This is a genomic window from Collinsella sp. AF08-23, assembly GCF_003479805.1.
In the GTDB taxonomy this organism is placed as follows: domain Bacteria; phylum Actinomycetota; class Coriobacteriia; order Coriobacteriales; family Coriobacteriaceae; genus Collinsella.
On the sequence record NZ_QUHV01000005.1, the window covers coordinates 1 to 57,671 of the forward strand.

Annotated in this window: 50 protein-coding genes and 1 pseudogene (1 of these 51 running past the window's edge); 17 read left to right on the top strand and 34 right to left on the bottom strand. The window is 63.0% G+C overall.

Going from position 1 to position 57,671, the window contains the following annotated elements; translation table 11 throughout:
* Positions 1-127: 127 nt before the first annotated feature.
* From DWV48_RS03765 to DWV48_RS03775, 3 genes are read right to left on the bottom strand one after another with little or no spacing between them, the layout of a single operon-like run.
* Positions 128-466: a hypothetical protein gene (locus tag DWV48_RS03765; RefSeq protein ID WP_118653518.1), complete on the bottom strand. Its 339-nt coding sequence runs from the start codon at positions 464-466 to the stop codon at positions 128-130.
* A gap of 21 nt (positions 467-487) precedes the next feature.
* Positions 488-859: a hypothetical protein gene (locus DWV48_RS03770; protein ID WP_158574814.1), complete on the bottom strand. Its 372-nt coding sequence runs from the start codon at positions 857-859 to the stop codon at positions 488-490.
* Between the two features lie 39 nt (positions 860-898).
* Positions 899-1,726 carry a hypothetical protein gene (locus DWV48_RS03775; RefSeq protein ID WP_118653520.1) on the bottom strand — a complete coding sequence of 276 codons (828 nt, stop codon included), beginning with the start codon at positions 1,724-1,726 and terminating at the stop codon, positions 899-901.
* A 506-nt stretch (positions 1,727-2,232) separates the two neighbouring features.
* Between DWV48_RS03775 and DWV48_RS03785 the strand changes: the two genes are divergently transcribed.
* The 7 genes from DWV48_RS03785 to DWV48_RS03815 all read left to right on the top strand — a co-directional run bounded on the left by DWV48_RS03785 (position 2,233) and on the right by DWV48_RS03815 (position 7,973).
* Positions 2,233-3,063 (top strand): helix-turn-helix transcriptional regulator, encoded by an 831-nt coding sequence (locus DWV48_RS03785; protein WP_118653522.1) that lies wholly within the window; start codon positions 2,233-2,235, stop codon positions 3,061-3,063.
* Positions 3,064-3,265: 202 nt separating this feature from the next.
* Positions 3,266-3,580 carry a PadR family transcriptional regulator gene (locus DWV48_RS03790; RefSeq protein ID WP_199588890.1) on the top strand — a complete coding sequence of 105 codons (315 nt, stop codon included), beginning with the start codon at positions 3,266-3,268 and terminating at the stop codon, positions 3,578-3,580.
* A complete protein-coding gene (locus tag DWV48_RS03795) occupies positions 3,577-4,290 on the top strand; it encodes a DUF1700 domain-containing protein (protein ID WP_118653523.1) in 714 nt (237 codons plus the stop codon). The genes DWV48_RS03790 and DWV48_RS03795 overlap by 4 nt, the downstream gene beginning before the upstream one ends.
* Positions 4,283-5,242 (top strand): DUF4097 family beta strand repeat-containing protein, encoded by a 960-nt coding sequence (locus DWV48_RS03800; RefSeq protein WP_118653524.1) that lies wholly within the window; start codon positions 4,283-4,285, stop codon positions 5,240-5,242. Before DWV48_RS03795 ends, DWV48_RS03800 begins: the two co-directional genes overlap by 8 nt.
* 115 nt (positions 5,243-5,357) lie before the next feature.
* On the top strand, positions 5,358-6,170 hold the full coding sequence (locus tag DWV48_RS03805; RefSeq protein ID WP_118653525.1) for an ABC transporter ATP-binding protein: 813 nt from the start codon (positions 5,358-5,360) through the stop codon (positions 6,168-6,170).
* Positions 6,160-7,053, top strand: a complete 894-nt coding sequence (locus DWV48_RS03810; protein ID WP_147352839.1) for a hypothetical protein — start codon at positions 6,160-6,162, stop codon at positions 7,051-7,053. The genes DWV48_RS03805 and DWV48_RS03810 overlap by 11 nt, the downstream gene beginning before the upstream one ends.
* The gene (locus DWV48_RS03815; RefSeq protein WP_118653527.1) at positions 7,050-7,973 is read left to right on the top strand and encodes a hypothetical protein; all 924 of its coding nucleotides are present in this window, start codon (positions 7,050-7,052) and stop codon (positions 7,971-7,973) included. The genes DWV48_RS03810 and DWV48_RS03815 overlap by 4 nt, the downstream gene beginning before the upstream one ends.
* Positions 7,974-7,986: 13 nt before the next feature.
* Here the strand turns inward: DWV48_RS03815 and DWV48_RS03820 are convergent, their stop codons facing one another.
* From DWV48_RS03820 to DWV48_RS09505, 5 genes and pseudogenes are all read right to left on the bottom strand, one after another.
* Complete coding sequence (locus tag DWV48_RS03820; RefSeq protein ID WP_118653627.1) at positions 7,987-9,027, bottom strand: AAA family ATPase; 1,041 nt, start codon at positions 9,025-9,027, stop codon at positions 7,987-7,989.
* 180 nt (positions 9,028-9,207) lie between these two features.
* Entirely contained in the window at positions 9,208-10,575 is a 1,368-nt protein-coding gene (locus tag DWV48_RS03825) for a hypothetical protein (RefSeq protein ID WP_118653528.1), read from the bottom strand.
* On the bottom strand, positions 10,572-11,327 hold the full coding sequence (locus DWV48_RS03830) for an ABC transporter ATP-binding protein (protein WP_118653529.1): 756 nt from the start codon (positions 11,325-11,327) through the stop codon (positions 10,572-10,574). The genes DWV48_RS03825 and DWV48_RS03830 overlap by 4 nt, the downstream gene beginning before the upstream one ends.
* A 222-nt stretch (positions 11,328-11,549) precedes the next feature.
* A complete protein-coding gene (locus DWV48_RS03835; RefSeq protein ID WP_233546123.1) occupies positions 11,550-11,882 on the bottom strand; it encodes a helix-turn-helix domain-containing protein in 333 nt (110 codons plus the stop codon).
* 257 nt (positions 11,883-12,139) lie between these two features.
* A pseudogene (locus DWV48_RS09505) lies at positions 12,140-12,597 on the bottom strand (2-keto-3-deoxygluconate permease).
* Positions 12,598-12,760: 163 nt separating this feature from the next.
* On the opposite strand from DWV48_RS09505, the gene DWV48_RS03845 reads away from it, so the two are divergent.
* Together DWV48_RS03845 and DWV48_RS03850 are read left to right on the top strand one after the other, a co-directional pair.
* Positions 12,761-13,660: a LysR family transcriptional regulator gene (locus DWV48_RS03845; protein ID WP_118653530.1), complete on the top strand. Its 900-nt coding sequence runs from the start codon at positions 12,761-12,763 to the stop codon at positions 13,658-13,660.
* A gap of 146 nt (positions 13,661-13,806) precedes the next feature.
* A complete protein-coding gene (locus DWV48_RS03850) occupies positions 13,807-14,925 on the top strand; it encodes a 5-methyltetrahydropteroyltriglutamate--homocysteine S-methyltransferase (protein WP_118653531.1) in 1,119 nt (372 codons plus the stop codon).
* A 127-nt stretch (positions 14,926-15,052) separates the two neighbouring features.
* Here DWV48_RS03850 and DWV48_RS03855 read toward each other — a convergent pair whose 3' ends face one another.
* From DWV48_RS03855 to DWV48_RS03865, 3 genes are all read right to left on the bottom strand, one after another.
* Complete coding sequence (locus DWV48_RS03855) at positions 15,053-15,499, bottom strand: DUF2442 domain-containing protein (protein WP_006722320.1); 447 nt, start codon at positions 15,497-15,499, stop codon at positions 15,053-15,055.
* A 3-nt stretch (positions 15,500-15,502) separates the two neighbouring features.
* A complete protein-coding gene (locus DWV48_RS03860; RefSeq protein ID WP_118653532.1) occupies positions 15,503-15,757 on the bottom strand; it encodes a DUF4160 domain-containing protein in 255 nt (84 codons plus the stop codon).
* 262 nt (positions 15,758-16,019) lie between these two features.
* Entirely contained in the window at positions 16,020-16,847 is an 828-nt protein-coding gene (locus DWV48_RS03865; protein ID WP_118653533.1) for a LuxR C-terminal-related transcriptional regulator, read from the bottom strand.
* 162 nt (positions 16,848-17,009) lie between these two features.
* Here DWV48_RS03865 and DWV48_RS03870 point away from each other — a divergent pair, with 162 nt between their 5' ends.
* The 3 genes from DWV48_RS03870 to DWV48_RS03880 are packed head-to-tail and all read left to right on the top strand — an operon-like array spanning position 17,010 to position 20,409.
* Positions 17,010-17,996, top strand: a complete 987-nt coding sequence (locus DWV48_RS03870; RefSeq protein ID WP_118653534.1) for an ABC transporter ATP-binding protein — start codon at positions 17,010-17,012, stop codon at positions 17,994-17,996.
* 9 nt (positions 17,997-18,005) lie between these two features.
* Positions 18,006-19,229 (top strand): ABC transporter permease, encoded by a 1,224-nt coding sequence (locus tag DWV48_RS03875; protein ID WP_118653535.1) that lies wholly within the window; start codon positions 18,006-18,008, stop codon positions 19,227-19,229.
* Entirely contained in the window at positions 19,216-20,409 is a 1,194-nt protein-coding gene (locus DWV48_RS03880; protein WP_118653536.1) for an ABC transporter permease, read from the top strand. The genes DWV48_RS03875 and DWV48_RS03880 overlap by 14 nt, the downstream gene beginning before the upstream one ends.
* 24 nt (positions 20,410-20,433) lie before the next feature.
* Here the strand turns inward: DWV48_RS03880 and DWV48_RS03885 are convergent, their stop codons facing one another.
* The 5 genes from DWV48_RS03885 to kdpA all read right to left on the bottom strand — a co-directional run bounded on the left by DWV48_RS03885 (position 20,434) and on the right by kdpA (position 28,463).
* Entirely contained in the window at positions 20,434-22,050 is a 1,617-nt protein-coding gene (locus tag DWV48_RS03885) for a CTP synthase (RefSeq protein ID WP_118653537.1), read from the bottom strand.
* A 302-nt stretch (positions 22,051-22,352) separates the two neighbouring features.
* Positions 22,353-23,720: an FtsX-like permease family protein gene (locus DWV48_RS03890; protein ID WP_118653538.1), complete on the bottom strand. Its 1,368-nt coding sequence runs from the start codon at positions 23,718-23,720 to the stop codon at positions 22,353-22,355.
* Positions 23,721-23,965: 245 nt separating this feature from the next.
* Positions 23,966-24,556 carry a potassium-transporting ATPase subunit KdpC gene (gene kdpC / locus DWV48_RS03895; protein WP_118653539.1) on the bottom strand — a complete coding sequence of 197 codons (591 nt, stop codon included), beginning with the start codon at positions 24,554-24,556 and terminating at the stop codon, positions 23,966-23,968.
* 12 nt (positions 24,557-24,568) lie between these two features.
* On the bottom strand, positions 24,569-26,623 hold the full coding sequence (gene kdpB / locus DWV48_RS03900) for a potassium-transporting ATPase subunit KdpB (RefSeq protein WP_118653540.1): 2,055 nt from the start codon (positions 26,621-26,623) through the stop codon (positions 24,569-24,571).
* A gap of 16 nt (positions 26,624-26,639) precedes the next feature.
* A complete protein-coding gene (gene kdpA, locus DWV48_RS03905; protein WP_118653541.1) occupies positions 26,640-28,463 on the bottom strand; it encodes a potassium-transporting ATPase subunit KdpA in 1,824 nt (607 codons plus the stop codon).
* Positions 28,464-28,784: 321 nt separating this feature from the next.
* Here kdpA and DWV48_RS03910 point away from each other — a divergent pair, with 321 nt between their 5' ends.
* Both DWV48_RS03910 and DWV48_RS03915 read left to right on the top strand, forming a co-directional pair.
* Positions 28,785-31,520, top strand: coding sequence for a sensor histidine kinase KdpD (locus DWV48_RS03910; RefSeq protein ID WP_118653542.1), 2,736 nt, complete (start codon positions 28,785-28,787; stop codon positions 31,518-31,520).
* Entirely contained in the window at positions 31,513-32,217 is a 705-nt protein-coding gene (locus DWV48_RS03915) for a response regulator (protein ID WP_118653543.1), read from the top strand. The genes DWV48_RS03910 and DWV48_RS03915 overlap by 8 nt, the downstream gene beginning before the upstream one ends.
* Before the next feature lie 5 nt (positions 32,218-32,222).
* On the opposite strand, the gene DWV48_RS03920 is transcribed toward DWV48_RS03915, so the two are convergent.
* Entirely contained in the window at positions 32,223-33,305 is a 1,083-nt protein-coding gene (locus tag DWV48_RS03920) for a 6-phosphofructokinase (RefSeq protein ID WP_118653544.1), read from the bottom strand.
* Positions 33,306-33,588: 283 nt separating this feature from the next.
* On the opposite strand from DWV48_RS03920, the gene ppk1 reads away from it, so the two are divergent.
* Positions 33,589-35,973: a polyphosphate kinase 1 gene (gene ppk1 / locus DWV48_RS03925; RefSeq protein ID WP_118653545.1), complete on the top strand. Its 2,385-nt coding sequence runs from the start codon at positions 33,589-33,591 to the stop codon at positions 35,971-35,973.
* 191 nt (positions 35,974-36,164) lie between these two features.
* Here ppk1 and DWV48_RS03930 read toward each other — a convergent pair whose 3' ends face one another.
* From DWV48_RS03930 to rpsA, 8 genes are all read right to left on the bottom strand, one after another.
* Positions 36,165-38,177, bottom strand: coding sequence for an ABC-F family ATP-binding cassette domain-containing protein (locus DWV48_RS03930; RefSeq protein WP_118653546.1), 2,013 nt, complete (start codon positions 38,175-38,177; stop codon positions 36,165-36,167).
* 249 nt (positions 38,178-38,426) lie between these two features.
* The gene (gene pstB, locus DWV48_RS03935; protein WP_118653628.1) at positions 38,427-39,236 is read right to left on the bottom strand and encodes a phosphate ABC transporter ATP-binding protein PstB; all 810 of its coding nucleotides are present in this window, start codon (positions 39,234-39,236) and stop codon (positions 38,427-38,429) included.
* A 62-nt stretch (positions 39,237-39,298) separates the two neighbouring features.
* The gene (gene pstA, locus DWV48_RS03940; RefSeq protein WP_233546127.1) at positions 39,299-40,240 is read right to left on the bottom strand and encodes a phosphate ABC transporter permease PstA; all 942 of its coding nucleotides are present in this window, start codon (positions 40,238-40,240) and stop codon (positions 39,299-39,301) included.
* Positions 40,233-41,144, bottom strand: a complete 912-nt coding sequence (pstC, locus tag DWV48_RS03945; RefSeq protein ID WP_118653547.1) for a phosphate ABC transporter permease subunit PstC — start codon at positions 41,142-41,144, stop codon at positions 40,233-40,235. The genes pstA and pstC overlap by 8 nt, the downstream gene beginning before the upstream one ends.
* Before the next feature lie 33 nt (positions 41,145-41,177).
* A complete protein-coding gene (locus DWV48_RS03950) occupies positions 41,178-42,110 on the bottom strand; it encodes a phosphate ABC transporter substrate-binding protein (RefSeq protein ID WP_118653548.1) in 933 nt (310 codons plus the stop codon).
* Between the two features lie 711 nt (positions 42,111-42,821).
* A complete protein-coding gene (locus DWV48_RS03955; RefSeq protein ID WP_118653549.1) occupies positions 42,822-44,249 on the bottom strand; it encodes a Sapep family Mn(2+)-dependent dipeptidase in 1,428 nt (475 codons plus the stop codon).
* 150 nt (positions 44,250-44,399) lie between these two features.
* Entirely contained in the window at positions 44,400-45,074 is a 675-nt protein-coding gene (locus DWV48_RS03960; protein WP_118653550.1) for an HAD family hydrolase, read from the bottom strand.
* A gap of 113 nt (positions 45,075-45,187) precedes the next feature.
* Positions 45,188-46,348: a 30S ribosomal protein S1 gene (gene rpsA, locus DWV48_RS03965; RefSeq protein ID WP_118653551.1), complete on the bottom strand. Its 1,161-nt coding sequence runs from the start codon at positions 46,346-46,348 to the stop codon at positions 45,188-45,190.
* A gap of 297 nt (positions 46,349-46,645) precedes the next feature.
* Between rpsA and DWV48_RS03970 the strand changes: the two genes are divergently transcribed.
* The gene (locus DWV48_RS03970) at positions 46,646-47,647 is read left to right on the top strand and encodes a LacI family DNA-binding transcriptional regulator (protein WP_118653552.1); all 1,002 of its coding nucleotides are present in this window, start codon (positions 46,646-46,648) and stop codon (positions 47,645-47,647) included.
* Between the two features lie 105 nt (positions 47,648-47,752).
* Here DWV48_RS03970 and DWV48_RS03975 read toward each other — a convergent pair whose 3' ends face one another.
* From DWV48_RS03975 to DWV48_RS04010, 8 genes are all read right to left on the bottom strand, one after another.
* On the bottom strand, positions 47,753-48,070 hold the full coding sequence (locus tag DWV48_RS03975) for a PTS lactose/cellobiose transporter subunit IIA (protein WP_199588892.1): 318 nt from the start codon (positions 48,068-48,070) through the stop codon (positions 47,753-47,755).
* Between the two features lies 1 nt (position 48,071).
* Positions 48,072-48,614, bottom strand: a complete 543-nt coding sequence (locus DWV48_RS03980) for a DUF3284 domain-containing protein (protein ID WP_118653553.1) — start codon at positions 48,612-48,614, stop codon at positions 48,072-48,074.
* Between the two features lie 51 nt (positions 48,615-48,665).
* Positions 48,666-50,048: a glycoside hydrolase family 1 protein gene (locus DWV48_RS03985; RefSeq protein WP_118653554.1), complete on the bottom strand. Its 1,383-nt coding sequence runs from the start codon at positions 50,046-50,048 to the stop codon at positions 48,666-48,668.
* Between the two features lie 4 nt (positions 50,049-50,052).
* Positions 50,053-50,226, bottom strand: a complete 174-nt coding sequence (locus DWV48_RS03990; RefSeq protein ID WP_118653555.1) for an LPXTG cell wall anchor domain-containing protein — start codon at positions 50,224-50,226, stop codon at positions 50,053-50,055.
* Between the two features lie 141 nt (positions 50,227-50,367).
* Positions 50,368-51,789 carry a PTS sugar transporter subunit IIC gene (locus DWV48_RS03995; RefSeq protein WP_233546129.1) on the bottom strand — a complete coding sequence of 474 codons (1,422 nt, stop codon included), beginning with the start codon at positions 51,787-51,789 and terminating at the stop codon, positions 50,368-50,370.
* A gap of 90 nt (positions 51,790-51,879) precedes the next feature.
* Entirely contained in the window at positions 51,880-52,185 is a 306-nt protein-coding gene (locus DWV48_RS04000; protein WP_118653556.1) for a PTS sugar transporter subunit IIB, read from the bottom strand.
* 196 nt (positions 52,186-52,381) lie between these two features.
* A complete protein-coding gene (locus tag DWV48_RS04005; RefSeq protein WP_118653557.1) occupies positions 52,382-53,701 on the bottom strand; it encodes a 6-phospho-beta-glucosidase in 1,320 nt (439 codons plus the stop codon).
* Between the two features lie 147 nt (positions 53,702-53,848).
* Positions 53,849-54,934 carry a DUF871 domain-containing protein gene (locus DWV48_RS04010; protein WP_118653558.1) on the bottom strand — a complete coding sequence of 362 codons (1,086 nt, stop codon included), beginning with the start codon at positions 54,932-54,934 and terminating at the stop codon, positions 53,849-53,851.
* 523 nt (positions 54,935-55,457) lie between these two features.
* Between DWV48_RS04010 and DWV48_RS04015 the strand changes: the two genes are divergently transcribed.
* A complete protein-coding gene (locus DWV48_RS04015; RefSeq protein WP_118653559.1) occupies positions 55,458-56,204 on the top strand; it encodes an HAD family hydrolase in 747 nt (248 codons plus the stop codon).
* Between the two features lie 177 nt (positions 56,205-56,381).
* On the opposite strand, the gene DWV48_RS04020 is transcribed toward DWV48_RS04015, so the two are convergent.
* Positions 56,382-57,671, bottom strand: partial view of a serine dehydratase subunit alpha family protein gene (locus DWV48_RS04020; RefSeq protein WP_118653632.1) — the 3' portion only. 75 nt of this gene lie beyond the right edge of the window; only the last 1,290 of its 1,365 coding nucleotides appear in the window; its start codon lies beyond the right edge, outside the window; the stop codon is at positions 56,382-56,384.

Here is a 57,671-nt window from a genome sequence, read left to right on the forward strand (position 1 = left end):
AGAGCATTTCCCAGTTGACAAAACTATAGGAACACCCCCCTTCCGGGATTGCAGGCCACCGCGCCGGCGTTCCAGGTCGCAAGACGAACGCGGCAGCCACCTTCAATTGCCGGGCGGGCTGCTCACCTCACAGCTTCAAATGATCGAACCTCGGATACCCGCGCCGCAGGGCCTTGTTGAACTGCCGCTTGAGGCAGCCCGCCTGCAGATACCACGCCGCATACAGGGCAAGGCCCTCGACGACGAGCATCACGATGAGGACGGGCACGGAGCTCTTGGTCATCACCAACATGGCATCGAAGGCGGCGAAGAGGGCGAGCACGCCGCCCGTCGCCCTCGTCCGCTCCTCGATTTGGCGCCTCAACTTGCAGCGCACGCCCTCGATCTCCATCTCGGAATACGCGGAGGATTCCAAACCCCTCCTGATTTCACCATCAAGCGTGGCCTTATACAGCGAGAAGAGCATGTGGGCTCCCTTCCAAAACGGTCAGTCGACAAACCAGAGCCAGATGAAGAACATGAGGTACGAGACGCTCGCCAGGTACAGGACTCCCGCGGCAACCGCGAACCCGGGCCGAACGCCGGCCCCTCCCCTTGCGCGGCGGACCTCGCGCACCGTGAGGACGACGGCGACGACCAGCCCGATGACGGCGAGCGCCGCCATCCCGAGCGAGAGCGCCGCCAACCCCATCGCGGCGGCCATGACCGGGGCCATGAGCAGGGCGCATCCGCAACCCCCGGGGCCGTACAGGCGCCCGGACGAGCGGATCGGACGACGGCGTCGTTGATGCGCAGCGAGAACCGGCCCCGCGGGACAGCTGCTTTTGAGCGTCGACCGGGCGTGAGGGGACTCCGTCACAGGAGCCGTTCTCTCAGTCGCGCGCGCCATTGCCGCCCCCTACTCGATCGGGTCGCCCGCGGTGGCAGGACCGTCCACGTCGCGCGCGCCCACGAGAGTGCGGGTCTTGGGGTACCAGCGAACCTCGGCCATCGGCTCGTCGAGGACGAGCGCGACCTCGGGCCAATCGGCGGCGTTCACGCTGAGGCGCGCATCCACATGGTGATTCGCCACCGACTCCCCGTCCTTGTAGAGCGACACCTCGAACGTGGTGGGCGACAGCGCCGCCCCGCGGCCGCGCGGCTTATTGATCTCGGCCCCGTAGAAGGCGAAGCGCTCCTGCCGCCATCCCCCGTTGAGGTCGTCAAGCATCTCGCTGCAGGAGAACGCGCCGCCGGCGATCGAGATGACGGCGAACACGCCGCAGAACGCCACGATCGCGGCGGACCCGGTGTGCTTGTAGGAGATGGGGTCCTTCTTGCGGTGACGGCGATACACAAAAGGAATCGCGCCGAAAGCGACCATGAGGACAAGGCCGAACACCCCCGTGGTATCGGCCGAGGAGAGCGCGCCCATGGCGAGGAAGAACGGCACCACGTAGCAGAAAAAGCCGAGCAGGATGCCCTTGAGCTCACGGGCGAGGACGGCGGAATCGACGTGCCTGCGATGCATGCGCTGCAGGTAGACCATGGGCGTGAAGCACAGCATGGAGATGCCGAACAGGATGAACCCGACGCCGACCGATGCGCGGTTGTACAGCGCCGCCGCCCCGACGCTCGTGGCGAAGCGGCCGTAGACGAGCACGCCGAACGCGGTGAAGAGGAAGACACAGCCGATGATGGCGACGGCTCCCTGCTTGCGGTCCCTCGCGGTGGTGAAACGTCCCATGCTTCCTCGCTCACGTCGATGCGGCCCGGTCCGTCCCCGGGCCGATAATTCAGACGAATCTAGCACAGGGCAAACCAACCCATGGCGGAGGTTCGGTAAAGGGCGCGGAGGGGTCGGCCTGCGCGAAACGGAATCGAGGCAAATGCTCAAGCCAATTATGCCAACTTTCCGGCGCGCTCACGTATTGTTGATAGAGGGAGATATCGCAAACCGGTCCCTCGCACATCGAAACCACCCGAGAAAGCGAGGTGAGGGCATGGGAGCTTGGCTTCTTGAGCTTTTTCGTATTCAAATCGGAAAACGCCAAGTAGCACCAACATAAGATGCGCAGTCACCTGCACTTTTGCCGCACGAGATACCCGCCGTACTTCGCGAGTTCAAAAATGGATACGAAAAAGCTCAACTAAAGGCAATGCACAAGAGATTTGGCAGCTCGAGTCATCTCGAGGCGGTAAGGTGAACTTGGAAAAGGACAAACATGTTCGACTCCAACGAAGGGAGCGCAGATGATTCTCTCGGAACAGATCAAGCTTGGACGCAAACAACTCGGGATGTCGCAAGCCGATCTCGCCGACGCCATCTGGGTGTCAAGAAACACCGTCAGCAACTGGGAACGGGGCGATACCACGCCTGACATTCAAAGCCTCGTGCTGATGGGCGCGCTCTTCGGGCTCTCTCTCGACGAGATGGTGAAGGGCGACGAGCAGGTGATGGCCCAGGCGCTCGAACGCGACAAGAATCACCTCCTCATTGCAGGAGAGACGTTCAACCCTGGAAATCGGCAAGCCGCCGACTGGAACCATACATCCACGCTGGGCCTCTTCGAACTTCGCTCGACGGGCGGGCCCGCACACGGCAAATTCGAGGATGCCGATGTCACCGATTCACACGGGCTTGCGTATCGCCTGGTGCGCATCGCGACGCTATTCAGCAGAAGCCTTTACCACATCTTGGATGAACATGGGTACAAAGTTGGCTCTATCACACGCAGACACGCTCTCCAGCACCCCGTCTTCCAAGTACGCATGGAGGGATTCGACCGAATCCAGCTCCGTCGCGAGACTCGCATCGACAACGGCTACAAAGACGTCATACGGTTCGACGGCGGCGGCGTCGGCGTGGACGGCAACCTCATGGGGGACGAGTTCTCGATAGTACGAAACAACAGCGCAATCGCCCACATCAACGCACGTCGGGCCCTCAACCGGACCGCATATGGCATCGAAATCGTGGACGATGCTTCGGTTCCCCTCGCACTCGGCCTGACGTTCGCAATCTTGATGCTCCGCGACTACGATCGCGTATGGGTGCGCGGTGCGGGCAAAGCTTCTATCTGAACCTTTGGATGACCGGAGGCTTCGCGAATTGCGGTAAGTTTTCCAGCCATGCGCTCATTTCAACCCAGCTACATCATCTTCCCCTGGTAATGCCCGTGCACAAGCGCGGGCATTACCTTCCGCAACAAACGCGCTCGGTTCAATCATAGGTAGTTGACGCCTTATACTATGCGCCGTATAGTATCTGTCGAAGGGAGGCATCATGGATGCTCAGATGAAACGCGGCTTCCTCGAGATATGCGTGCTCGCGTCGCTCCAGGGACGGGACTCCTACGGCTATCAGATCGTGAAGGACGTGCCCGACATCCTGGGCCTCACCGAGTCGACGCTCTACCCGCTACTCAAGCGCCTCGAGAAGGCCGAGTGCCTGACCGCCTACTCCGTGGAGCACAACGGGCGACTGCGAAAGTACTACCGACTCACGCCGACAGGCGAGGAGCGCATCGCCGAGTTCCTATCCGAGCAGGCGGACATTATGTCGATCTATGACTTTGCAAAGCGAGGTACACAACGATGACCAAGCAGGAATTCCTATCCGAACTCGAACGGGCGCTGGGCAAGCTGCCGCACGCCGAAGTCGAGCAGGCGCTCGCGTTCTACGATGAGGCCATCAGCGATCGCATGGAAGACGGTCTTTCCGAAGCCGAAGCGGTGGCAGACCTGGGCCCGATCGACGAGATCACGGCGCAGATCGCCGCGGAGACCCCGCCCATCCCTCGCGCCATCGCCCGCGCGAACACCGGCAGCCGCACCCTCAACATCGTGCTGCTCGCCGCGTTCTCTCCCATCTGGATACCCATCGTGCTCGCGCTCGCGGCGGCCACGCTCGCCGTGTATGTCGCGATATGGGCGGTCATCGCCGCGCTGTGGGCCGTCGACGCGGTCCTCGTGCTCATGCCCTTCGCGGGGCTTGCCGCCCTTACCTCGACCCTGGGCGGGGGCATGCCGCTGCCCGGCGTGTTCGTATTCGGCCTCTCGCTCGTGTCGAGCGGCTTCGGACTCGTCGCCTCCTTCGCCGTGTTCTGGGCCAGCAAACTGCTCTTCCGGGCAACGCGTTCCTTCGCGCGCTGGATCGCGAGCCTGTTCGTGCGCGTGTCCGGTAAAGACGATGGCGGCGAGACGCCCAATCGGGTGAAGACCGACGGCACCCCGAACACGCCCGCCCATGCCGAGAATACCCCCTCCAACCACGCCACCCTCCCGGAAGGAGGCACCCGCAATGCGTAAGGCTCCCAAGATCATCCTCATCACCGCCGCGGCGCTCATCGGAACCGGCACCGTGCTCTCGTGCGGCGCGTGGGCGGTGGCCGGATTCGATACAGCCCGCTTGTCCACCGTGAACTACGACTGGCATCAAACGGTGAGCGCATTCGAGGACGAAGCAACCTCGCCGCACAAGAGCATCGTTATCACGTCAGAATTCGAGAACGTTCTCCTCGAACCCGCTGACGGCGATGCCATAGAGCTCGAGTACTGGACGGGAAACTGCCAGAGCGTCTCCGTCGAGGACACAGACGGCGTGCTCAAAATCGACGTCGACTCGCAGCCCATGGAGGGCGTCATGATCGACCTCTCCCCTGCTGAGGCCGGCGGCGTCGACGACACTACGACCGTGGTGCGCGTGCCAGCCTCGTTTACCGGTGAGATCGAGGTGCACTCCGATTCGGGCGATGTCGTTGCGACTAACGTGCACGGGCTCGCCGGGCTGCGAGCTTCCAACAGTAACGGGGACGTCGTGGCGAAGAACGTCTCCGCCGCCAAGCTCGACGCGATAAACGAGAACGGCGACACCCTGCTCTCCGGCGTCGAAAGCGAGGCGATCCTCGCGACCAACTTCAACGGCGACATCTCGCTTGGAGGTGCTGCGGCGCGCAAGGCCCAGGTCGTAAACGAAAACGGCGACATCATGCTGGTGGACATGGCACTGCAGGATGACCTGCTGTGCGAATCCGTGAACGGGGACATCTCGGCGCAGAGGCTCGACATTACCGCGAGTCGAATTGAGAGTGCGAACGGGGACATCTACCTGTCATATCTGGGGGCAGAGAGCTCCTATCATATCGATGCCCACACCACCCAGGGAGACATCGTGGCACCGCGGGGTGCCGACGATGCGGCGCGCACCATCGGCGTCACCAGCAGCCTGGGCGACATCCAGATCAACTTCACCTCGAAATAGGAACCACCCCTCACCTCAATTTGGGTGCCTCAATTGAGGGACTGTCCCTAAATTGAGGTGGTTAGGGCGGCGGCGAAATACAACCCAATCCAAACGCGTCCCATTGGAGGCACCCATGTCGCACGCGGCACTGCGCCTTGTTGGCATCACTAAACTCTACCGTTCGAACACCGTTTTGGGCCCCATCGACCTCTCGCTCGAAGAAGGGCGCATCTATGGCCTCATCGGCGAGAACGGCGCGGGGAAATCGACGCTCATTCGCATCGTCATGGGCTTGAGCAAGCCGACGAGCGGCACCGTGGAGCTCATAGGACAACGGGGGTCAGCTGGCCTGCGGAACGCGCGGTCGAACATCGGCTACGTCCCGGATTCGAGCGCAAGCTATCCGCTGCTCAGCGCTGCCGACAACCTCAAGGCGCGCTGTCTCGAATGGGGGCTGGACCAGCGACAGATTCCGCGCATCCTCGATATGATTGGGCTTGCGGATGCAGGTAACAAGCGTGCCCGCAGCTTCTCCCTGGGCATGCGCAAACGCCTCGACTTAGGCATCGCCCTTTTAGGGCAGCCGCGCATGCTCGTGCTCGACGAGCCGACCAACGGGCTCGATCCGCTCGGCACCATCGAGATCCGCGAACTCATCAAGCGACTCAACCGCGAGCGCGGTACCACGGTGCTTATATCGAGCCACAACCTCGCCGAGCTTCATCAGACGGCGACCGATTACGTCATCCTAAGCGGCGGCAGGCTCATGGCGGAGCTGACCGCAGGCGATATCGAAAGGTTGAGCGGCGGCGATCTGGAGAAGCTCTATACGCGCATCATGATGGGCCATCATAACGGGCCGTGCCGCGGCGAGGCGGCCCCGCAGCACCTCAGACGCCCCTCGAAACCTATCTCGACATCGGGAGATGATTGCGATGTCCAGTAACGCCCCATACACGCATCGCCGCAAGTGGCGCTTTGGATGTCAGACGAAGAAGCGCTCGGGAGCCCCGTCGGCACTTATGCGATCTCTTACCGGCGAATTCTTCCTCGCCTGCCGCATCGATCGGCTGATCCCCCTTGCCGCTCTCTGCCTGATCACCTGCATCGCAACCATCTTGAACCCTGACAACGGACCGCTCTTCATGGTGGCGGGAGACCCGAATGCGGCCGTGGGGACCACCATCGGATTCGTCGGCGATGTCATCATCCCTGGTCACGTGGCGGAATCCGTCCTCCGCGCGTCGCTCGTCTACACGATCGCGTGGATCCCAGCCGCGGCAATCATGGGCGTCACCGCTGTCGGAGTCGGCACCGCCGAGACGACGGCCCAACTCTCCCAGGCGAAAGGCGTGCCGGGAGGCGCGGCCGCCCTTGCACGGGTGATACCGCAGACGATTGCGCTCTCGCTTGCATATTTCCTGTCATGCGCAGTCGCTTTTACGCTCAAAACCTTGACGTTCGGGCCGCCGCTCACCGAAGCCACATGGGGCACGGCGCTTGCCATTACACTAACGAACTGCCTGCTCCTGTGCGCGATCCACCTGGCATCCGCCCTCATTGCCGCCGTCTGCAGAATGCCCCTTCTCGCACTCTTCCTGTCCCTGTTGATCAGCATCGGCCCGCTACTTGCATACCCAAGGGCGTACATCGCGGGAAGCACGCCGATGGTCGTTTGGATGAGCCCCACTGTCCGGCTCATGCACACGTGCTCGCTCAACATATCCGAGGCTTCGCTTGCGGCGGGCGCGGCTGTAGGCGCAGGCATTTGTGTCGTCGCCTCGATACTTACGTATGCGATTTGCAATTGCCAGGAGGCGTGTCGATGAATTACGAAAAGCAATGCCCGTCCGCACGGAATCTCGCGTTCCTCAATCATGGCGTCTCTCCCGATCGCAACGCGCTCGCCAAAGCCGCCGGGGCGCGGGGCAACTCGGCCCCCAAACCCACCGGCCCGCGACGCGCCCCCGCCCAGCACCCCCGCGTTACGACGGCGTCGCTCCTTGTGGGCGTGCGAGCTCATCTTGGGCTTCTGGCACTCGCCGGAACTGCGATTACATGCCTCGTCTTTCTGTTCGCCGGCAGCGGCTCGTGGATGTTCGCCCTCACCGAGGATTCGGGTATCGGTTTTGCGCCCGACCCCGCATATTGGACCATGAATGCCGAGGCAACGGCTGTCGAGGCGCTTACGTGCTCGGCACTTGCCGGAACGGCATTCCTGCCGTTCACTACGCTGGCGGTATGCGGACGCCTTTGCGGGGCCCTCTATGCGACGGACGCCCGAGCGGTCTCGCGGGCGCGCGGCACATCGCCTTGGCGACTGGCAGTTGGCGACCTTCTCACCGCATCACTTCCCGTACAGGCCCTCTACGCCGCCACCGTCGTCGCGATTGCAATCGCGCTGAGCCTGCGGGCAGGGCAGGCGAACCTCCTCGGGGCAGTCCTCGCGTCGCTCGCGCCCCGACTTGCACTCGCCTTGGCCGTCAACGAATCATTCATCGCCTGCGCGCTCGCGCTGTACCGCCTCATCCCCAACCGCGCTGCGGCGTTCGGAGTCATGGCGGTCGGCTTCATCGCCGCCTGCGTGGCGCAGCTCTCGTTCCCAACGATGATATTGCCGATTCACGCCGGGCTCTGGATGCACATAAGCAGCGCAACCGCCCTGCATACACTCGTCCTGCCGGCGCTCGTCTTTTCGGGAATCACCGGCGTCATCGCGCTCGCCCTCTACGCGCACATGCAGCGATAACAGCAGGCCAGCCCTACTCCCTCACGTGTTCGAACAGGTATTCGCGCATATAGGGGATCGCAAAGCTAACCACACCGTACGACGGAGCCTCGATGAGCGCCGCATCTACGAGGCGGCGACGATAGGTGCTCACGGACGTGGGGTCGACCCCCATCTCGCGCGCGATATCGCCAGACGCCACGGGGCCAGACCCACATCGCGCCATGGCCGCAAGGTACTCGAACTGCTTGCCCGAGACGCGCCTGAGCGCCGGCTCGATCACCATGTTATCGAAGCTCTTGCGCGCCGTCGCGATGCCCTTTTGCGCATCGAGCAGCTCAACCGCATCAGAACCGCGGCGCGAAGCTGACTGCCAGGTGTAATATCCGACAAGCTGGACCATGAAGGGATAGCCGGCAGCGGCGGCCGTGAGCACACCGGACACCCCAGGCGCAACAGATTTACCCGCGCGCACCATCGTGTCCTCAAACGAATCTCCGACCTCAAAGTCCATAAGGCGCTTGAGCTCGACATGCTTGGCCCGCTGTAGAAACGTCAGGGTCTCGTCCACCACGACACCGTCGACCGAAGCGGGAAGACCCGCGAATGCAAAGGCGACGTTCGCACCCTGGCGCACCAGCAGCTGGATCTCGTTACCAAGCTCGCGCATCTCATCAAGCGGCGCATCTTGAATTTCATCGAGCGTGATCAAGAGACCACCGTTGCGCGAAGCCTCGTACATGGCTTCCCCCAGCTGCGTCGCCGACTTGGATATCTCGACGGAACCCAAGCTCACGCCCAATATAGAAGGGGATATCGACAGCGAGGACACTTCGCGATTCCGCGAGAGGGCACCGAGAATGCGATCGCAAAAGCCCGCGTTCGCGGCGACGTCAACAACATGGAACCCATGCTCGCGCGCGATGTCTCCAAATGCGTTAAGGAGCACGGTCTTACCCACGCCACGGACCCCGGAAACGCGAAGTAATCTGTCAGGAGCTCCGGGGCCGTTTTCAAGCGCTTCGGTAAAGTCGTCGAGAATCTCATCTCGACCGATAAGTTCAGGTGGATTCATTCCAGCCGTCGGCTTGAACGGATTAACGCGCACCACCGCACATCACCCTCTGCGGTCAAAGAAGTTTAACAAGTTGAACAGAGTTTAACAAGTTGAACAAGGTTTAACAAGTTGAACAAAACTCATACAGAGGGCTCGATAGAAGAAACGCCCGCTCAATCAGCTCACTCGCAAATTCTGTCACTCATTGAGAAACCGCACCGGTGCGGTCCTGATCATGCGCAGCACCGGCATCAGCCCTGCTACGACCAGCACGACGAAACCTGCGACGGCGATGAGGACGGCAGGGGCAAAACGCACGGACAGCATCGCGCTCCCAGCACCCAAGCCCAACGCATGGGCCGCGATCATGTTGGAAAGCACAACCGCAAGCAATGCAGCCGAACCCGCTGCTACCACATGCATAAACGCCTCGAGAACCGAGACGACACAGACTTGGCGAGGGGTGGCGCCCAGCACCTCCAGCAACGATGCGTCACGCTCCCGCACACGCAAGGCGAGAACCACGTTTGCGCACGACCCCACAGCCGCCAAGATAACCGGCCCCGCAAACATTACGCACGCGAGGCGCGGGTCGAGACCGAATCCGCTCCCAATCGGCAAGTCGTATGCCGTGGCATACCGCTCCATCAGGCTCATCATCGAATAGAAGCCCGCAACGACACCCATGGCAACCACGAGGGATGTCTCAATCGACAAGCTTTGTGTCAAGGCGTGCTGAGCGCTCCTGCGCGCGAGAAGCCACGCCGTCCAGCGCGACAACGGACACGTCGCCGCTCGCAGGATCCTCGGCAAAAGTACAGGGGCGAGAGCCGTAATTAGCGCCGGGATTGCAATAGGCAAAAAGACGAGCCAGGTGCTCTGACCGAAATCGACAGGGGCTAAGACGGGGTCAACCGTGGACACACACCATGCGGCAGCGGCGCATGCGGCAAGGGCGGCAAGCCAGCGCAGCGGCATCATGCGCTCGGATGCGCCCTCGACCGACCACTCGTCACGCAAAGCCATCACGGGCGGCGTACACGCCGCCGCCCTTGCGGCGCGCGCCCCGCCCAGCACCGACAAAAATAGCGACACTCCCAGAACTGCAGGACAGAGGGAAAATCCCGGCAGAAGCCGCACCCCTTCGAACAAGTCGATATCCATGAACAGAGCGCTGAACACGGTGGATGAGCTTGCCCAGCACAAGGCCAAGCCCAAGCACGAACCGAAGACCCCCACGAGTGCAATTTGAACGATGACGGCAAAGCCCACCACAACCGGAGGAATGTTGATCACCTGCCACAGGGCGTAGGTTCGCCGCAACGAGACGACGCTTCCCCGAGCCGTTGAGGAGAGAACGACGCATCCGGCAATCGCCGAGAACATGAGAATCGCCTGGGCGGCGCTTCTAAAGAAGAAAGAAGTCGAGACCATCGGGTCCGCGGCCGCCGTTGCGGAAAACGATGCGAACCAACCTCCCATATAGCCAAATGCGGTAGCAACGGCGAGCACACCGAACCACACATGCCAATGCTCCCGAACATCACCCACAAGCAGACGGATCATCGCAACATCGCCCCCTCATCGGTATCGCGCTCCCCAACCGCCTCCATCGCGGTGAGGATTTCCCGCGACGCAGGACGAGTCATCATGTGGACGATCTTCCCGTCACGCATTACAAACACCCGATCGGCACGAGCGGCCGCCTCAAGATCGTGCGTCACCACGACGACGGCCCGGCTCTCCCCATCCGCCATGGCTCGCAGTATGTCGAGGACCGCGTTCCCGTTCGCCGTGTCGAGGGCGCCGGTGGGTTCATCGGCGAACACGATGTCCGGACAGGAAGCGATAGCCCGGGCGAGCGACACGCGCTGCGCCTCGCCGCCGGACAACTCGGCTGGACGGGCATGCTCCTTCCCTCCCATACCGACCCTCTCCAAGAGATCGCACACATCCTTCCCGCTCACCATGCGACCGGCAAAGCGCGCAGGCAGTGAGACGTTCTCACCCACGGAGAGCGAGGGCATGAGATTGTACTGCTGGAACACGAACCCGACATGTCGAGCCCTGACCTTCGCGCGCTCGCCGCGCCTCGCTCGCACGACATCCACGCCCATAAGATGAATCTCGCCCGCATCGGGGACCTCAAGCCCCGCCAGACAGTGCAGCAGCGTCGACTTGCCCGAACCGGATGGTCCCACGATGGATACCATCTCACCTGCCAACACATTCATATCAACGTGGCGAAGAACCTCGGTGTTCAGATTTCCATGCTTATAACTTTTGCATACGCCACACGCCTCAACGAGGATGCCCATAATTCTTCTGCTCCTTTTGCCAATCCGCCCGTGAGCATGCAAGGCCAAAGCGCACGAGCCCTGCACCCTGCAAGAAAGGGCGCATCGGACAAGCGCCAAGTTACCTTGCACGCGCCTCATCAGTTGATAGTGAATACGAGGCCTCGGCCAGCGGCTACTTCCAGCCGGGGATGTCGGCACCCGAGGTGAGTATCGTGGACAGGATGGTCAGGATAACGACGATCAGCAGGAACACAACCGCAGTGCCCGTGATGACCATGAGGGCACTGAGGGCGAAGCGGTACTCACGCGACAGCTCGCGCGGGGCGGGCGCCGAGGGCGTCCGCACACCGACGGGACGCTCGCCGAGCCCGTGAGGATGAAGTCTGTGTTCACACGGTAGATCTGCGCGAGCTTGACCACGTTGTCGACTTCGGGGCGGCCCTGGGCACCCTCCCACTTCGAGATGGCCTGACGGGAAACCCCAAGCAGGTCCGCCAGCTGCTCCTGCGAATAGCCGGCCTTGCGGCGAAGGTCGAGCAGACGATCGGCTAGCTGCGTCGTCGCGTCATCCATAATGAAAGCCTCCTTGTAGCGCTGATATTCCGGGGCCCGACGGCAGCCGTCATGGGATGCTTTCACCCCTTTGGCCATCGGGCTCAGCGCAAGACTATCCTCGCAACCGCCGTTGCGCTCCACCATCTAGCAGCGACAATTGTAGCAACACATCGCGACAATTCCGCCACCGCCCGTTGCGGTGAGGATGCAGGGCGAATACTCGCAGCTTCGAACCCAGCTTCGCCCCGCCGTTGGCATCGTTGCGGCAGTCGGGATCAAAACCAAGTCGCTCGTCTGGTGCATCGTGACGGGAGTCGCGGCGTTCGCCATCCTACAGGCCGCTGCCCTCTAGCTGAGATGTTGCAAAACGAGATGCCGCCGATGATAGAGACGGACGACAGGCCGAGGAGGTCGTCGTTGAAGAACCAAGCGACGGCGAAGCCCATCGCCGCGGCGAGCAAAAGCTTGGGGATGAGCACGACGACGCCCGTCTTGACGGCGTCCGGCGTGGCCTTGAACGAGATGCCCGCGCCGACGAACAGCAGAATCACGGCGACCACCGCGTTGGCACCCCCGCGCGTAGCCGCGTGAAGAAGCCGCCGATCTCCAGGACCTGGGGGCAGAAGGTGTTAATGAGCAGACCCGCGATCATGGGGCAGATCATGATGTCGCCCGGAAGGCGTGGGACCTTAAGCGCCCGCGCCGTCGTTGCCCTGTTGCCGTCAGTCGCCATATGCGCGTCCTCCGTCTTTTCGTGCTGCGCTTTCTTTCAGTAAAGTGTTGACATGCTAGCAGATGGCTTCGCGCCTCGGATAGCGGCAGGGTCGGAGTGTCGTAATATGTCGAAACCGTTACGAGATGTACGGCACGGGCAGTTGCAAACGGAAGGGAACCCGGTGAAACTCCAACAACTCAGATACATCGTCGAGGTCGCCTCATGCGGCAGCGTCACCGAAGCGGCACGGCGCCTGTTCGTGTCGCAGCCGAGCGTGACCGCCGCCGTGCGCGATTTGGAACGCGAGATGGGCATCACGGTGTTCAACCGGACGAGCAAGGGCATGGTGACCACCACCGAGGGCCAGACGTTTCTCGGCTACGCCCGTCAAGTGCTCGAACAGGCGGACCTGCTCGAGGAGCGTTACAAACGCGACACCGAACCCGTGCCCCGCTTCGCTGTCTCCTGCCAGCACTACTCGTTCGCTGTGAATGCCTTCGTCGACGTGATCCGCGCATACGACGCCGCGCGCTACGAGTTCACCCTGCGCGAGGAGCAGACGCACGAGATCATCGAGGACGTCGCCCATATGAAGAGCGAACTCGGCGTGATTTACCTATCTGATGCCAATCGCGACGTGATCGGCCGCATGCTGCGCGCCGAGGATCTCGAATTCAAGCCCTTGTTCTCCACCGCCGCGCACGTGTTCCTCTCCTCGACCCATCCCCTGTCGGAACGTGCCTCGGTCACGCTCGAGGATCTTGCAGACTATCCGTACCTCTCCTACGAGCAGGGGGATTTCAACTCGTTCTACTTCTCCGAGGAACCGTTGTCCACGCTCGGCCGTTCCAAGAACATTCGCGTGCGCGACCGCGCGACCCTGTTCAACCTGCTCATAGGCCTCGATGGTTACACGGTGTGCTCGGGTGTGATCTCGCACGAGCTCAACGGCGAGGACATCATCGCCGTCCCACTCGAGGTCGACGACCGCATGGAAGTCGGCATCGTCACGCGGCGCGACACCCACCTCTCCCGCTATGGGAAGGCGTTCGTCGAGGCTATCCGGACTCATATCCCGTGATGACCATGGGATCGAAAGCCTTCGTTACCCACCTATCTCCATAGGTTTTTCCTAACGATATTGGATTGTTTTAAGTATTTCCCAATCGGATGCGCGTCCCGCATACTCCTTTCATCAGATATCGCATCTATCGAAAGGAACCTATCATGGCCGCCATCGCACCCACCCGATTCGACGTCGTCGGCAGCTTCCTGCGCCCGGAGGCGCTCAAGGAGGCCCGAGCCGCACACGCCGCGGGGACGCTCGACGACGCCGGGCTCGCCCGCGTCGAGGACGCCTGCATCGCCGAGCTCGTCGCCAAGCAGAAGGCCGCCGGCCTGCCGCTGCTCACCGACGGAGAGTTCCGCCGCTCCTACTGGCACCTCGACTTCATGTGGGGACTCGGCGGGATTGAGCACGTGGAGCTCGACCACGGCTATTTCTTCGTGGGCGAGGAGACCACGCACGGCTCGGCCGTCCTCACGGGCAAGATCTCCGGTGAGAACCACCCCTTCGTCGAGCACTTCAAGTTCGTTCAGGCGCTCGAGGAGCCTGGGCACACGGCTAAGCAGACCATCCCCGCCCCCGCCCAGCTCCTGCTCGAGCTTTACCGTGACGAGGCGGCGGCCGAGCGCACGCACAGCTTCTACCCGAACGAGGACGAGCTGCTCGAGGATATCGGCGCCGCGTACCGCACCGTGATCGCCGAACTTTACGCCGCGGGCTGCCGCAACCTGCAGCTCGATGACTGCACCTGGGGCGCGCTCGTTGACGAGCACTTCCAGGCGGGCATCCGCGCCGCCGGCTCCACGCCCGAGGCCGAGGCCGAGAAGTACCTGCGCGTGAACAACCTCGCGCTCGAGGGACGCCCCGCCGACATGGCCGTCACCACGCACGTGTGCCGCGGCAACTATCACTCCACCCACGCCTCGAGTGGTCCGTACGACCTGGTGGCCCCCATCCTGTTCGCGCGCGAGAACGTCGACGCCTTCTACCTGGAGTTCGACGACGAGCGCTCCGGCGGCTTCGAGCCGCTCACGCACGTGGCGCCGGGCAAGAAGGTCGTCCTCGGACTGGTGACCACCAAGCGCCCTGAGTTGGAGGACCGCGACGCCGTGATCGCGCGCATCCACGAGGCCGCGCGCTTCGTCCCGCTCGAGGACCTCTGCCTCTCCCCACAGTGCGGCTTTGCCAGCTGCGAGATCGGCAACAAGCTCACCGAGGACGAGCAGTGGGCCAAGATCGCGCTCGTGCGCAGCATCGCCGAGGAGGTCTGGGGGGCCTAACTGCGCCGCTCGTTGCTCAGCGACCTTAGAAGCTTGGCAAAGTTGAGCAGGGTGTCTCCGATCGTTGAGCCACCCTGCTCAGACCAACAGAAGCCAAACCCCGCCTTGCGATAACGACACATCGAAATTACCGGAGCACCTCGACCGGATTACCGTACTCTCGCCTCATGGCCTCTTGGGTCACAACCCACTGCTTACCAAATTTACGTGCGTCAATCCCCGCTTCTATCTTTCCATATGCCACAGCCTTGCGCAGGGCAGACTCGCTCAGGCCCCAAAGCTCACTTGCATCGGAAAACGCCATGAGTCCGTCAAAAGGCGTCTTCACGTCGACGCCGTTTTTCCAAAGCTCATCACAAGAAAGGTCGAGATCGTCGTTCCAGACGATGCCATAGCCACCGACATCAACTTGCACTTCCTCAAAGAGGTGCTCATCTTCCAAAGCGGCAAACTGGGGAAATCGAGCGGCAAGCTTCTCTACGTCATATTCCTTTGTCGATCCATTTGCAAAACGCACACATAGCCTCATGTCCTGCAAAGGAACAACTTCTTTCACTTTGTGAAACACAGGCATCTCCTATTCAAGTGAATCGAGCTTCTTGAATTCTTGGGTCTCCCACATTTCAATAAGCTCATCCTTGTGCAACGCCATCCACTCTTTCACCAATGAGGCAGCGCGCTTTGGAAGATGACCGTCTATTATTTCGCCAGATCTGATGTCAAAGGCGGCTGTGTCTTCCCCATAAATGGCATGGATATGCGGAGGATTGTGCTCCGATCCCAAAAAGTACATGCGAATTACTATGCCGTAAAACCGTGCCAGCACTGGCATGAGCATCCTCCTAACCCTGAAACAGTTTCACCCATGATATCACGATATCGTGATATCAGTTTATAGAGGCTCTTCTGGCGGACTGAGGTGTACCCCAACCGGCTTCGACACCAATGTCTGAATTTGCAGCGATGGCACGGGCGATAGCAACGCGCTGTGCCTCTACTAAGACACTCATGTTCGACCTTCTATTCGTTTTATTTCACCCAAACGTTGAAAGGCGTCGTCTCACCTCAAATTAGTGCCTGTCCCCAATTTGAGGCTACCGCTCGCGAGCCCGCCACCAGGCGACGGCGAGCTGGGTGCGGTTTTTGTGCCCGATCTTTTGCAGAACGGAGCTGATCCGATTGCGCACCGTGCCTTCGCTGATGAACGCGGCGGCGGAGATCTCATGGTTGTCCAGACCCTCGGCAACCAAGCGCACCACCTCGTATTCGCGCTCGGTCAACTCCGAAAAGGCAGCACGACAGCGCCCTTCGGGCGAGCGCGCGGCAGCATCAACGTCAGCTACGGCGCACTCGGATACCGCGTCCGCGCTAGGCTCCGAACAACCATCCGCCGCCACGACACCGCTCGATCCCTCCGCGCCGAACAGCTCGTGCGCGCGAAACTCGTCCCGGGTCCGATGCCGCAAGTCGCGCTGGGCAAGCAGCATGCTCGTCCGCCAGGACAACAGCGCCGCCAACGCAGACAGAGCACCCACGCACGCAAGCTCCGTCCCAGAAACACACGGCGCGACCACCATGCGCGCGGCGGGCAATAGCAAAGCAATCGGCGCCGCGTGCCACGGCAGCGGCTCCCGCGCGAATTGGAGCAACTCGTACACAACGGCGGGAAGCAGAAATAGCCCCTCCGGAACAAACGAACTCACAACGCAATACGCCACCGGGCCAAGCACTCGCCACTTCCCCCGCGCCCACTCGCATGTCAGCACCGCGATGATCGCCACGAGCAGGCAGACGACCGTCGGGACAGCAAGTGCATCCCCCGCGAGTCCCGCAACGGCCGACGCCGCGCCCACGACCCCGGTGGCAACGCGGAACAGCACGCACGCGACGAGCACCAACACTATGTCGATGATTCTCTCCATGGCTCCCCATGGTAGCAAAAGCAAGTTAGGGCAGGTAAAACCAAGTCGTGACAATTGTCACTACCGCGTTGCGAGGGCGTCGGGCACCATGTTCGCAGCAAGCACGGAATCGAAAACCTCAATTTAGGGACTGTCCCCGAATTGAGGTGGAGCGGAGGAATCATGGACGTCATCGCGATCGAGGGGCTCGTCAAACGCTACGACGAGCTGCTCGCCCTCGACCACTTCGACCTGCACGTCGACCAGGGCGAGATCTTCGGCCTGCTGGGCCCCAACGGCTCGGGTAAAACCACGAGCATCAACTGCATGCTCGCCCTGCTCACCTACGACCGCGGCAGCATCCGCCTGTTCGGCGAGTCCATGGCGCCCACGCGCTACGACCTCAAGCGCCGGATTGGCATCGTGCCGCAGCAGGTGGCGGTCATCGACGAGCTTACCGTGCGCGAGAACATCGACTACTTCTGCTCGCTCTACGTGAAAGACCGCGCCCGGCGTCGCGTGCTTGTGGACGAGGCGATCGAGTTCGTGGAGCTCGAGGAATTCGTCCGCTTTCGCCCTGGCAAGCTCTCGGGCGGACTGCTGCGCCGTCTCAACATCGCCTGCGGCATCGCCCACAAGCCCGAGCTCATCTTCTTCGACGAACCCACGGTGGCCGTGGACCCGCAGAGCCGCAACGCCATCCTCACCGGCATCCAGCGCCTGCGCGCCGAGGGCGCGACCGTGGTGTACACCAGCCATTACATGGAGGAGGTCGAGCAGATCTGTGACCGCGTGATGATCATGGACCACGGCCGCGCGCTCGCGCAGGGCACGACCGACGAGCTCAAGCGGTCCATCCGCACGGGCGAGCGCATCGTGATCGAGCTCGAAGGCCCCTCGGGCCCACGCGCGAGACCGGATTCTCGCGCGAGCGACGGCGGCGCGCTCCCCACCCGCGAGCTTGAACGCCTGCGCGCACTGCCCCACGTCCTCGACGTCTCGCTCGCCGGCAACCTGCTCACCGTCTCCTGCGAGGCAAGCGAGCACAACCTCACCGACGCCCTCGCATCGCTGCGCGCAGGCAACGCGCGCCTGGGCCGCATCACCTGCGCACCGCCTACCTTAAACGACGTGTTCCTCGAGATCACCGGCCGCGAGTTGCGCGATTAGGAGGGCACCATGTGGACCACCTTCAAAGTGACCGTGCGCACGCTGCTGCTCACGCCGAACGCCGTCGTATGGACGCTCATCTTCCCCATCGTGCTTGCCACGGTGTTCAATTACATGTTCGAGCCCATGCGCTCCACGGGCTCCGTCGAGGCGGTGGACGTCGCCGTCGTCGCCGACGACGCCTGGGAGGATTCTCCCTTCTCGCAGGTAGTCGATACTTTGAGCGAGGCAGACGAACCCCTTCTCGCCGTTCATCCCGTGGCCGGTGAGAAGGAAGCGCGCGACCTGCTCGCCGAGGGGTCCGTGGCCGGGGCGTATGTCGTCGACGCTGCGGGAGAGTCGACCGCCGCGCCCTCCGCCAGCGACGCGTGCGCACCCCGCATCATCCTCGCCCCTGCCGGGTCCGGCACGAGCAGCGACGCCTCCTACGACGTCAACCGAGCCATCCTCGAATCGGTCGCGACCAGCTATCTGCAACGCGTGGCGCTCATCGAAGACCTCGCCGCGCATGACCCCGCGGCACTGAGCGACCCCACCACCGTGCAGAACGCGCTCGGTCTCGGCGTCTCCGTGCGGGAGGTCTCGCTCACGAATGCCCAGCCCGATAGCATGGTGCGCTTCTACTACGCGCTACTCGGCATGGCCTCGATCTTTGCCGCGCAGCTCGCCGGGGAAAGCGTCTGGCGCCTGCAACCCACCTCGTCAGCCGCGGGCGCGCGGCGCGCCGTTTCGGGCACGAGCCGCATGCGCCTGCTCATCCCCACCATCGGCGCCTGTTGGGTGGTCTCCACCACGTTTTTGGCTATCGCCTTTGGCTACATCTGCCTGACCGCGCACATCGACTTCTCGGGGCGCGAGGGACTCTGCCTCGTTGGAATCGCGGCGTCGAGCTTGCTTTCCTGCGGCATCGGAGCCCTGGTGGGCGCGTTGCCCGGACGCATGGGCTCAGACTCGCGCAGAGGCATCCTCACGGCGCTCACCTGTCTGTTGTCGCTTTTTGCCGGCCTCTACGGAGAGTCCACAATGGAGCTCGCCGATACCGTCGCACATGTCTTCCCCGCTGCGACGTGGCTCAACCCGGTCTGCCTGATCCGCGACCTGTTCTACACCCTCTACTACTACGACACACTCGTCCCGTTCGTCCTTCGCCTAGCGGCGTGCGCCGGCATTGCAGCCGTGCTGCTTGCCGTATCGGCCGCTTGCATGAGGAGGTCCGCGCATGAACATCTGTAAACGGGCGCTCACCATCGCGCTTCGCCACCCGCTCTACCTCATCATCTACATCGGCTTTTTATCGAGCATGGGCGTTGTACTCATGGGAGAGGCGGGCGGAAGCGGCGCGCGGGAGGCCACCGAGGTTCCCCGCGCCCGCATCGTACTCGTCGATCGCGACGGATCAGCCGTAGCACAATCGCTCGAGGAGATGCTCTCCCAGACGGACAAGCTCATAACCGTTGCCGACGAGCCCCTCGCCCTGCAGGATGCGCTCGCGACCGACAAGGCCGACGCCGTGCTCGTTATTCCCGCGGGCTTTGGCGATGCCCTCATGGATGCCTCGCGAACGGGAGGCGAGCTACCCGAGCTCGAGATAGCGACCGGCGGCGACATGCAGGCGGCGGCGTTGGCATCCCAGCGCGCAAGCCGCACGGCGTCGCTCATCGCGAGCCGTGCCGCGCTCATGCCCCACGCGAGCGCCGAGCAGGTGCTGGACGGCATGCGCAAGCTTTCCGACATCGCACCCGCCGTCGAAACTATTCAGACGGCCGAGGAAAGCACCGCGGCATCGCGCCTGGCGTTCTACCTCACCTTTAGCTCGTACACCGTCACCTCGTCCATCGTCGTGGTCGCCGGCGTGGTGCTCTCCACGCTCAACAAGCCCGACGTGCGGCGGCGACAGCTCGCCGCGCCCGTGAGCAGCTGGCGCATGGGATTCGAGAGCATCGCCGGATGCGCGGTGCTGGCGCTCGGCGTGTGCGCATGGGTCGCACTCGTCGGCATCGGCGCCTCCGGGGCAGGCGCACTGCTTTCGAGCGCAGGTGCGCAGGTGGCGCTCGCCATCGCGTCGCTTTGCGCGTTCGCACTCGTCCCGCTCTCGCTCGCCTACACGCTCGCGCAATGCGGCTTTAGGGAGGAGGCACTCAACGCGATCGCCAACCTGGGCGGCATGGTCATGTCGTTTTTGGGCGGGGCGTGGGTGCCGCTGTCGCTCATGGGCGCGAATGTGCGAGCGGTCGCGCACTTCACGCCCACCTTCTGGATGTACGATGCCGTGACCTGCGCGCTCGGCGCCCAAGAGGTGAATGCGAGCGTTCTAGCCACCGTCGGTATCGACTTGGGTATCATCGCGCTCTTCGCTGTCGCGATCATGTCCGCGGGCCTTGTGGCCGCCCGCCTGCGCGTGCGCGAGGTCTAACGCACCTCGATGCAGGGACTGTCCCTACATCGAGGTGACCGCGGCCGCGCGGACGAACTCACGGAACAGCGGGTGCGGGCGCGTGGGGCGGCTCTTGAACTCGGGGTGCGCCTGCGTGGCGACGAACCACGGGTGCGCATCGCGGCGCAGCTCGACCATCTCGACCAGCTCGCCATCCGGGCTCGTGCCGGACACGACCAAGCCGGCCGCCTCCAGCTCCTCGCGATACGCGTTGTTGAACTCGTAACGATGACGATGACGCTCGCGCACCAGCGCCTCGCCGTACGCCTCCGCAGCGAGTGTGCCCTCGACGAGCGCGCACGGATACGCGCCAAGGCGCATGGTGCCGCCCTTCTCGGTCACACCCTCCTGCTCGTCGAGCAAGTCGATCACGGCGTGCGCGCACTGCGGGTCGAACTCGGATGAGCTCGCGTCCGCATATCCCAGCACGTCGCGCGCAAACTCGCACACGGCGACCTGCATCCCCAGACAGATACCCAGATACGGCACCTGGTGCTCACGCGCGTAACGGGCAGCGGTGATCTTGCCGTCGAAGGCGCGCTTGCCAAAGCCACCCGGCACGAGGATGCCCGACGCGTCGCCCAGCACCTGCTCGACGTTGTCATCGGAGAGCGCCTCGCCATCGACGAGCTCGACCTCCACGTGCTTGCCCAGATGCGTGCCCGCGTGGCGCAGCGCCTCGATGACGGAGAGGTACGCGTCGGGCAGCTGGGTATACTTGCCCACGAGTGCGATCTTCACGGGGTCGCCCTCGTTTTCCGCATGGTCCTTCGCGGCGAGGAACCTCTCCCAATCCGCCATGTCGCGCTCGCGCGGATCGAGCCCCAAGCGTTCGCAGACGCGCAGGTCGAAGTCCTGCTCGGCCATCATGCGCGGCACGTCGTAGATGGACAGGGCGTCCTCGCAGGTGAACACGCAATCCACGTCGACGTCGGTGAACGAGGCGATCTTGGCGCGCACGTCGTCGTCGATATGGTGGTCGCTGCGCAGCACGATGATGTCGGGCTGGATGCCAAAGCTCCGCAGCTCCTTGACGGAGTGCTGCGTCGGCTTGGTCTTCACCTCGTGGGCCGCCGCGATATAGGGCACGAGCGAGACGTGGATGTAGCAGACGTTCTCGGCCCCCGCGTCCTTCTTGTATTGGCGGATGGCCTCGACGAACGGCTGGCCCTCGATGTCGCCGATCGTGCCGCCGAGCTCGGTGATGACCACGTCGGCGTCCGTCTGTTCCTCGACGCCGCGGAACTTGGCCTTGATGGCGTTCGTCACGTGCGGGATGACCTGCACCGTGCCGCCGAGGAAGTCGCCGCGGCGCTCGCGCGCGATGAGGTCCTGGTAGATGGCGCCCGTGGTGAAGTTGGAGTCGCGCGTGAGGTTCTCGTCAATGAAGCGCTCGTAATGGCCGAGGTCGAGGTCGCTCTCGTAGCCATCTTCGGTGACGAACACCTCGCCGTGTTGGAACGGGCTCATGGTACCCGGGTCCACGTTAAGATACGGATCGGCCTTCTGCATAGTCACCCGGTAGCCGCGCGCCTTGAGCAGACGCCCCAGCGATGCCGCGGTGATGCCCTTACCCAGCGAACTGACCACGCCACCGGTCACGAATATATGCTTTGTCATGGTGTTTACCTGCACTTCCCGTCGAAATCTGCACCGGAGTCCGGCGCTTCCACGGGATTTCAGTGTACTACCAGCCAGCTCGGGCGATGAAGAACATGTCGAATTCACGGACTTGAAACGCAAGGCCGTCTAAGATTTGGAACGCAGTTTAGAACAGCCGGCGACATACGACTCCTCGATTTGGGAACGGTCCCTCCATTGGGGGGCACGGGAATACGCGACGGCCGGAGAACGGAGCCGGCAAGAAACCGACACCCCAACGAGAGCTCGCGCACGACCTCGCAATCGCGCGCGGCCGCCCGTCACGCCTTCAGCACCGTGCGTTCCACCGCATGGACGGTAAGCAGGCCATACACCCCCATCAAGACAACGACGAACGTCAGAACACCGCCCACAATGGCGAAGAAGCCCTGCACGCCGAGCGCGAATGTGAGGAACCCCACGAGGAACAAACCGAACACGTCGTGGATGAGCGCGCCGACGAGAGGCGCGACGAAATACAGCCGAACTTGCGACCGCAACGAACGACGTATGTCCGCATGCTCGCACCCGAGTTGCATGAGCACACGATACGCCCGACGCGCGTCCTCCGCACCCGAGAGCTGCTGCAGCGCCAAAACCGCGACTGCGCTCAGCAGGAAAACAGCTCCGTAGAAGATCCCAATGTAACCGATGGGCGCCATCGAAGCGGCAATGCCGCTCGAAAGCATCTCCGGCGTCCGCAACCCCACGCTGAACGCGAAGCCGGCCACCATCATACACAACCCCACGGCAATGAGCACGCATACGCAAGCCATCGCCATCGAGGAGCTTGAAACCCGCGCCTCAACCTGACGAACAGTGAACGCACGCAGCCCGTCCCAGTACCGACTCTCCGATGCGCGCGCATGCGCTGCCCATCGTGCCACACCCAGCCGGGCGACAAGTGCCGTGGCGAAGCATGCGGCAAGTCCCATGGGGATAATGAACGCGATGAAGTACACAGGCTGAAACACGCACAAGCCCCATACCACCGCGAGCAGACAAGCCGCAAGCACACCTTGTCCCGCCCGAAGTGCGCGCTCGCCCAAACGCATGGTCTCGGGCGCGCGATCGGCGGCCAAAAGATCGATGAGGGGTCTACGTACCACATCGCGGGCGCCGTCGACGGCGTTGAACGCGAACACCACCGCAAAGCACGACCCGGTCCACAGGGCGGAACTTGCCGAAAACGTGAAGGAGAGACGCCAGGGAACGTTGAACACGAAGGCCGCAATCGCGCCGAATGCGGGTGACAACCACGCGCCCGCCGCCAAACCGCACGCCAGCGCGCCGGCACCCACGAGCGCCGTCTCGGCCACGAGCACGACCGACACCGCGCCGCGCCCCATGCCGCACAGCTCGTACAACGCAAACTCGCGCTTGCGCCGGCGGAGCAGGAACCGATTGGCATACCGCACCAAGAAGAGGAACACGAGCACGGTGAAGATGGAGAACGCCTGCAGCACGTCGCCCGCACTCCCCAGCACGCCCATCTGCTCGGGCGAGAGACCCATGGTGCGCACGTGGTCGGTCGAGGCAACGAACGAGTACAGCAGGCACGCCGCGAAACCGAGCGTCGCGAAATACACCGAGTAGTCACGGGCGCTGCGGCGCACGTTGCCGACGGCGAGTTTGAGATATAGCTGCATGGCGGGTCCTTCCAAGGGTTATTACCGCACCCATTCTCGCGGGCGCTGCGCTCCCCCGCCATCGATTCTGCTTACATGCGGCGAACAAAACCGTAAGGTTGCCCGAACGTGCGCCGCCGCATCAAATCCGAGCGCCCGCACACGTTCCGGACTCGCGTCGGCACAGGCAGATTTCTCCTGGCATGCGCATGCCCCCGGCGCGGCCGCACCGGGGGCATGCAAGCATCTCTAGTCGAAAACGCCGTCTACAGCACGCCGTCCAACATGAGGTTCACCTTGAGCACGTTGACCGTGGGCTCGCCGAAGACGCCCAGGAATCGGCCCTTGGTGCACTGGGCGATGATGTCGCGCACCTCGCCTTCGCTCTTGCCCGTGGCCTTCGCCAGGCGCGGCACCTGGTACTCGGCGGCATCGGGGGAGATCTCGGGGTCGAGGCCCGAGCCGGAGCACGTCACCAGGTCGACGGGCACGGCGTCCATGTCGGCGTCGGGGTTCGCGGCGCGGATCTTCTCGACGCGCGCATCCACGAGCTCCTGATACTCCTCGCTCGCCGGGGACAGGTTGGACGGGGCGCCGTAGGCCATGAGCTCGCCGTTCTCGTCCTCGACCACCGACACGTTCTGGATGCGGCCCCACATGTGGTCCTCATCCTCGAAGTTCTGGCCGATCAGCTCGGAGCCCACGATCTTGTCGTCGACCTTGATGAGAGAGCCGTTCGCCTGATACGGGAACGCAACCTGGGCGATGCCGGTCACGACGAGCGTATAGCCCAGGCCGCAGACAACGGTAAACAGCGCGAACACGCCCAGCGCACGCGATGCGACACCTTTGAACATACAAACCTCCACTTACATAATGCCGCAGAACGCGAGCAGCATGTCGATGAGCTTGATGAATACGAACGGGGCAACGATGCCGCCCAGACCCCACACGAGCAGGTTGTGGGAGAGCAGCTGCCCGCTGGGCACCTCGCGGTACTTAACGCCCTTCAGCGCGGCCGGGATCAGCGCGACGATAACGAGCGCGTTATAGATGATGGCCGAAAGAACCGCGGACAGCGGGCTCGCCAGACCGAGAATGTTGAGCGCGCCGAGGCCCGGGTAGATCGGCGAGAACAGGGCGGGGATGATGGCGAAGTACTTCGCCACGTCGTTGGCCACCGAGAAGGTCGTGAGCGAGCCGCGGGTCATGAGCAGCTGCTTGCCGATACGCACGACCTCGATGAGCTTGGTGGGGCTGGAGTCGAGGTCGACCATGTTGCCGGCCTCCTTGGCGGCCTGGGTGCCCGTGTTCATGGCCACGGCCACGTCGGCCTGCGCCAGAGCGGGCGCGTCGTTGGTGCCGTCGCCGGTCATGGCGACCAGGTGACCCTCACGCTGGAACTCGCGAATCTTCGCGAGCTTGCCCTCGGGGGTGGCCTCTGCCAGGAAGTCGTCCACGCCCGCCTCGGCGGCGATTGCCGCGGCGGTGAGCGGGTTGTCGCCCGTCACCATGATGGTCTTGATGCCCATGCGGCGCAGGTCGGCGAACTTCTCCTTAACGCCGGACTTGATGATGTCCTTGAGGTACACGACGCCCAGCACGCGGCAGTTCTTGGTCACGACCAGCGGGGTGCCGCCGGCCTTGGCGATGCGCTCGACGACCTCGTCGCACTCCTGGGAGAACACGCCGCCGGCTGCCTCCACGTAGGCGCGCACGGAATCGGCGGCGCCCTTGCGAATCTCATTGCCCTCGTAGTTCACGCCGGACATACGCGTCGCCGCGGTGAACGGGATGAACTCCATGCCCTTGTCCTCGAGCGTGCGTCCGCGCAGGCCGAACTGCTCCTTGGCGAGCACGACGATGGACCTGCCCTCGGGGGTCTCGTCGGCCAGCGAGGAAAGCTGGGCGGCATCGGCCAGCTCCGCGGGATCGACGCCGTCGACCGGGATGAACTCGGCGGCCTGGCGGTTACCCAGGGTGATGGTGCCGGTCTTGTCGAGCATGAGGATGTCGACGTCGCCGGCGGCCTCGATGGCGCGGCCGGACATGGCCAGCACGTTGGCCTCGTTCAGACGGCTCATGCCGGCGATGCCGATGGCGGACAGCAACGCGCCGATGGTAGTGGGAGCCAGGCACACGAGCAGCGCCACGAGCGTGGTCACGGCCGTGGGGTTGACCATGTCGTTAAGACCGGCCGAGAAGCAGGAGTAGCAATACAGGGCCAGCGTGACCAGGATAAAGACGATGGAGAGGGCCACCAGGAAGATTTCCAGAGCGATCTCGTTGGGAGTCTTCTTGCGCGCGGCACCCTCGACCATCGCGATCATCTTGTCCAGGAAGCTCTGGCCGGGCTCACTGGAGATCTTGACGACGATCCAGTCGGACAGCACCGTGGTACCGCCGGTAACGGCAGAGCGGTCGCCGCCGGCCTCGCGGACCACGGGGGCGGACTCGCCGGTGATGGCGGACTCGTCAACGGAGGCAGCGCCCTCGATGACGTCGCCGTCGCCGGGGATCTGCTCGCCGGCGCGTACGATCACCAGGTCGCCGCGCGTGAGCTCGGTGCCGGGAACGACAGTGAAGTGCTCCTTGTCCTCAACGGACTCGATGCGATGGGCCTCGACATCCTTCTTGGCCGCACGCAGGGAATCGGCCTGAGCCTTACCGCGGCCCTCGGCAAGCGCCTCGGCGAAGTTCGAGAACAGGTCGGTGAGCCACAGGATGACCGCGATGGCGACCACATAGTAGGTGGGCACACCCGCGTCCTGCACACCGAAGATGGAAGCGACGGCCAGGACGGAGGTCATGACGGCGGAAAGCCATACCAGGAACATGACCGGGTTTTGAATCTGGACGCGAGGATCCAGCTTGGCAAACGAGTCGCGGACCGCGCGGCCCATCATGTCTTTTTGCATAGCCATAAATCTGCGCCCTCCTTTACGCAATCATCTGGAAGAACTCGGCAACGGGGCCAAGCGCCAGGGCCGGGAAGAAGCTCAGGGCACCGATCAGCAGAACGATGAACACGAGCAGGAATACGAACATGCCGTTGGTGGTAGACAGGGTGCCGGCGCTCTCGGCGACCTTACCCTTCTTGGCCAGCGAGCCGGCGATAGCCAGCGTGCCGATGATGGGCATGAAGCGGGCGAACAGCATCTCGAGACCGAGCATGACGTTGATCCAGGGAATGTTGCAGTTCATGCCTGCAAACGCCGAGCCGTTGTTGCCACCGCATGAGGTGAAGGCATACAGCACCTCGGAGAAGCCGTGCGCGCCGCCATTGTTGAGCTGGTCGACAAGACCGGGCACCATGCAGGCGATGGCCGAGCACACCAGAATGGCAAACGGAGTTGCCAGGCACAGGACAACTGCCCAGCGCATCTCACCCGGCTCGATCTTCTTGCCCAGGAACTCAGGCGTGCGTCCGACCATGAGACCGGCGATGAACACCGTGAGGATGGCGAAGCCGATCATGCCGTACAGGCCGCAGCCCACGCCGCCAAAGACGACCTCGCCCAGAGCCATCTGGAGCATCTGGACGAAACCGCCCAGCGGGGTGTAGGAGTCGTGCATGGAGTTAACCGAGCCGTTGGAAGCGGCGGTGGTGCATGCCGACCACGTGGAGGAGGCGGCGATACCGAAGCGGCTCTCCTTGCCCTCCATGTTGCCGCCGGCCTGGCCGTCGGTCATCTCGATATTGACCGCTCCGCCATCGGCCAGCTGCGGGGTGCCCGCATGCTCGTTGACGGCGATGATGCCGGTGAAGATCACCAGCAAGATGAACATGGCGGCAAAGATAGCCTTGCCCTGCTTGGTGTTCTTGACGCCGATACCGAAGGTGAAACAGCAGGCGGCCGGGATCAGCAGCAGGCTGGTCATCTCGATGATGTTGGTGAAGGCGCTGGGGTTCTCATACGGATGGGCGGAGTTCACGCCGAAGAAGCCGCCGCCGTTGGTGCCGGACTGCTTGATGGCGACCTGAGGAGCCGCGGGGCCCTGGGGCAGGAACTGTTCGGTGACCACGCGTGCGTCCTCGACGACCTTGCCATCGACCTTGACCGTGTCTCCCTCGATCTGGGCGTCGTCGATGACGCTCCAGCCGCCGTCTGCATTAGGCTGAACGGCAACGGGCTCTACGAGCTCAGCCTTCTGGGCCGGCTGGAAGTTGGCGATGACGCCACCGGCAGCCAGGCAGATGCCGAACACGAGGTTCAGCGGGATGAGCACGTACAGGACGGTGCGGGTGAGGTCGACCCAGAAGGAACCCAGACCCTGCTCCTTGACCTGGCGGAAACCGCGGATCAGAGCGAACATGACCGCGATGCCGGTACCGGCGGAGACGAAGTTCTGCACGGTGAGGCCCATGAACTGCACGAGGTAGGACAGGGTGGTCTCGCCGGAGTAGGACTGCCAGTTGGTGTTGGTGATGAAGGAGGCCGCCGTGTTGAACGACAGGTCCCACGACACACCCGGCAGGTGCTGCGGGTTGCCCGGCAGGACGGCCTGGAGCATCTGGAGCGCGACGAGCACCACGAGCCCGATACCCGAGAAGGCGAGGACGCTCACCAGGTAGCGCTTCCAGCCCATCTGCTCATGCGAGTCAATGCGGAGCAGGCGATAGACGCCCCGCTCGACGGGTGCGAGCACGGGTGACAAAAAGGTATGCTCGCCGTCCATGACACGGGCCATGAACCGACCGAGCGGGATGGCCAAAACGACGAGCACGGCGAAGTACAGGATGTACTGAATTGCAGCGCTCATGGGTTACGAATCACTCCTCATCAAAATATAAATGTAGTAGATCAACAGGCCGATGCACGTGATGCCTATGATCGGGATCAGGACATTCATGTAACCGCTCCTTCCGAGAATCACGGGTGGCACCCTTCCCCGAGTGCCTGGGAACAGTAAACGGCGAAGCGGATTAAAACGGTGTTAGAGTGATGCCCTCCGGCCTTAAGATGCCGTAAAGATGCAGCTGGACGGATGCGGCGCCCCGAACGGAGCCCTATACTCATCGCATGCTCGAGGCGGCCCATCCCACCGCCGCAATCGATCCACACCGGCGAGAAAGGCCTCGCAATGTCACGCACTGCATCCGACGTACGGGCTAACCCCGACCTCCTGCTCAGAGCGCTCGAACAGGACGCCCACACACAGGAGCGCCGCGGACGTCGAGGGCACCTCAAGATCTTCTTCGGGTACGCCGCGGGCGTGGGCAAGACCTACGCCATGCTCCAGGCCGCACACGCCGCCAAGAGGCGCGGCGTGGACGTCGTCGCCGGCTATATCGAACCTCATGAGCGCCCCGCAACGGCGCGCCTGTCGCGGGGCATCGAGCGCATCCCGCATATGGCCATCGAGCACAACGGCATCGAACTCGCGGAATTCGACCTCGACGCTGCCCTGGCCCGGGCGCCGCAGCTCATCCTCGTCGACGAACTCGCGCACACCAATGCACCGGGGTGCCGCCATGAAAAGCGCTATCAAGATGTCGAGGAGCTCCTGCGCACCGGCATAGACGTCTACACCACGGTCAACGTCCAGCACATCGAGAGCTTGAACGACATGGTGGCCTCCATCACGGGCGTCGTCGTGCGCGAGCGCATCCCCGACCGCGTCTTCGATGACGCCGACCAGGTCGAGCTCGTGGATATCGAGCCCGAGGACCTGCTCGAGCGCCTCAAGGCCGGACTCGTGTACCGCGCGGCGCAGGCCGACCGCGCGCAGCGCAACTTCTTCAGCATCGAGAACCTCACGGCGCTGCGCGAGATCGCCCTCCGCAGATGCGCGGACCGCACCGGGCGCCTCGCCGACGCCGCGCGCGTGCTCGGCAACCGCGACTACTACACCAGCGAGCGCATCCTGGTCTGCCTCTCCCCCGCCCCCACGAACCCGCGCATCGTGCGGGCGGCCGCGCGGCTGTCGAAGGCCTTCCACGGCGAACTCGTCGCCCTATTCGTCGAGAGTCCGCGAACCCAGACCATGGACGAGGACGAACGTGCCCGCCTCTCATCGAACAGCGCCCTCGCCGAACAGCTCGGCGCGCAGGTGGAAACGGTGTATGGGGACGACATCGCCTTTCAGATCGCCGAGTTCGCGCGACTGTCCGGCATCTCGAAGATCGTCATGGGGCGCACCGGCGAGGCGCGTGGCCTGCATCACGCGCTCTTCGGGCGCAAGTCGCTCGTGGAGAGGCTGATCGCCATCGCGCCGAACCTCGACATCTACATCATCCCCGATCAGCCGGTTCCGGCCAGGCGGGGGCAGGACCGGCCAACGGCCTCGGAACCTCATCTGCCGAGCAGGCGGGACATGTTGCTCACGCTGGGCCTATCCGCCATCGCCACGGCAGTTGGCACCGCATTCCGCGGACTCGGGTTCGCCGACTCGAGCATCATCTCCCTCTACATCCTCACGGCCCTGCTCACGGCCGTCACGACCACGGGGCGCGTCTGCACCATCGTGTCGAGCATCCTCTCGGTGGTGCTCTACAACTTCTGCTTCGTGACGCCGCTGTTCTCATTCGACAGCTACGACCGAAGCTACCTCGTGACCTTCGTCATCATGTTCGCGACCGCAATGGTGGCAGCCGAACTCACCGCGCGCCTCACCGACAACGCGCGTACCTCGGCGAAAAACGCCTTCAGGACCCGCGTGCTCCTCGAAACCAACCAGCTCCTGCAGCGGGCCCAGGGACCCCAGGCACGAGCGCGCATCGCCATGAGCCAGCTCGTGAAGCTCCTCAGGCTCGACGTCGTCTTCTACCCCGCAGACGGCGACCTGCTCGGAGAGCCGCTGTATGAGAGCGCCGGGGCCGAAGACCACCGCACGTCCCTGCTCACCGAATACGAGCGCGCCGTGGCGACGTGGACTTTCAACAACAACAAGCACGCTGGGGCGAGCACTCACACCCTGCCAGAGGCGCAATGCCTCTACCTTGCGGTGCGCGCAGGCAACGAGGTGTTCGGCGTCGTGGGCATCGATCTTAAGGGGCGCGGACTCGAGGCGTTCGAGCACTCCATCGTCTTGTCGATCGTCGGCGAGTGCGCACTCGCCCTCGAGAGCGACAAGACGGCGCGGGAGCGGGAGGAGGCCGCCGTATTCGCCAAAAACGAGCAGCTGCGCGCCAACCTGCTTAGATCCATCGGCCATGACCTGAGGACGCCCCTCACCGCGATCTCGGGATCTGCCGCCGTGCTGCGCGATGGTGGGGAGAAACTCGGGGACGCGAAACGGCTCGAGCTCGCGGACGCCATTTACGACGACTCGCTCTGGCTGATCGACACCGTCGAGAACCTCCTCGCCATCACGCGCGTCGAGGATGCGGGCATGCACCTCAACCTCACCTCGGAGCTCATGGATGAGGTCATAGCCGCCGCCCTCGGCCATGTCGCGCGCGGGGCGCGCGGCCACCGGGTCGTCGCCGCGCATACGGACGAGCTCCTCTTGGTAAAGATAGACGTCCACCTCATCATGCAGGTCCTCACCAACCTCGTCGTGAACGCGTTCAAGTACACGCCCGAGGGCTCGACCGTGACGGTGGGCGCGCGAAGGGCCGGGGCCTTCGTCGTTGTCGAGGTCGCCGACGACGGGCCGGGCGTGGCCGACTGCGACAAACCGCACGTCTTCGACCGCTTCTTCATCTCGAGCAAAGCGCTGCCCGTGGACTCCCATCGCAGCTTCGGGCTCGGGCTGTCGCTGTGCCGCTCGATTGTAGAGGCGCATGGCGGTACCATCGAAGTGCATGACAACCACCCCCATGGAGCGGTTTTCCGCTTCACCCTTCCCGCCGAGGAGATCGAGATCCATGAATGACGGCACACGCTCAAACATACTCGTGGTCGAGGACGACCCGGCGGTCCGCAATCTCGTGACGACCGCGCTCGGCCTGCATGGATACGACGTCGAGGCGGCGACGAATGGCGAGACGGCCATCTTGGACGCCGCCTCGCGCAACCCCGCCCTCATCATGCTCGATCTCGGCCTGCCCGACATCGACGGCGTGGACGTCATATCCAAGGTCCGCAGCTGGTCGGCGGTGCCCATCATCGTCATCTCGGCACGCACCGAAGACTCGGATAAAATCGGCGCGCTCGACGCCGGCGCGGACGACTACCTAACGAAGCCCTTCTCGGTGGAGGAGATGCTCGCCCGCGTGCGCGCCAACTTGCGACGCTCGGCCATGCCCGCGGCCGATTCCGTCGAGTCGAGCACCTTCGACAACGGGGGCCTGCATATCGACTATGCCGCGGGGTACGCCGAGCTCGACGGCGAGCGGCTCTCGCTCACGCCCACCGAGTACAAGCTCCTCGTGCTTTTGGCGAAAAACGTCGACAAGGTGCTCACGCACACGTTCATCACGCGCGAAATCTGGGGGACGAGCTGGGATAGCGACATCGCGAGTCTTCGCGTGTTCATGCGGACCCTACGCAAGAAGATAGAGGCCGACCCCTCGCACCCGACGATGATCCAGACGCACGTGGGCGTGGGCTACCGCATGCAGCGACTCTAGTCCGATCAGGCCTCGTCGCCAAAGGAGATGCCCAGGGAACGCGCCTCGTGCACCAGGTCGCTGCCGGGGTCGACGTACTTGAGCTTGCCGGCGACCTCCTCCAGCGGCACGCGGCACATCTTGCCAGAGCGCTGCGCGACCATAAAGCCGCTCTCCCCCTCCAGGAAACCCAAAGCCGCCTCGACGCCGCACTGCGTGGCGAACACGCGGTCCTGCGCATCGGGCTGGCCTCCGCGCTGCGTGTGACCGGGGATTGCCACACGCGTCTCGCGACCGGTGCGGGCCTCGATCTCGCGCGCGATGTCGTAGACGATGGACGGAGAGGTGCGCGCCGCGACGAGCTTCTTGTACTCCTTCTTGGACAGCGTCGCCTCATCGCGCGAGATAGCGCCCTCGGCGACCACGATGATGGTGAACCGGGCACCGGCCTGCATGCGGCGATTGATCGCGGCGATCACGTTGTCCATGTCGTAGGGGATCTCGGGAATCAGACAGACGTCGGCACCGCCCGCAACCGCGGCGTACAGCGGAATCCAACCCACCTTATGGCCCATGATCTCGATCACGAAGACGCGTCCGTGGCTGCTCGCGGTGGTGTGGATGTCGTCGATGCACCTGGTGGCGATCTCGACCGCGCTCGTGAAGCCAAAGGTAAGGTCGGTGCCCCAGGTGTCGTTGTCGATGGTCTTGGGCAGGGCAATGACGGAGAGACCCTCCTCGCGCAAGCGGTTGGCCGTCTTGGTGGAGCCGTTTCCGCCCAGCATAAACAGACAATCGAGCTTGAGCTCGCGATAGGTCTCCTTCATGGCGGCGACCTTGTCCACACCGTCGGCCTCGGGCGTGTCGAGGCGCTTGAAGGGCGTGCGGCTCGTGCCCAAGATGGTCCCGCCGCGCGTGAGGATGCCGCTGAAGTCGACCGGTGCCATCTTGCGATAGCGCTTGTAGATCATGCCCTGGTACCCGTCCTCGAACCCGTAGATCTCAACGGGCTCCGTCGACAGGTTGACGACGGTCTTTACGATGCCACGCATGGTGGCGTTGAGCGCCTGACAGTCGCCACCGCTCGTCAGAAGGCCGATTCGCACCATAGGTACCCCTCACGCTCATGGCACACGCCGCCTGAAGGGCGGCGAGCGCGGTCTATTCACATATTCAACAGTGTACGCCCAACGAAGCCCCGCTCAGCGTGTCCGCGCGCATCGCTTACATACGCGCGATTCTTTAACATGCTCGAAAGCATCGCGTAAAGAGTCCATCATGCTTGCGCGTTACACTCACCATGAACCGAGGCACGGCGATAACCTAAAGACATCCATGCGATTTCACAGGTACCACCACTTCCGGCAAGCACCGCAACACGAGGGAGCCATCATGGGCAACGACGGACACAACAAGCAGCGTGATTTGAGTTACACCCAAAACCGTGAACTTTCCTGGCTCCGTTTCGACGAACGCGTGCTCTCCGAGTCCCTCGACGACACGGTGCCGTTGTTCGAGCGCCTCAAATTCATCGCGATTTTTGAGAGCAACATGCATGAGTTCCTCATGGTCCGCATGGGTGGACTCTCAAGCCTGGCGACCCTCAAGCGGCAGCCACGCGACAACAAGAGCGGCATGACCCCCTCCGAGCAAGTGGCGGCCGTATTCTCGGCGTTGCCGGGATTGTTCTCCAAAGCCGCCTCGTCCCTCGACGCCATCGAATCCCTCCTGCGCGCCAAGGGCATCGAGCGCATCACGCCCTCCGAGCTCATAGGTGCCGAGCGCGATGCGGTGCGCAGCTACTTCGACCGCAACGTGCTCCCCATCTTCTCGCCGCTCATCATCGACCCGCGCCACCCCTTCCCCAACCTGCGCAACGGAGCCCTCTACATCGTCTGCACGCTCGCCGCCGCCTCCGAAGACGAACAAGGGCTCCTCGGCATCATCGAGGTCCCAAGCTCGCTCCCCCGCGTCGTCGAGATCACGAGAAACGACGGCCAGCTGCGCTACATCCTGCTCGAGGATGTCATCTTGGCGTGCCTGGAATCGTGTTTTGGCTCCTATGTCCCGCAGGATCGCGCGGTAATCCGCGTCACGCGCAACGCCGACCTCGACCCGGACGGCGAGGGCGTCGAGGAAGACGAGGATTACCGCCAGCACATGAAGAAGGTGCTCAAGAAGCGCTTGCGCCTCCAGCCCGTGCTCCTCGCCGTGCACGGAGATCTCGCCCGCGAGTCCCTCAAGTCGATCCGCAAGGCACTGGGACTGAGCCAGCAGGCCGTCCTGTCGGTTACCATGCCCCTTGACTTGGGATATATCTACTCCCTGGAGGGCAAGTTGCCCGCCACCGTGCGCGACCGGCTCCTGTTCCCTCCGTTCGCCCCCCAGCCGAGCCCGCTGTTTTGCCCGGGTGACTCCATGCGCGATCAGGTGCTCGCCGGCGACAAGCTGCTGTTCTACCCCTACGAGTCGATGGGCACGCTTCTCGGCCTCATCAACGAGGCCGCCCACGACGACACCTGTATCTCGCTGCGCATCACGCTCTACCGCGTAGCGCGTCAGTCGCGTTTGTGCGAGTCGCTCATCTCCGCAGCCGAGCGTGGCAAAGAGGTGACCGTGCTGATGGAACTCCGCGCGCGCTTTGACGAGGAGAACAACATCGCCTGGGCGGAGCGCCTCGAGGAGGCGGGCTGCACCGTCATCTACGGTGCGGAGGGCTTCAAATGCCATTCCAAGATCTGCCAACTCACCTATCATGACCAGGGGAAGATTCGCCGCATTACCCTACTGGGGACCGGCAACTTCAACGAGAAGACCGCACGCCTGTACTCGGACTTCATGCTCATGACTGCGCACGAGGGCATCGGCGAGGACGCCAACGCGTTCTTCCGAAACCTCACCCTGGGCAACCTGCGCGGCGAGTACCGCTACCTCGGCGTGGCGCCCGCCGGGCTCAAGCCCCTCGTGATGGACGGCCTCGACCGCGAGATCGCCCGTGCGCGCGCCGGCATGCCCGCCCACGCCTTCTTCAAGATGAACTCCCTCACCGACCGAGAGGTCATCGATAAGATCGCCGAGGCAAGCCGAGCGGGTGTCCGCATCGATATGATCATCCGCGGGATATCCTGCATGCTGCCGGGCATCGAGGGCAGCACCGAGAACGTGCACATCCGCTCTATCGTGGGTCGCTTCCTGGAGCACGCGCGCGTGTACTCCTTCGGTGAGGACGCCGACACCGTCTACCTGTCGAGCGCCGACATGATGACGCGCAACACCGAGCACCGTGTGGAGATCGCCTATCCCGTTCTCGACCCCACGTGTCGCGCCATGGTGCGCGACTACATGGCCGATCAGCTGCGCGACAACGTGAAGGCTCGTGAGCTGAGCGCGCAGGGCACCTGGGAGCCCGTTGCCCGAGCGGAGGGCGATGAGCCCTTCAATGCACAGGAGCACTTCATGACGCAGGCTGCCAACCGCGCTCGCGCCGCAGAGGAGAGACGCGCGGCTCGAGCCGTCGAGGTCGAACGTGCCGCGCGTGACGAAATCGCACATGACGCGGAAGCGGTGAACCCCCGTGCAGGCCGGGAGCCCGACACGTCGAATGCCGATGCGACGCCGTCGCAACCGGTTGCCTCCACAACGGAAACCAACGAGCTCAACCAAGCTGTCGAGTCCCAAGAGACAGACGGCCACAAGGGTACCGAACAGGGCAAAGAGAGCAACTTCAAGCGCGGCTGGCACATGGTGATGCGCGGCTTCCGCGAGATGTTCTCCTAGCCGCCATTACCCGTTTTCAAGACGAGGACGCTTTCGTATTCGACGGGCAGCCGGTGCACCGCGCGTGTAATGTCGAAAAATACGCGATTGAAGCGCGTCAATTTCGACATTCTACGCGCGGCTCCGTCAAATCCGGCTGACATGCCGCGCCGCCTCACATCATGCACGAGGAGGCAAGTACGTTATACGCATTAGCCCTCGAGCTGCTCGCTGGCCTCGAGCCAAGCCATCTCGAGCTCATCAAGCTCCTCACGAGCGTGGGCAATTGCCTCCTGCTGCGCAGTGAGGGCGGCGAAGTCGGTGGGGTCGATGGCGAACATCCCCTGCTCAAGCTCCTCGACCTTGCCGCGACGCGTCTCCATTTTGCGTTCGAGCGAAGCAACCTCCTTCTTGAGGCGCTGGCGCTCCGCATTCGACAGTCCGCATGCCTGGGAAGGTGTCGCCACGGCAGATGCGACGGCTCCTTGACCGGACGCGCCGCCGCCCAAAGGTGACCCCGCTTCCAAAGCACCACCGAACCCGGGCGCCTGAGGATGGGACGCTCCGCCGGCAGACGCGCCCTCCGTCAAACGCAGGTACTCGTCCACGCCACCAGGTACGTGGCGAAGCGTGCCTCCTATGAGGGCCCACTGCTGGTCAGTCACACGTTCCATGAGGAAACGGTCGTGCGTCACGAGGATGAGCGTGCCCGGCCAGCTGTCGAGCAGGTCCTCCACGAGAGCGAGCATGTCGGTATCGAGGTCGTTGCCCGGCTCGTCCAAAATCAAGACATTCGGTTCCTCCAAAATGGTCAGCAGCAACGACAAACGGCGCTTCTGACCACCCGAAAGATCCTTGATACGACTCCACATCTGTTGCTGCGTAAATCCGAGGCGCTCGAGCAGCTTCTCGGGGCTCGTCTCCTTGCCCTCGACCATCACGTAACGCTTGCCGCGGGCAAGCACCTCGCGAATGGTGTCGTCCTCGACGGGCTTCAACTCGTCGAGCTGCTGGGACAGCACGCCAAACCGGACCGTGGAACCAATCTTCACGCGTCCGCGGAGCGGCTTGAGTTTGCCCTGGATGATATTGAGCAAGGTGGTCTTACCGGCGCCGTTCTCGCCGAGCAGGCCGTAGCGGTCGCCCGCACCAATAAGCCAGGTCACATCGGAAAGAACGGGACGACCCAAAGCCACGGCGTCAGGAGACACGCCGCGGGCAGCGAAGCCGTCCGCCGCAGCGGAATTGCCCACAGCAGAAGGATTGTCCGGCACGGCGGAGCCGCCAAGAGAACTTGTGCCTTCCTTGGAGCCACGCACGGCGGCCAAGGAGCTTGCGTAACCCGCGTCCACATCGATCACATCGATGACCTGCTTGCCCAAGCGGCTCACCGCGAGACGCTTGAGCTCGAGCTCGTTGCGCACGGGAGGCACGTCGGCAATAAGCTCGCGGGCAGCCTCAACGCGGAACTTAGGCTTGGTACTACGCGCCTGCGCACCACGAGAGAGCCAGGCAAGCTCCTTGCGGGCCATGTTGCGGCGACGCTCCTCGGTTACCTGCGCCATACGGTCGCGCTCGACGCGCTGCAGGATGTAGGCGGAGTACCCACCCTCAAAGGGGTCGACACACCCGTCGTGCACCTCCCACATGGAGGTGCAGACTTCATCGAGGAACCAGCGGTCGTGCGTGACCACGAGCATTGCGCCGCTCGATTTCTGCCACCGCGCCTTCAAATGCTCGGCGAGCCAGTTGATGGTACGCATGTCCAGATGGTTGGTGGGCTCGTCGAGCATGAGCACGTCATAGTCGCCAATAAGCAGGCGCGCCAGGTCCACACGACGACGCTGTCCACCAGAGAGCTCGCCCACCAGGCCCTCCCAGGGCACGTCGGCGATAAGGCCGTCAAGAATCTGACGCACGCGCGGGCTCGACGCCCACTCGTATTCGGGAAGGTCGCCCACCACAGCACGATGCACGGTCATGCCGTCATCAAGCGCATCGCGCTGACCGAGGACGCCCACCGTCACATCACGACGGCGCGTCACGCGTCCGGCGTCAGGCTCGATCGCACCCGAGAGAATGCCGAGCAGGCTCGACTTGCCATCACCATTCTTGCCCACGATGCCGATGCGGTCGCCCTCGTTCACGCCGAGCGTCACGTTCTGCGCAATCAGTTTGGTAGGAAACTCAAGATGCACGCTGTCGCAACCGAGCAGAATGGCCATATCGAAACGCTCCTCGCTATCGTATTTACAGCCATCCATCTTAGCAGGGCGTCTACCCGAGACAGGCGGGGCGGGACATTGCAGACACGAGCACTTAACCACAGTGTGCCGCGCCGTACCCTCGGGCATATCGTCCCGCGCGCAGTTCCGCACGAGCCGAAGGCCCCAGTGGGGCCTTCGTGCGAGTTCAGGACTGTCCGAGCACGGGATGATATGCCCGAGGGTACGGCGCGAAGCGTGATAGGCGGTCTACGAGAACATGCCGGTCAGGTAGTCGTTCAGGCGCTTATCGCGAGGACGCTGGAAGATCTGCTCCGTCTCGCCGTACTCGACCATGTCGCCCATATAGAAGAACGCCGTTCGGTTGGAGGCGCGGCTCGCCTGCTCCATGTTGTGCGTCACGATGACGATGGCGCGCTCCTTCACGATGCTCTGCATGAGCTCCTCGATCGCCAGCGTGGAGATGGGGTCGAGCGCAGAGCACGGTTCATCGAACAAGATCACGTCGGGATGCATGGCGAGGGTGCGCGCAATGCACAGACGCTGCTGCTGGCCACCGGAAAGCGAAAAGGCGCTCTGGTGTAGCTTGTCCTTGACCTCGTCCCACAGGGCGGCGCCGCGCAGGCTCTCCTCCACGAGCGCATCGAGGTTCTCCTTGCCCTTGAGGCCATGGCGCTTGGGCGCGAACACGATGTTCTCGTAGATGGACTTGCGGAACGGATTGGGCTGCTGGAACACCATGCCGATGGAACGGCGCAACTCGTAGAGGTTCTCCTCGCGGGTGTTGATGTTCCGGCCATCGTAGAGGATCTCGCCCTCAACGCGGCATCCGCGGATCTCTCGATTCATGAGGTTGAGGGAGCGTAGGAACGTCGACTTGCCGCAACCGGAAGGGCCGATGAGTGCGGTGATCTCGCCCTTGTGGAATTCGAGGGACGTATCATGCAGCGCATGGTTGTCGCCGTAATACACGTTGACGCCGCGCGCCTCGAGAACGACTTCGCCATCGGTCGCACCGCGAGGCTGCGCGGAGGCGGCACCGGCGCGCACGCTATCCATGAAGGCCTCGGACGCACTCGACTCCACGGGGGCGGAAACGTCATGTTGGGTAGACTTGTTACTCATTCGGCCGTCATCCTTTTCGCCAGAGCCTTACCGGCCAAACGAGAAGCCACGTTGAACAGCAGGACGCAAATCATCAGCAATGCGGCGGTTCCCCATACGATGTGCTGCGCCTCGGGGCTTCCCTCACCGTAAATCTTGTAAATGTGCACCGCAAGCGACTCGCCCGGTCGGAAGATGTTCCATGCGCACGTGGGGCTTGAGAAGTTGAGCGAGAGGAAGTTCAGGCGCACCGGGCTCGACATGCCCGAGGTGAACAGCAGGGCCGCGGCCTCGCCGAAGACACGCCCGGCGGAAAGAACCACGCCCGTCACAATGGCGGGCATTGCGGCGGGAATCAGCACGTGGACCGTCGCCTCCCAGCGCGTAAGGCCCATGGCCAGGCATGCATCGCGCTGGTGCTGAGGAACGTCATCGAGGGCCTGCTGGATAACGCGCACCAAGATAGGGATATTGAACATGGTGAGCGCGACCGCACCGGAAATGATCGAGTACTTCCAGCCAAAGTTCACCGAGAACACGAGGAAGCCGAACATGCCGACGACAATCGACGGCAGGGAGGACAGCGTCTCGATGGCGGTACTCGCGATGCTCGTGATGGGGCCGTCGGGTGCGTACTCCGTGAGGAACACGGCAGCCCCCAAGCTCACGGGAACGGAGATGATCAGCGTGATGAGCAACAGATAGAACGAATCGAAGAGCTGGTACGCCACACCACCGGCAGCGCCGTTGGAGCGGCTGGGCTGCGTGAGGAACCCAGGAGTGAACAAGGTCGAAAGGCCCTCATAAAGGATATAGGCGACCATCGAGACCACGATGAGCATGACGAGTCCCGCGATGGCGGCAAGCGCCACGGTTGCGAAGCGATCGGCTCGGCGGGAACGGCGAATGATACGCATGTCCCCCATCTGAGCGGACGCCGCCTGAGAGATATCAGCCACGGGCGTTCGCCCCCTTCTTGCCAATGAGATGGATGATCAGGATGAAAATGAGCGACATACCCATGAGCAGCAGGCCCAGCGACCACAGGACGTCCTTTTGCACGGAGCCATCCGCATAGATCGCCATGCTGGTGGTAAGCGTGGTCGTGATGGTGGATGCCGGTGACAACAGGGATGCGGGCATGACCTCCGCGCCACCGATGACCATACGCACCGCGAGCGTCTCGCCAAAGGCGCGCGTCATGCCGAGAATAACCGCGGTCATGAGCGAGGGAAGGGCGCTCTTGAGCACCACGTGCCAAATCGTCTGCCAGCGGGTATAGCCTAGGGCGAGCGAGCCCTGACGATATCCATCGGGTACGGCGCGCAGCGCGTCCATGGAAAGCGTCGTGACGGTAGGCAAGATCATGACGGAGAGCACGATGGCACCGGGCAGGATACCCATGCCCGTCTGCGTCCCAAACACGGCCTTACAAGCGGCGACCACCACATGGAAGCCGATGAGACCGAACACGACCGACGGGATACCCACCAGCAGCTCGACCATGGGTTGGAACACGCGCTTTCCGAACGCCGGGGCGATCTCAACCGCAAAGATGGCGGAACCAATCGCGATGGGAAGCGCAATTGCCGTCGAAAGCAGCGTGACCGCAAAAGACGTGATGATGAGCGGAAGCGCGCCGGTCTGCGGCAATCCCGTCGCCTCGTCGACATTGGCGAGGCTCCAATCAGTCCCGGTAAAGAACCCAACGGCGTCGACACCGTCCTTGACGAAGGTCGAGATGCCCTTCTGCGCCACCATGACGATCAGCGCAAGGACAAGAAGCGTCACGAGCGCTACACACGCGCCCGTGACGCCCTGACCGACCCTCTCAAGGTTGCGCTTGGGCATGTGCTTTGCCATACCGCACCTTTCGAGAATTCGTGACTTCAACAGTTACTTCTTGGAGACCTTGCCCTCGGCATCCTTGGTCACCAGCATCTCGGAGACGGGGATGAAGCCCTGCTCCTCAACGAGGGAGCCCTGGACGTCGTCGGAGAGCATGTAATCGAGGAACGCCTTGGTGGCGTCGTCGGCATCCTCGGCGCAGTACATGTGCTCGGTCGCCCAGATGGGGAAGCTGTTGTCGAGGACGTTCTTGCTCTCCGGCTCCACGCCGCCCACCTTGATGGCGGTGAACTTGGAGTCATCGAAGTGGGAGAAGTCGATGTAGGAAATGGCGTTATCGGTGGAGCCCATGAGGGTCTGGACGTCGCCGGACTTGTCCTGCTCGGGCTGAGCCGGCTTATAGGTATTCTTCTCGTCACCGAAGACGGCGGCCTCGAAGGTGGCGCGGGTGCCGGACCCCTCCTTGCGGTTGACGACGACGATCTCAGCGTCGTCACCACCGACCTCGCTCCAGTTGGTGATGGTGCCGCCGAAGATTCCCTTGAGCTGCTCGAGGGTCAGGTCGTCGACGGTAACGTTCTTGGAGACGATCGGGCCCATGCCCACGACGGCGACCTCATGGTCGACGAGCTTGGCGGCAGCGTCGGCATCGAGCTTGGTCTCGGCGAAGACGTCGGAGTTGCCGATGGTCACGGTTCCGGAGGAAACGGCGGTGAGGCCGGCGCCGGAACCATTGCCGGAACCAGAGATGACGCAGTCGGGGTTCTCGTTCATGAACTGCTCGGCCGCAGCCTCGACGAGCGCCTGGAAGGAGGAGGCACCGTCATAGGTGACCTCGCCCGTCACGGTAGCGGCGGCATCGGCAGAGCCGGCAGCGGGAGCGTCAGAGCCACCGCAGCCAGCCAGACCAAGACCGGCGACAGCGGCAAGACTGCCAGCGAGACCGAGGAAGGAGCGGCGAGAGCAGGAATAATCGAACATGGTTCTCCCTTCGAGAGCAAACGTGCGCAATGCGCGGACGGTCCGGGGCGTGTCCTTAAGGCCCCAATGGGGAACCTTCAACTCCCCATCCGTCGTACCGCAAGCACAATACCGCGCGTTCGCCGCCCATTCCTCCACGTTCGCCGTCTCTTACGGCTCTCTGACCATCCATTACCGCCCGCTGCGCCCCAGCTTACCCGCGGCTTACATAGACGACTGAGATTGACGCCCATGCGTTATGCCGTGGACAACCACCCGGCCAACCCGCCACATTCCCCCTGCCCATTCGAGGGCGAACGGCGTTTGAAGCATGTTCCAAGCCGATAAAGGGGGTCTTTATTTAAAAAGTGAGGGGTTTATTTGGCAACAGCTGAATATACACGCACGTTCTTCCGTCGAATCATGCGGATATGGTCCAGCTAAAGCGTGTGCATACGGCGAGCCGGGATAACCGCTCATATTCTATTTTTTAACCCCTCTTACGGGGACGTTTCGTCCTCGAGCGGCCCGCGGTACCCGTTCGTCCCGAGTCGTCGCCATGGCGTCTGCGGTACAGGTAGCCGCCAAACACCATGGAAAGCGCAATGATCACGAAGCCGAAGATTTGCTCCCAGAAATTGGGCACGATTGCCTCCCGTCCTATCCCTGCATGCATACGATACACACGTGCAATGGGGCACCGTGGCTCATTCTCCGCGGTGCCCGCGTCTCTTACAGCTCGAGCTCGTTGAGGCGAAGAATAGCCAAGATATACATCTTGAGAGCGTCGCGCAAAAGCGCCTCGTTCGCCGCCTCGTTGGGACCGTGCATGGTGCCTGCCCACTCGGGAAGTTCGAGGTCGTTGTCCTCGGGGCCGAACGACACCGCACTCTTGAAGTTGCGGGCATAAGTGCCGCCTCCCATGGAGAACGGCTCGGCATGTTTGCCCGTAACCTCGCGATATGTGTCGAGCAGCGCTTGCACGGCGGGGCTCTCCGCCGAGGTCGAGAACGGCTCCTTGGTGCTGTCGAGCACGAATTCTGCACCATACCGCGCCGCGTGGGCACGGCAGATCATGGACATCTCGTCGCAGGTGATCGAATCGGGATAGCGAACGTCGATGGTCTGCGAGATACGCCCGTCAGAAACCTTGATCGTGCCCGCGTTGCAGGTGAGCGGACCGAAAGCCGCGCTCTCAGCCTCGATGCCCAAACCCTCGCCTGCCGTTCCCTCATGCACGATGGAAAGCAGGTTGAGATAGGTGCGCTCGCCTTCAGAGAGGAGATCGGGCCGCTCGGCCGAGATCTCCTGCAGATAGTCGACAATCAGAGCAATGGCATTGACGGTACCCTGAGGCAGCGAAGCATGTCCGCCGATGCCCTTGGCGAAAATGCGGGACCGCCCCTCCCCGAGCGGCTCAACCGTCAAGCGCTCCGCATGAGACCGCGGTGCGGGAAGCTCAGAGACGGGGACTGCAAGCACACACACCGACTCGCTCGGAATGGCATTGGTGGCATCCGCGCCACTCCACGACTCGATGGCGCCGTCTTTGATAGGCGCACTCACGAACATGCCGCCAAAGCAACCCTTCTCGGCATTGCAAACGGGAAACTCTGCATCCGGCGTGAAGAGGAACAGCGGCTGCTCATGAGACTCGAGGTAATGGTGGACGTCGGTCATCCCGACCTCCTCATCGCACCCCAAAAGCGCACGGAAACCGTAGCGGGGCTTGATACCGCGGCTCAGCAGGTATGCACCGGCGTATAGCGAGAGCACCGCCGGGCCCTTGTCGTCGATCACGCCGCGGCCAAGCAGCCAACCCTCGCGGCGCTCCATCACATAGGGGTCGGTTGCCCAACCGGGACCAGCGGGAACGACGTCGACATGCGCTATCGTAGCGATGTGCCCATCAAGCTCCCCCGCGATATCGGCGATGCCGACGTAGCCCCCATCGTCCCCCGTCTCGTATCCAAGGCGATGGGCGATGTCGAGAGCGCAGTCGAGGGCATCTCGCACGGTGGCACCGAAAGGAGCGCCGGGCATCGATTTCCCAGCATCGGCGACCGAAGGATGCGCGACGAGGGCGGCGATGTCGGCCACCACATCCTCCCAGACCTCATCGACATATGCCTCAATGTCATCCATACTTCCAGTGCGCATGGGCACTCCCTTCATGAAGACGTTCAATCTAGACCATTGTGCCCCATAAACCGGATGGGGCAAAGCCCGTGAGCAAACCCTCGGCAAGCGGACCCGGGTCTCTCGGCAAACAAGCGGCGCGGCGCGACCGAGGTGCGGGCCGCGATTCCGCTAGGCCACACCCAGCACGCGCGCCACCTCGAGCATAGAACCGCAAGACACATCCGCGGCATCATGCTCACCGAGTTGGGCGGCACCCGTGTACACGCCGATACAGGGGACACCGCAGGCGTGGGCACCCTCGATATCGTTGAGGCGGTCCCCAACCATCACAACGTCGGCGGCGTCAACGCCCATATACTCGAGGGCATCGCGGATGGAGTCCGCCTTGGTGAGGCGAACGGGCTCATTGAGGCCCATGACGCACTCGAACCGATCGGTCCAGCCGAGCTGATCGACCATACTCCGAGCACCCGACTCCTTACGCGACGTCGCGATCGACATACGCCGCCCCGCAAGCGTTAGACGATCGAGCAGGAAGGGCACGTCGTCGATTGGCGGGAAGTCGGAGGGAGTGACGGTCTTGTCGAACAGCTCGCGATACTCTTGAGTGAGTGAGAGCGCAGTGTCGTGCGTCACGCCGAACGCGCGCTCGAATCCCGACACGAGCGGCGGGCCCAGGAGCTTGCGTAAATCGGCATCGGTGGGCTCGATGCCCCGCGCGCGGAGCACGGCGCGCGCAGTTCGCATGACGGCTCCGCCAGTGTCTGCCAGCGTGCCATCGAAGTCGAAGAGGACGACGGAACGGTCTCGAAGACGCGTGGGCATCTCGGAGTCGGCGATCATATACGGCTCCCTTCAACGTCCATATATGCCATTTGGGATGAAAAGACCCCGACGGGCCCGTGCCCGTCGGGGTCTGCAGCGAACCTAAGGTTCAAAGGCGCTACACCGGAATGCTACTCGGCGTCCTCGGCCTTCTCCTCACCCTCGAGCGGGGTGACCTCGATCTCGATGCCGAGGGTCTCGGCAGCAGACTTCATGGAGAGGGAGATGCGACGACGATCGAGGTCGATCTCCATGACCTTGACCTGGACCTTGGCACCCACAGCGGTGACCTGGGCCGGCTGGTCAACGTGCTTGTTAGCCATCTCGGAGATGTGGACCAGGCCCTCGATGCCGTCACCGAGGTCAACGAACGCGCCGAAGGGCACGAGCTTGGTGACGGTGCCCTCGACGATGGCGCCGACGGGGTACTTCTTGACGAGCGCGCGCCACGGATCCTCGGTGGTCTGCTTGAGACCGAGGGAGATGCGCTCGCGATTCAGATCGACGTCGAGAACCTCGACCTCGACCTCCTGGCCGACCTTGACGACCTCGGAGGGGTGGTTGACGTGGTTCCAAGAGAGCTCGGAGATGTGGATGAGGCCGTCGATGCCGCCCAGATCCACGAAGGCGCCGAAGTCCACGATGGAGGAAACGGTGCCCTTGAGACGCATACCGCTCTTGAGCTTGGAGAGGATCTCGGAGCGCTCGGCCTTGCGGGACTCCTCGAGCACCACGCGACGGGAGAGCACGACGTTATTGCGGTTGCGATCCATCTCGATGACGCGAGCCTCGATAGAGGTGCCGAGGTAGGAGGTGAGATCCTTCACGCGGCGAAGGTCAACGAGGGAAGCGGGCAGGAAGCCGCGCAGGCCGATGTCGAGGATAAGACCGCCCTTGACGACCTCGATGACCTCGCCCTCGACGTTCTCGCCGGCGTTGAACTTCTCCTCGATGCGATTCCAGGCACGCTCGTACTCGGCGCGCTTCTTGGAGAGAACCAGACGACCGTCCTTGTCCTCCTTCTGGAGCACGAGCGCCTCGATGGAGTCGCCCAGCGCAACGAGGTCGGCAGGGTTGGCGTCCTTACGGATGGAGAGCTCGCGGACAGGAATGACGCCCTCGGACTTGAAGCCGATGTCGACGAGGACCTCATCGCGCTCGATCTTCACAACGGTGCCGTTGACCAGGTCACCCTCATCGAAATCGGTGATGGAGTTGTCGATGAGGTTGTTCATCTCCTCGGTATCGACGTCGTCGAGGGAGAAGATGGACGAGTTCTGAATCTCACTCAAAGGTGGACCCCTTTCGAACTACGGGGCCCCGATTACCTGACCTGCAGATGGTTGCGAGCCTTAAGGCGATAATCGCCAGCGCGCGCGCACCGTTTGGAACAATCTCGGGGGCCGACAGATACTAATGTGAAGCATATGCATTCACGAAACAGTAGATTACGTGGAAACAAAGTCGTTTTCAAGCGTCAACTGCGATTTTTTCGTACTCGGCAATAAACCTTTCGCGAATGGCGCGCCCCTTCCTCGAGCCCTCACGTAAAATGCTATACACAAATCGATTCAATTCCAGGAGCCCTTGTGTCCACCATCCAAGAAGTCGCCAAGCGGGCCGGTGTGTCGGCGGGAACGGTCTCGCGCTACCTCAACGGCCATCAACTCAAAGCGGGCAATCAATCTCGCGTCGAGGCGGCGATTGAGGAACTCGGGTACCGCAGCAACTACCTTGCCCGCAGCTTGCGCTCCAACCAGAGCATGTCCATCGGTCTGCTTATCAACAATATGCTGAACCACTTTGCCGTGAGCGTTGTTGCGCAGGTGGAACGCGAGATGGAGCTCAATGACTACAATATCATCCTCTCTGGATTTCGCGAGGATCGCGAGGTCTTCATCCGCAAGCTCGAAAATCTCATCGACCGCCGCGTGGACGGCCTCATCCTCTTCGAGGCGATTGAGGACGAACGCGCACGCAAGCTCATCGAGCAGAGCGGGATCCCAACCATCTCCATATCCAACCCCCTTCCCTATCCATGTGTCGACAACATGCTCGCCGCCAATCGCAAAAGCTGCCGCGAAGTGACGCGCCGCATCATACACGCAGGCCACGCACGCATTGGCGTGCTCGCCGGCATCCAAGAGGAATACGTCTCGCGCGAGCGCTTGGCAGGTGTGCTCGAGGCATTTGACGAGGCGGGCCTGCCGCGCAACAACGCCGTGGTGCGCATTGGCGACTATCCGCGCGAATGCGGGTATCGCGACATGATGCACCTCGTCTGCGAGGATCACGTGGACTGTGTCTTCGCACTCAACTACGGGCGTAGTCAAGGCGCCCAGCAGGCGTTAAACGAGCTTGGGCTGCGCATCGGCGAAGACATCTCGTTCGCATGCTATGACTACCTGGACACCAAGACCTACTTTCACCCGAGCATCACCACGGTGTGCCCGCCCTCGCTCGAAATCGGTACGAACGCCGCGCGCGAGATCCTCTCCATGATTCAAGAGGGGCGTTTGGGCAGGGGTCGCATCACGTATACCGACGAGGACATCGCCTGGTTGCCCTCCATCATCGGCCTGGACGCATAGCGCACTGGTAATTGGCGCCCGGCCCATAACGCGATGGCCCCGCAACCGACTTGGGTTGCAGGGCCATCGCGTTTCTGCAAGATAACGGTCGATCGTTGAGCGCGCCTAGGCGTTCTTCTTCGCAAGGTCGATGAACTTGCCGGCCAAGATCTTGAAGGTCTCGGCGCTCATGAGCTGATCCTCGGCGTGAATGAGGATGATGCTCGGGTCGATGTGGTCGCCGCAGGCCTCCTGGGCGATCATCTCGCCGTGCTTAGCGTGACCGACCAGGAAGAACTGCTCGCCCTCGACGACGCGGGCCTCGGCCTCATCGATCTTGCCCTCGCCGGCGAGGTCGATGGCCTCGATGAAGCAGCTGCGGGCGGAGCCCACGTTGGCGATGATCTCGAAGCAGGCCATCTCGATCTTGTTCATGTCTTCCATGTTATTCCTCGCTCTCCGCGGCGTTGACAGCCGCACTTTGGCCCTCCTCCGGCAGTTCGCCGTTGGCGGATACCGAATCGGACTCGTCGTCTCGGACGGAAGCGCCGTTCGCCTTGATGTAGGCCTCCATGTCACGCAGACGCTTCTTGATTTTACGCTTGGCAAAGGGGCTGTACAGAGTGCCCATGAGCTTGCCGTTGAGGTCGTTGAGGGTCTTATCACCCTCGTAGCCCTCCTCGTAGACGACGCTGATGGCGTCCTGTCCCTCGATGGGCTCAATCTCGTAGCGCACGGTGTTGACGCCGCGCGACGAGGTGATGGAGGCGGCGTACAGGCGCGGGGGCTCGAACTCGGTGATCTTGGTGGTGACATGCTGGGCACCGCCGAGCTTGGCGTTTAGCGTCTTCTGATAGGTGAACCCCGCCTTGAGCTTCTTTGCCGGCACCTTCTTGCCGCGCGCCTGCTCGGCGTCGTAAAGCACCGACGTGACGATGCTCTCGAAGAGGTCATCGGCACTGATGCCCATCTTGACCTGTACTTTCATTAACCCTCCTCATAGGGGCGCCCCGCCACGCGCAAGGGCGCCCTCGTGTCGCTAGAAGCCGCGGGACTCGGCGAGCTGCTTGTACCAGCGACCGCTCTTCTTAATGCGGCGCTCCTGCGTCTCGAGGTCGAGCTCAACCAGGCCGTAGCGGTTCTTGTAGGCGTTCAGCCAGCTCCAGCAATCGATGAACGTCCAGAGATGATACCCGATGCAGTTGGAGCCCTCATCGATGCCGCGGGCGAGCTCGGTCAGGTGCTCCTTGATGAAGTCGATGCGATAGTCGTCCTGGATGGCGCCATCGGGTCCGCGGAACTTCTCCTCGCCCTCGACACCCATGCCGTTCTCAGACACGATCCACTCAATGTTGCCGTAGTTGTCGCGCAGGTTGATGGCGATGTCGTACAGCGCGTGCGGATAGATCTCCCAGCCGCGGTGCGGGTTCATGCGACGACCCGGCATGGCGTACACGTCGTAGTAGTACGTGGGCATGAAGGGCGCCTCGGGGTTGGGCAGGCTCGCACGGGCGCAGACGCGCAAGGGCTGGTAGAAGTTAACGCCCAGGTAATCCACCGTGTTGTCGCGGATGATGGCGAGATCGGTCTCGTCGACCACGGGCATGAGGCCGTGCTTCTTGATGAGCTCGACGAGCTCGGGATCGTAAGCGCCGTGCACGCTCGGGTCCAGGAAGCTCTTGTTGGCGAAGAGCTCGGCGATGTGGGCGGCGCGAGCGTCGGCGGGATTTTCGGAACGCGGATAGGCGGGCGTGAGGTTGAGCACGATGCCGATCTTGGCGTCGGGCAGGACCTCATGGCAGGCACGGACAGCCAGCGCGCTGGCGAGCGCCGTGTGGTAGGCAACCTGTGCCGCGGCCTTAGGGTCGACCCTGCAGGGATAGTGGTACTGCTGCAGATAGCCGCACTCCACGTGCACGATGGGCTCGTTGAACGTGTACCAGCGCTTGACGACGTCGCCGAACAGCTCGAACGCAATGCGGGCATAGCGTTCGTAGAGGTCGACGACCTCGCGGCTTTCCCAGCCGCCGCGCTCCTGCAGGGCGACGGGCATGTCGAAGTGGAACAGGTTCACGAAGGGCTCGATGTCCTCGTCGCGCAGCGTGCCGAACACGTTGCGGTAGAACTCGACGGCCTCGGGGTTGGGGTCGCCCTCCGGATCGGGCAGCAGGCGCGACCAGCTGATCGAGGTGCGGAAGGAGTTCTGCCCCGTCTCGTGCAGCAGCTCGATATCCTCGCGCCAATGCTCGAAGAACGTCGACGTGTCGGCTGGACCGACGCCGCCGTGGAACTTGTAGGGCTCCTCCTCGAACCAGAGGTCCCAGATATCCGGGGCCTTGTGATCGGCGGTATGGGCGCCCTCCGCCTGGGCCGCGCTCGTGGCACTACCGAAGTAGAACCCTTCCGGGAACTTGACGTCCATCGTCTTACCTCTTTCTCTTCACGAACAGGTAGATGCCGCTCACGATGACGATCGCCAAGCCGCCCACGAGCAGGCCGAGGCTCATCTCAGAGCCGGCGGCGGCACCGAAATTCGACATCACGATGAAGAAGAAGCCCAGGCCCATGATGAAAACGGCCCAAGGAGATCGAAATCCCATGAGTAGCAAACCTTCCTCTAGGTAAAAGGGCCACCGGCGAGTCAGCAGACCACCGGCGGCCGACGGGCGTGACCCGCATGGAGCATATGCAACCACTGTGGGCCACGCGAATCAATCGTTGAAAGCCGAAGCCCTTAACGCCTAGGCAGCGGCCTCGGTCTTCTCCTGCTCCTTGTTCGCAAGGATGACGAACGGGAGCCAGATGATGAAGGAGACAGCGAGGTTCAGGAGCGCGACGAGCGCGGCCATGACGTTGCCGCCGGTGGCGAAGAAGGCGTACAGGCCAACGGGCATAATCCAGGGAACCTGGATGTAGACCGGCGGAATGATGCCGGCGTAGGTGAAGCCGAGCGCGATAGCGGCGGTGATCACCGGGACGAGCAGCCACGGGAAGAAGTAGATCGGGTTCAGCACGATGGGCATGCCGAAGATGATGGGCTCGTTGATATTGAACACGCCCATGGGAGCGGCCAACTTGGCGATGGTCTTGGAATCCTCACGCTTGGAGAAAAAGAGGATGGCGATGATCAGGCCGAGGGTAAGACCGGAGCCACCCATCATGGTGTAAGCGTCGAAGGAGCCGCGGGTCCACATGTAGGGAAGCTGGGAGAGGTCGCCGGTGGCGTTCCAGACGGCGAGGTTCTCGAGCAGAGCGGGGGTGTAGATGCCCTCGGTGATGGGGGCGAGGACGTTCATGCCGTGAATGCCGAAGAACCAGAAGAGCTGGGCCAGGAACTCGACGAGCAGGACCGTGAAGAAGCCGGAGGACATGCCGAGCAGCGGGCGCTGGATGAACTCGGAGATGAGGTCGTTCGGGTAGGAACCGGAGACGACGACGCAGATCTGCGTGATGATGGCGGACACGAAGATCGCCGCGACGCCGGGGATCATGGCCACGAAGGCGCTGTTGACCGCGGGCGGCACGGAATCGGGCAGCTTGATGGTGAGCTTGGCCTGGATGAGCTTGATGTAGATCATCGTGCAGACGAGGCCGAAGATCAGGGCGGTGAACAGGCCCGTGGCGCTGGTGAGCGCCGTGGAGATCATGCTCGAGCCCACAACGTCCATCGTAACCGCACCGGCGTCCGTCACCGTAAGACCGGTGAGGCCGGCGGCCTCGAGAGCCTTGACCGCATCGGGGGTGACGTCGGCCAGGGTGTAGGCGAAGCTCGGGGCGAAGTTCATCGTGGCAACGACGGAAGCCAGGGAGACGGCGCCGCCGGAAATCGGCGAGACGTCATAGGACTTGCAGAGGTGGTAGCCGAGGGTGAACGCGAAGCAGAGCGCGAGAATGGAGATGGAGCCGTTGTACACGTTCACGTTGACGTTGATGAGCTGGGTGCAGGCCTCGGTGAAGGCGTTGCCCGCGCCCCACCAGGTGTTGGGGAGGTCACGGAAGAACACGTTCAGAAGCGTTGCGACGGAGCCGGCCATCGTGACCGGCATGATGGAGATAAAGCCGTCACGGATGGCGACGAGGTGACGCTGATTGCCGATCCTCTGCGCGATCGGCATGAACTTGGTCTCCATCCAGTGCATGAAACCGTCCATGGGTGATGCCATGTCGTCTCTCCTTAAAAAAGTGGGGTGATGATCGAATAGACACGGATGCGGGTGCCCCCGCGGGTTCGGGCGCGCCGGGCGCGCGGCCGATTACTCGTGGCCGATGAGCTTGAGACCCTGATCGAGGACCTTGGCACCGTCCATCATGCCGTATGCCATCATGTCGATGACCTCGACCGGCGTGTCGCCGGCGACCGACTTGACCTTGTCCAGCAGGAAACGAACCTGCGGACCGAGCAGGATGACGTCGGCCTTCTCGGCGTTCGCCTGAGCCTCGGCCTCGGGCACGGCCCAGATGGTGGCCTCGATGCCGCGCTCCTCGGCGCTCGCCTGCATCTTGGAGACCATCAGGCTCGTGGACATGCCTGCGGAGCAGCAAAGCAGAATGTTGACCATGAGCTCTCCTCCTTTCCTTCTCCCGCGCGGTGCGGGAACGACATTGCGCGGCCGTGGAAATGCGACCGCAATATTCTCATCACCCCACCTTGATGATACGCCGTGGAGCGAGGAATACCCAACGAAAGTTGACGTGCGCCGCGCAAGCGGCGGGTGGGCAGGGGGTCGCCCGCCCGGACCGCCTCGCGCAGGCCCCTTAAGCGAACTGGGGCAGGTACTGCCTGTGGGCCTCGATAAGCTCATCCACCACGATGTTGGCGAGCTTGTCGGAGGGGCACAGCGGGTTCATCTCGAGCGCCGCGACGGCAAGGTCGCGGTCGCCAGTAATCGCCGCCTCGACCACCATGCGCTCGAAGCCCTTCATCATCTGCACGTAGCCGGCGATGCGGGGCTTGAGCTCGCCCGTGGTGAGCGGCTTGGGGCCGTCGGCGGTGATGCGGCACGCCACCTCGACGGCGCTCGTCGAGGGCAGGCCCTCGATGCAGCCGTCGTTGCGGACGTCGACGTACTGGATGTCGCCGCGGTTGGTGTGGATGGACTCGATGAGGCTGCAGGCGGCATCGCTGTAGCGGGCGCCGCCGCGCTGCTCGAGCTGCTTGGGCTTGATGTCGAGATTCTCGTCGCGGTAGATCTCGAAGAGCTCGTCCTCGAGGCGGGAGACCACCTCGCCGCGGACGTCGCCCTCCTCGAACTCCTTGAGCTCCTCGGCGAGCATCTCGTCGGTATGGAAGTAATAGTTGTGGTAGGGGCACGGAATCGCGCGGATGCCGCGGATGAACGCCGGCGAGAACGGGATGGACATGAAGTTCTTCATGAAGAGGGCCTCGTCCTCGGAGACGTGGGCGTACTTCTCGACCGCCTCGTCGATGACGGAGACGCCATCCACGAACACACCGGTGGCGAAGACGAAGTGATTCACGCCCTGGAGCTGGAGCTCGAGACGGCTCTCATCGACGTCGAGCACGCGGGCGATACCGGCGTGCATGTTGATGGGCACGTTGCACAGGCCGATGGCGCGGTCGAAGTCGGTGTAGTTGAGGATGGCCTCCTCGATCATGCCGGAGGGGTTGGAGAAGTTGATCATCCACGCATCGGGGCAGAGCTCCTGAACCTCACGGACAAAGTCGAGGATGACCGGGATGGTGCGGAACGCCTTGAACATGCCGCCGGCGCCGTTCGTCTCCTGGCCGAGCATGCCGTGGGACAGCGGGATGCGCTCGTCGAGCACGCGGGCGGGAAGACGGCCGATGCGGACCTGAGAGGTCACGAAGTCGGCGCCGTCGAGCGCGGCGCGGCGATCGGTCGTGAGGACGACCTTGGTGGGAAGGCCGGCGCGCTTGACCATGCGCTGGGCCAGTGCGCCCACCGTGTCGAGCTTCTCCTGGCCCTCCGGGATGTCGACGAGCCACAGTTCGTCCACGGGAAGGTTCTCATAGCGCCTGATGAAGCCCTCGACCAGCTCGGGGGTGTAGCTCGAGCCGCCGCCGATGGTCGCGATCTTGATACCGTTTGCCATAAGTCCTCTCCTCCTCTTCAACAAGTTCAGGATGATCTGCTCAACGCGATATTCCTCAATTAGGCTGCTCGCCCTTGAGGCCGTCCTGCCTTTTGTCGATGGCGTGTGACGGGTTGAATAACAGCTCTTGGGTTACGTTGTACTTCCCTAGAGCAAGATGCCGAAGCGCGACCAGGAATCCAGGTGGTCGAGCAGCATCTGCTCGTAGGCGGGCAAGGTGCCAACCACGTTGCGCGTGCCGTCGTCGGGCATGTCCTGCAACACCAGCTGCAGCTCACCCTTATAGCGGGGGCTGGCGTTGTTGACAACCACCACGTCGCCGCGCTTGAGGTCGCGGCCGACCGGACGCACCGGGATGTCGAGGTCGGCGAACTCGACGCGTGACCACGTGCTGCGCAGCAGATAGGGACTCAGGTCGCCGCGGACCTTGTGCTTGGGATAGAGAGCGACCATGCGCTCGTTGTCGGTCAAGCCGGAATCGGCGACAGGACGCATCTGGACGAGGGAGCGATCGATCTGCTCAATAGAAGCCAGCTCCTCCTCGGTGGCAAAACAGTTGGAGATGATGATGTCGTCGACCAGGCCAATGGCAGACAGGTGGCGCGCCTGGAAGTCGAGCGGAAGCTCGCGATGGCACTCGAGGGTGACGAGGCCCTCACGCAGGGGCCAGGGGCCGAAGGCATCGGCGCGGGGGATGCCGATGAACGCGGCGAGGTTCACGCCAAGCTCGCAGACGATTGCGCTCTCGCGCTCAAAGAACGCGGTGTCAAGACCGCTAAATCGCTGCGGATAGAAGTTATGACAGGAAATGAGGCGCGCACGATCGGGATCATGCGCGAGCGTCGCGGGCAGGATGCCATCGGCGCAGCTGGCGTTGAGCTCGATCATGAGACCGTAGGGGTTACGGGTCATGTCGGCGACCTGGCTGGGCTGGAAGGGCTCGTCGAGGCGGATGCCGTCGGCGCCGATCTCGTGGAAGAACGAGAGGTCGTCATAGGAGATGCCGAGTTTGGCGAAGACGTTGGGAGCGACGTCGAAGACGACCTCCATGCCGTTCGCGTGGGCGCAGGAGGTGAGCTCGGCAGACTCGCGCTTGACCTGATCGGGATCCCCCTCGACCGACAGCAGGCAGGAGAAGATGCGGCTAAAGCCGTGTGCCGCGGCGCGCTCGATGTATGCGCAATCCTGCTCAACCGTCGAATGCTCCGGATACAGGGAGATACCCCACTTCATACGCGGACGTCCTTCCTCACGTGGCCTGCGTCGGCGCACACGGCAATTGTGTGCATCTGATGGTTGGAATTATATCGATTCAATTGGAGTCCGGCAGTAGGAATACTCCACCCCTCTCAGGTGCTAAGACGCTATTTCTTGGCGTAATGCCAGCTATTTGTATCGATTTAATTTTAGTCTGCATAATCGAGTAAAACCGCGAACGGTAGCGATTTACCGGTGAGCGGATGGGGGCAAGCGACGAAAAACGTCTCCGGCTAGCCACCGACATGTCGCGCGCAGAGACGACGGCGGCGAAGGGCCATGAGGGAGACGACGCCCCGCCCGGTCGCGGCTAAGGCGATGCGAAGGTACGAGGGACGATGCAGGGCAACGGCGGGAAAGCGTGGCTCAGGTACTTCGAGGCCACCCTCCCCCGCCATGCCACAAGGAGATTGCAGCCCTCATTCATTTCCATGGCTGGAACGCAGCGATTATGGGCATAATTCATAAACATGCCCATATAAACGGAAAGGAGGCGTTCATGACGGCTCTCAAAGCGGTTGTTTTCGACATGGACGACACGCTGCTCAGCATCAACCTGAACGCCTTCATCGGCATGTTCGCACTTGATGAGGCAAACCTTCTCGCCCAAGCGGCACGCAAGAGTACCGTGGCGCTCTTCACCTCGGTGGGAAGTGCCATGTTGGAGCTCAACAACGGAGAGCGCGCCGAGGGCGACATACGGACGAACCAGCGGTTTTTCGCCGATGAGGTCGAGCGCCGCTGTGGCGTGCCCCTGCTCGAGCCCGCAATCCTCGACATGCTCGAGTTCTACGAGCGCGAGATCCTCCCCAAAAAGAACGACCGCCTCATCGCCGCGCGTCCGCGCGAGGGAGCCCACGAGGCGATTGAGGCCGTACTCAATCGCGGGATGCGCATCGCCCTCCTCACCAACCCGAGCTTCTCGCGCGCCTGCATCGAGTGTCGCATGGGCTGGGGCGACATGCTCTACATGCCCTTCGAGCTCGTGACCACCTGGGAGAACTCGACGCGCTGTAAACCGTGCTCCGGCTACTACCTCGAGGCGCTCGGCAAACTCGGACTCGCCCCCGAGGAGACGCTCATGGTAGGCAACGACCCCAAGCGCGACTTCCCCTCCCCCGCAATCGGGCTCAAGACCGCCTACGTGGGCAACGGCAACCAGCCGCACGCCCTTTGGTGCGGCAGCATGGCGGACTTCGCCAAGGGCTTTGACGAGATCGAAGAGCGGTTCTGCACGGGCGACTGACGCCATGGAGCCTTCACCCGAATACACCCCAGGAGCGGCATCGAACTCAAACGAAGACCAATATTGCGCTGAGAGCGGAATGTAGAAAATGAAGCGTTTCACAGTCCTCATTTTTCGACATTACGCGCTCGGATCATCTCTGTAAGCGAAGCTGTCACATAGGCAGAGGCAGCACGCCTACAACCGTGTCTCGCCCGTCATGATCTTCAAGATCTCGACGTCGGTGTCCTTCATGCCCACGCGGCCCACGTAACCCATGCTGGCGATGGTCTCCTCGACGGTGTCTTGCACGATGCCCTCACCCGCGCGGAAGCCGCGGCCGGCGAGCGCCATGTCGCATCCCAGGATGGCGGCATCCACCGCGGCGGAGATCTTCGCCGCGCAGCTCGCCTTGGCACCGTCGCACACGATGCCGCCCACGTTGCCGAGGGTGTTCACTACCGTCGCGCCGATCTGCTCGCGCGTGCCGCCGCGCATCCAGCAGATGGCCGCGCCCGCACCGCACGCGGCGCACACCACGCCGCAGAACGCGGAGAGGGCTCCGATATAGCTCTTGGTATGAATGGCGACGAGGTCCGCCAGCGCAAGGGCGCGCGTGAGACGCTCCCCCTCGATGCCGAGCTCCTCAGCGTAGGTGAGCACCGGCAGGGCGCACGTGATGCCCTGGTTGCCCGAGCCGCATACGATCGCGACGGGCAGGGCGCAACCGCTCATACGGGCGTCGGAACCAGCGGCGGCGCGGGCCCGGGCGCGGCAGGCGAGGTCGTCGCCGCGCGTGGCGAGCAGCGTGCGTCCGACCTCGGCGCCCCATGCGTTCTCGAGACCCTCGGCGGATATGGCAGCGTTAAGCGTGAGCTGGCGTTCAAGAGAGGCACGCGCATGCGAGATATCGCCCGACTCAACGTAATCGAGGATGACGTCGAGCGACAGCCCCGGCACCGGAGCCGTCTGGGACTCGTCCTCAGCAGCCTCCTGAACCGAGACGGCACTCATGAGCGCGCACGTCCCCGAGCACGCGTCCTCGACGTCACGCTCGGCTCGCGCGGCGGGGCACAATTGGATCGCGGGTACGCCGTCGCGCGTACAGCGGACAACGTTGGTGTGGTGCTCCGAGATGGCGACCTCCGCCGCATGCCCGAGAGCCTCGGCGCGCACCTCGATATACAGATTGGGCACGCCCTCGATGAGGGAGATATCAATATAGTCCTCTCGGGCGAGCAGCTCGCGCGTGCGGACGATGTCGGCATTGGTAACACCCTCGAGCGTCTCAAGGGCGGCCGAGGCGTCACCGCCCACGGCGCCCAAGACCGCAGCAGCCTCGACCCCGCGCATGCCGCCCGAGTTGGGAACCGTGACGCTCTTAACGTTCTTGATGATGTTGCCCGAACAGCCCACCGTGAGTTTCTCGGGCTCGCAGCCGAGCACCAGGCGCGCAAGGGCGGCGGCATACGCCAGCGCAATCGGCTC

Bases quoted from the DNA above. Each gene is read 5' to 3' on its own strand.
- DWV48_RS03860 (WP_118653532.1), bottom strand. From the start codon at position 15,757: ATGCCAGTGCTGGCACGGTTTTACGGCATAGTAATTCGCATGTACTTT.
- DWV48_RS03890 (WP_118653538.1), bottom strand. From the start codon at position 23,720: ATGCAGCTATATCTCAAACTCGCCGTCGGCAACGTGCGCCGCAGCGCC.
- DWV48_RS03985 (WP_118653554.1), bottom strand. From the start codon at position 50,048: ATGGACGTCAAGTTCCCGGAAGGGTTCTACTTCGGTAGTGCCACGAGC.
- DWV48_RS03910 (WP_118653542.1), top strand. From the start codon at position 28,785: ATGTCACGCACTGCATCCGACGTACGGGCTAACCCCGACCTCCTGCTC.
- DWV48_RS03885 (WP_118653537.1), bottom strand. From the start codon at position 22,050: ATGACAAAGCATATATTCGTGACCGGTGGCGTGGTCAGTTCGCTGGGT.
- DWV48_RS04015 (WP_118653559.1), top strand. From the start codon at position 55,458: ATGACGGCTCTCAAAGCGGTTGTTTTCGACATGGACGACACGCTGCTC.
- DWV48_RS03835 (WP_233546123.1), bottom strand. From the start codon at position 11,882: ATGGATGACGCGACGACGCAGCTAGCCGATCGTCTGCTCGACCTTCGC.
- DWV48_RS04010 (WP_118653558.1), bottom strand. From the start codon at position 54,934: ATGAAGTGGGGTATCTCCCTGTATCCGGAGCATTCGACGGTTGAGCAG.
- DWV48_RS03880 (WP_118653536.1), top strand. From the start codon at position 19,216: ATGAACATCTGTAAACGGGCGCTCACCATCGCGCTTCGCCACCCGCTC.
- DWV48_RS03810 (WP_147352839.1), top strand. From the start codon at position 6,160: ATGTCCAGTAACGCCCCATACACGCATCGCCGCAAGTGGCGCTTTGGA.
- DWV48_RS03850 (WP_118653531.1), top strand. From the start codon at position 13,807: ATGGCCGCCATCGCACCCACCCGATTCGACGTCGTCGGCAGCTTCCTG.
- DWV48_RS03920 (WP_118653544.1), bottom strand. From the start codon at position 33,305: ATGGTGCGAATCGGCCTTCTGACGAGCGGTGGCGACTGTCAGGCGCTC.
- DWV48_RS03820 (WP_118653627.1), bottom strand. From the start codon at position 9,027: ATGAATCCACCTGAACTTATCGGTCGAGATGAGATTCTCGACGACTTT.
- DWV48_RS03915 (WP_118653543.1), top strand. From the start codon at position 31,513: ATGAATGACGGCACACGCTCAAACATACTCGTGGTCGAGGACGACCCG.
- DWV48_RS03795 (WP_118653523.1), top strand. From the start codon at position 3,577: ATGACCAAGCAGGAATTCCTATCCGAACTCGAACGGGCGCTGGGCAAG.
- DWV48_RS03775 (WP_118653520.1), bottom strand. From the start codon at position 1,726: ATGGGACGTTTCACCACCGCGAGGGACCGCAAGCAGGGAGCCGTCGCC.
- DWV48_RS03800 (WP_118653524.1), top strand. From the start codon at position 4,283: ATGCGTAAGGCTCCCAAGATCATCCTCATCACCGCCGCGGCGCTCATC.
- pstC (WP_118653547.1), bottom strand. From the start codon at position 41,144: ATGGCAAAGCACATGCCCAAGCGCAACCTTGAGAGGGTCGGTCAGGGC.
- kdpA (WP_118653541.1), bottom strand. From the start codon at position 28,463: ATGAGCGCTGCAATTCAGTACATCCTGTACTTCGCCGTGCTCGTCGTT.
- DWV48_RS03870 (WP_118653534.1), top strand. From the start codon at position 17,010: ATGGACGTCATCGCGATCGAGGGGCTCGTCAAACGCTACGACGAGCTG.
- DWV48_RS03815 (WP_118653527.1), top strand. From the start codon at position 7,050: ATGAATTACGAAAAGCAATGCCCGTCCGCACGGAATCTCGCGTTCCTC.
- DWV48_RS03875 (WP_118653535.1), top strand. From the start codon at position 18,006: ATGTGGACCACCTTCAAAGTGACCGTGCGCACGCTGCTGCTCACGCCG.
- DWV48_RS03995 (WP_233546129.1), bottom strand. From the start codon at position 51,789: ATGGCATCACCCATGGACGGTTTCATGCACTGGATGGAGACCAAGTTC.
- DWV48_RS03865 (WP_118653533.1), bottom strand. From the start codon at position 16,847: ATGGAGAGAATCATCGACATAGTGTTGGTGCTCGTCGCGTGCGTGCTG.
- DWV48_RS03825 (WP_118653528.1), bottom strand. From the start codon at position 10,575: ATGATCCGTCTGCTTGTGGGTGATGTTCGGGAGCATTGGCATGTGTGG.
- pstB (WP_118653628.1), bottom strand. From the start codon at position 39,236: ATGGATAGCGTGCGCGCCGGTGCCGCCTCCGCGCAGCCTCGCGGTGCG.
- DWV48_RS03975 (WP_199588892.1), bottom strand. From the start codon at position 48,070: ATGGAAGACATGAACAAGATCGAGATGGCCTGCTTCGAGATCATCGCC.
- kdpC (WP_118653539.1), bottom strand. From the start codon at position 24,556: ATGTTCAAAGGTGTCGCATCGCGTGCGCTGGGCGTGTTCGCGCTGTTT.
- DWV48_RS03960 (WP_118653550.1), bottom strand. From the start codon at position 45,074: ATGATCGCCGACTCCGAGATGCCCACGCGTCTTCGAGACCGTTCCGTC.
- DWV48_RS03855 (WP_006722320.1), bottom strand. From the start codon at position 15,499: ATGCCTGTGTTTCACAAAGTGAAAGAAGTTGTTCCTTTGCAGGACATG.
- DWV48_RS03790 (WP_199588890.1), top strand. From the start codon at position 3,266: ATGGATGCTCAGATGAAACGCGGCTTCCTCGAGATATGCGTGCTCGCG.
- DWV48_RS03955 (WP_118653549.1), bottom strand. From the start codon at position 44,249: ATGCGCACTGGAAGTATGGATGACATTGAGGCATATGTCGATGAGGTC.
- DWV48_RS03830 (WP_118653529.1), bottom strand. From the start codon at position 11,327: ATGGGCATCCTCGTTGAGGCGTGTGGCGTATGCAAAAGTTATAAGCAT.
- DWV48_RS03805 (WP_118653525.1), top strand. From the start codon at position 5,358: ATGTCGCACGCGGCACTGCGCCTTGTTGGCATCACTAAACTCTACCGT.
- DWV48_RS04005 (WP_118653557.1), bottom strand. From the start codon at position 53,701: ATGGCAAACGGTATCAAGATCGCGACCATCGGCGGCGGCTCGAGCTAC.
- DWV48_RS03950 (WP_118653548.1), bottom strand. From the start codon at position 42,110: ATGTTCGATTATTCCTGCTCTCGCCGCTCCTTCCTCGGTCTCGCTGGC.
- DWV48_RS04000 (WP_118653556.1), bottom strand. From the start codon at position 52,185: ATGGTCAACATTCTGCTTTGCTGCTCCGCAGGCATGTCCACGAGCCTG.
- DWV48_RS03980 (WP_118653553.1), bottom strand. From the start codon at position 48,614: ATGAAAGTACAGGTCAAGATGGGCATCAGTGCCGATGACCTCTTCGAG.
- DWV48_RS03785 (WP_118653522.1), top strand. From the start codon at position 2,233: ATGATTCTCTCGGAACAGATCAAGCTTGGACGCAAACAACTCGGGATG.
- kdpB (WP_118653540.1), bottom strand. From the start codon at position 26,623: ATGGCTATGCAAAAAGACATGATGGGCCGCGCGGTCCGCGACTCGTTT.
- DWV48_RS03990 (WP_118653555.1), bottom strand. From the start codon at position 50,226: ATGGGATTTCGATCTCCTTGGGCCGTTTTCATCATGGGCCTGGGCTTC.
- ppk1 (WP_118653545.1), top strand. From the start codon at position 33,589: ATGGGCAACGACGGACACAACAAGCAGCGTGATTTGAGTTACACCCAA.
- DWV48_RS03930 (WP_118653546.1), bottom strand. From the start codon at position 38,177: ATGGCCATTCTGCTCGGTTGCGACAGCGTGCATCTTGAGTTTCCTACC.
- DWV48_RS03765 (WP_118653518.1), bottom strand. From the start codon at position 466: ATGCTCTTCTCGCTGTATAAGGCCACGCTTGATGGTGAAATCAGGAGG.